Origin of the sequence: Clostridium sp. YIM B02500 (assembly GCF_022324665.1) — a bacterium.
Taxonomy (GTDB): Bacteria; Bacillota; Clostridia; order Clostridiales; family Clostridiaceae; genus Clostridium; species Clostridium beijerinckii.
The window spans coordinates 1-57,671 of the sequence record NZ_JAKGTE010000013.1 but is presented as its reverse complement, the minus strand read 5'-3'; the positions used below and the strand labels follow the sequence as shown (position 1 = coordinate 57,671).

General features: G+C 29.9%; 54 protein-coding genes and 2 pseudogenes (1 of these 56 running past the window's edge). 13 read left to right on the top strand and 43 right to left on the bottom strand.

From position 1 onward, the window contains the following. On the bottom strand, positions 1–797 hold the 5' portion of the coding sequence (locus L1S46_RS12660) for a hypothetical protein (RefSeq protein ID WP_238900170.1). The gene continues 502 nt to the left of window position 1, outside the view; the window shows 797 of its 1,299 coding nt (coding positions 1–797); it begins with the start codon at positions 795–797; the stop codon falls past the left edge of the window. A 162-nt stretch (positions 798–959) separates the two neighbouring features. On the opposite strand from L1S46_RS12660, the gene L1S46_RS12655 reads away from it, so the two are divergent. After that, the gene (locus L1S46_RS12655; protein WP_238900169.1) at positions 960–1,247 is read left to right on the top strand and encodes a hypothetical protein; all 288 of its coding nucleotides are present in this window, start codon (positions 960–962) and stop codon (positions 1,245–1,247) included. A gap of 243 nt (positions 1,248–1,490) precedes the next feature. Here the strand turns inward: L1S46_RS12655 and L1S46_RS12650 are convergent, their stop codons facing one another. From L1S46_RS12650 to L1S46_RS12630, 5 genes are all read right to left on the bottom strand, one after another. After that, positions 1,491–2,384 (bottom strand): ROK family protein, encoded by an 894-nt coding sequence (locus tag L1S46_RS12650; RefSeq protein ID WP_238900168.1) that lies wholly within the window; start codon positions 2,382–2,384, stop codon positions 1,491–1,493. Positions 2,385–2,542: 158 nt separating this feature from the next. Then, positions 2,543–2,866: a PTS lactose/cellobiose transporter subunit IIA gene (locus L1S46_RS12645; RefSeq protein WP_238900167.1), complete on the bottom strand. Its 324-nt coding sequence runs from the start codon at positions 2,864–2,866 to the stop codon at positions 2,543–2,545. Positions 2,867–2,877: 11 nt separating this feature from the next. Next, positions 2,878–3,180 (bottom strand): PTS sugar transporter subunit IIB, encoded by a 303-nt coding sequence (locus L1S46_RS12640; RefSeq protein WP_041898798.1) that lies wholly within the window; start codon positions 3,178–3,180, stop codon positions 2,878–2,880. A 38-nt stretch (positions 3,181–3,218) separates the two neighbouring features. Beyond that, entirely contained in the window at positions 3,219–4,520 is a 1,302-nt protein-coding gene (locus L1S46_RS12635; RefSeq protein ID WP_238900166.1) for a PTS transporter subunit EIIC, read from the bottom strand. Positions 4,521–4,537: 17 nt separating this feature from the next. After that, positions 4,538–5,926 carry a glycoside hydrolase family 1 protein gene (locus L1S46_RS12630; RefSeq protein ID WP_078117230.1) on the bottom strand — a complete coding sequence of 463 codons (1,389 nt, stop codon included), beginning with the start codon at positions 5,924–5,926 and terminating at the stop codon, positions 4,538–4,540. Positions 5,927–6,105: 179 nt separating this feature from the next. Between L1S46_RS12630 and L1S46_RS12625 the strand changes: the two genes are divergently transcribed. Beyond that, positions 6,106–6,846 carry a GntR family transcriptional regulator gene (locus L1S46_RS12625; protein ID WP_238900165.1) on the top strand — a complete coding sequence of 247 codons (741 nt, stop codon included), beginning with the start codon at positions 6,106–6,108 and terminating at the stop codon, positions 6,844–6,846. A 222-nt stretch (positions 6,847–7,068) separates the two neighbouring features. Here L1S46_RS12625 and L1S46_RS12620 read toward each other — a convergent pair whose 3' ends face one another. From L1S46_RS12620 to L1S46_RS12540, 17 genes are all read right to left on the bottom strand, one after another. Then, positions 7,069–8,487 carry a sigma-54 dependent transcriptional regulator gene (locus tag L1S46_RS12620; RefSeq protein ID WP_238900164.1) on the bottom strand — a complete coding sequence of 473 codons (1,419 nt, stop codon included), beginning with the start codon at positions 8,485–8,487 and terminating at the stop codon, positions 7,069–7,071. 188 nt (positions 8,488–8,675) lie between these two features. After that, the gene (locus tag L1S46_RS12615) at positions 8,676–10,646 is read right to left on the bottom strand and encodes a methyl-accepting chemotaxis protein (RefSeq protein WP_238900163.1); all 1,971 of its coding nucleotides are present in this window, start codon (positions 10,644–10,646) and stop codon (positions 8,676–8,678) included. Between the two features lie 346 nt (positions 10,647–10,992). Next, positions 10,993–12,816, bottom strand: coding sequence for a two-component system sensor histidine kinase AtoS (atoS, locus tag L1S46_RS12610; RefSeq protein ID WP_238859718.1), 1,824 nt, complete (start codon positions 12,814–12,816; stop codon positions 10,993–10,995). Positions 12,817–13,024: 208 nt separating this feature from the next. Further along, positions 13,025–14,551, bottom strand: a complete 1,527-nt coding sequence (locus L1S46_RS12605; protein ID WP_238900162.1) for an acyl CoA:acetate/3-ketoacid CoA transferase — start codon at positions 14,549–14,551, stop codon at positions 13,025–13,027. Positions 14,552–14,609: 58 nt separating this feature from the next. After that, complete coding sequence (locus L1S46_RS12600) at positions 14,610–15,548, bottom strand: 3-hydroxyacyl-CoA dehydrogenase family protein (RefSeq protein WP_238860105.1); 939 nt, start codon at positions 15,546–15,548, stop codon at positions 14,610–14,612. Between the two features lie 187 nt (positions 15,549–15,735). Further along, a complete protein-coding gene (locus L1S46_RS12595) occupies positions 15,736–17,061 on the bottom strand; it encodes a TIGR00366 family protein (protein WP_238900161.1) in 1,326 nt (441 codons plus the stop codon). 372 nt (positions 17,062–17,433) lie between these two features. Continuing rightward, on the bottom strand, positions 17,434–17,796 hold the full coding sequence (locus tag L1S46_RS12590) for a hypothetical protein (RefSeq protein ID WP_238859702.1): 363 nt from the start codon (positions 17,794–17,796) through the stop codon (positions 17,434–17,436). A 577-nt stretch (positions 17,797–18,373) separates the two neighbouring features. After that, a complete protein-coding gene (locus L1S46_RS12585) occupies positions 18,374–19,219 on the bottom strand; it encodes a methyl-accepting chemotaxis protein (RefSeq protein ID WP_012059987.1) in 846 nt (281 codons plus the stop codon). Positions 19,220–19,631: 412 nt separating this feature from the next. After that, positions 19,632–20,180 carry a GNAT family N-acetyltransferase gene (locus L1S46_RS12580; protein WP_238859700.1) on the bottom strand — a complete coding sequence of 183 codons (549 nt, stop codon included), beginning with the start codon at positions 20,178–20,180 and terminating at the stop codon, positions 19,632–19,634. A 331-nt stretch (positions 20,181–20,511) separates the two neighbouring features. Beyond that, on the bottom strand, positions 20,512–21,306 hold the full coding sequence (locus tag L1S46_RS12575; RefSeq protein ID WP_238859698.1) for an ABC transporter permease subunit: 795 nt from the start codon (positions 21,304–21,306) through the stop codon (positions 20,512–20,514). Between the two features lie 18 nt (positions 21,307–21,324). Beyond that, a complete protein-coding gene (locus L1S46_RS12570; protein ID WP_238900227.1) occupies positions 21,325–22,242 on the bottom strand; it encodes an ABC transporter ATP-binding protein in 918 nt (305 codons plus the stop codon). Position 22,243: 1 nt separating this feature from the next. Next, the gene (locus tag L1S46_RS12565; protein ID WP_238900160.1) at positions 22,244–23,359 is read right to left on the bottom strand and encodes a transcriptional regulator; all 1,116 of its coding nucleotides are present in this window, start codon (positions 23,357–23,359) and stop codon (positions 22,244–22,246) included. A 254-nt stretch (positions 23,360–23,613) separates the two neighbouring features. Then, positions 23,614–23,865 (bottom strand): dihydroxyacetone kinase, encoded by a 252-nt coding sequence (locus tag L1S46_RS12560; RefSeq protein WP_038457840.1) that lies wholly within the window; start codon positions 23,863–23,865, stop codon positions 23,614–23,616. Between the two features lie 120 nt (positions 23,866–23,985). Further along, positions 23,986–24,306 carry a hypothetical protein gene (locus tag L1S46_RS12555; protein WP_238900159.1) on the bottom strand — a complete coding sequence of 107 codons (321 nt, stop codon included), beginning with the start codon at positions 24,304–24,306 and terminating at the stop codon, positions 23,986–23,988. A gap of 88 nt (positions 24,307–24,394) precedes the next feature. After that, positions 24,395–24,973 (bottom strand): DJ-1/PfpI family protein, encoded by a 579-nt coding sequence (locus L1S46_RS12550; protein WP_238900158.1) that lies wholly within the window; start codon positions 24,971–24,973, stop codon positions 24,395–24,397. A 250-nt stretch (positions 24,974–25,223) separates the two neighbouring features. After that, entirely contained in the window at positions 25,224–25,616 is a 393-nt protein-coding gene (locus L1S46_RS12545; protein WP_077831596.1) for a hypothetical protein, read from the bottom strand. A gap of 551 nt (positions 25,617–26,167) precedes the next feature. Beyond that, positions 26,168–26,812, bottom strand: a complete 645-nt coding sequence (locus tag L1S46_RS12540) for a tRNA-uridine aminocarboxypropyltransferase (protein WP_238900157.1) — start codon at positions 26,810–26,812, stop codon at positions 26,168–26,170. Between the two features lie 566 nt (positions 26,813–27,378). On the opposite strand from L1S46_RS12540, the gene L1S46_RS12535 reads away from it, so the two are divergent. The 4 genes from L1S46_RS12535 to L1S46_RS12520 all read left to right on the top strand — a co-directional run bounded on the left by L1S46_RS12535 (position 27,379) and on the right by L1S46_RS12520 (position 31,009). Further along, a complete protein-coding gene (locus L1S46_RS12535; RefSeq protein ID WP_238900156.1) occupies positions 27,379–28,785 on the top strand; it encodes an aldehyde dehydrogenase family protein in 1,407 nt (468 codons plus the stop codon). A gap of 91 nt (positions 28,786–28,876) precedes the next feature. Continuing rightward, on the top strand, positions 28,877–29,530 hold the full coding sequence (locus L1S46_RS12530) for a 3-oxoacid CoA-transferase subunit A (RefSeq protein ID WP_238900155.1): 654 nt from the start codon (positions 28,877–28,879) through the stop codon (positions 29,528–29,530). After that, on the top strand, positions 29,531–30,196 hold the full coding sequence (locus L1S46_RS12525; protein ID WP_238900154.1) for a 3-oxoacid CoA-transferase subunit B: 666 nt from the start codon (positions 29,531–29,533) through the stop codon (positions 30,194–30,196). It begins immediately after the preceding gene. Between the two features lie 72 nt (positions 30,197–30,268). Then, complete coding sequence (locus L1S46_RS12520; RefSeq protein ID WP_238900153.1) at positions 30,269–31,009, top strand: acetoacetate decarboxylase; 741 nt, start codon at positions 30,269–30,271, stop codon at positions 31,007–31,009. 150 nt (positions 31,010–31,159) lie between these two features. Here L1S46_RS12520 and L1S46_RS12515 read toward each other — a convergent pair whose 3' ends face one another. The 3 genes from L1S46_RS12515 to L1S46_RS12505 all read right to left on the bottom strand — a co-directional run bounded on the left by L1S46_RS12515 (position 31,160) and on the right by L1S46_RS12505 (position 34,046). Next, on the bottom strand, positions 31,160–31,807 hold the full coding sequence (locus tag L1S46_RS12515) for a DUF975 family protein (RefSeq protein WP_238900152.1): 648 nt from the start codon (positions 31,805–31,807) through the stop codon (positions 31,160–31,162). A 475-nt stretch (positions 31,808–32,282) separates the two neighbouring features. Continuing rightward, positions 32,283–32,876 (bottom strand): glycerol-3-phosphate 1-O-acyltransferase PlsY, encoded by a 594-nt coding sequence (gene plsY, locus L1S46_RS12510; protein WP_238900151.1) that lies wholly within the window; start codon positions 32,874–32,876, stop codon positions 32,283–32,285. 255 nt (positions 32,877–33,131) lie between these two features. Further along, positions 33,132–34,046, bottom strand: coding sequence for a DMT family transporter (locus L1S46_RS12505; RefSeq protein WP_238900150.1), 915 nt, complete (start codon positions 34,044–34,046; stop codon positions 33,132–33,134). A 117-nt stretch (positions 34,047–34,163) separates the two neighbouring features. On the opposite strand from L1S46_RS12505, the gene L1S46_RS12500 reads away from it, so the two are divergent. Both L1S46_RS12500 and L1S46_RS12495 read left to right on the top strand, forming a co-directional pair. Then, positions 34,164–35,030, top strand: coding sequence for a LysR family transcriptional regulator (locus L1S46_RS12500; RefSeq protein ID WP_238900149.1), 867 nt, complete (start codon positions 34,164–34,166; stop codon positions 35,028–35,030). Between the two features lie 225 nt (positions 35,031–35,255). Beyond that, entirely contained in the window at positions 35,256–35,702 is a 447-nt protein-coding gene (locus L1S46_RS12495) for a DUF6097 family protein (RefSeq protein ID WP_238900148.1), read from the top strand. Between the two features lie 265 nt (positions 35,703–35,967). On the opposite strand, the gene L1S46_RS12490 is transcribed toward L1S46_RS12495, so the two are convergent. The 5 genes from L1S46_RS12490 to L1S46_RS12470 form a co-directional block, all read right to left on the bottom strand. Then, positions 35,968–36,255 carry a YciI family protein gene (locus tag L1S46_RS12490; RefSeq protein WP_238900147.1) on the bottom strand — a complete coding sequence of 96 codons (288 nt, stop codon included), beginning with the start codon at positions 36,253–36,255 and terminating at the stop codon, positions 35,968–35,970. Between the two features lie 150 nt (positions 36,256–36,405). Then, positions 36,406–37,005 (bottom strand): sugar O-acetyltransferase, encoded by a 600-nt coding sequence (locus L1S46_RS12485; protein ID WP_238900146.1) that lies wholly within the window; start codon positions 37,003–37,005, stop codon positions 36,406–36,408. Positions 37,006–37,175: 170 nt separating this feature from the next. Then, positions 37,176–37,646: a GNAT family N-acetyltransferase gene (locus L1S46_RS12480; RefSeq protein ID WP_238900145.1), complete on the bottom strand. Its 471-nt coding sequence runs from the start codon at positions 37,644–37,646 to the stop codon at positions 37,176–37,178. 136 nt (positions 37,647–37,782) lie between these two features. Continuing rightward, positions 37,783–38,457 carry a hypothetical protein gene (locus L1S46_RS12475; protein ID WP_238900144.1) on the bottom strand — a complete coding sequence of 225 codons (675 nt, stop codon included), beginning with the start codon at positions 38,455–38,457 and terminating at the stop codon, positions 37,783–37,785. A gap of 237 nt (positions 38,458–38,694) precedes the next feature. Next, entirely contained in the window at positions 38,695–39,204 is a 510-nt protein-coding gene (locus L1S46_RS12470; RefSeq protein ID WP_238900143.1) for a DUF5673 domain-containing protein, read from the bottom strand. 124 nt (positions 39,205–39,328) lie between these two features. On the opposite strand from L1S46_RS12470, the gene L1S46_RS12465 reads away from it, so the two are divergent. Next, on the top strand, positions 39,329–39,574 hold the full coding sequence (locus tag L1S46_RS12465) for a hypothetical protein (RefSeq protein WP_238900142.1): 246 nt from the start codon (positions 39,329–39,331) through the stop codon (positions 39,572–39,574). 244 nt (positions 39,575–39,818) lie between these two features. Here the strand turns inward: L1S46_RS12465 and L1S46_RS12460 are convergent, their stop codons facing one another. From L1S46_RS12460 to L1S46_RS12420, 9 genes are all read right to left on the bottom strand, one after another. After that, positions 39,819–40,676 carry an AraC family transcriptional regulator gene (locus L1S46_RS12460; protein ID WP_238900141.1) on the bottom strand — a complete coding sequence of 286 codons (858 nt, stop codon included), beginning with the start codon at positions 40,674–40,676 and terminating at the stop codon, positions 39,819–39,821. 199 nt (positions 40,677–40,875) lie between these two features. Then, positions 40,876–41,694, bottom strand: coding sequence for an EFR1 family ferrodoxin (locus L1S46_RS12455; protein ID WP_238900140.1), 819 nt, complete (start codon positions 41,692–41,694; stop codon positions 40,876–40,878). Positions 41,695–41,836: 142 nt separating this feature from the next. Continuing rightward, positions 41,837–42,460, bottom strand: a complete 624-nt coding sequence (locus L1S46_RS12450) for an HAD family hydrolase (protein ID WP_238900139.1) — start codon at positions 42,458–42,460, stop codon at positions 41,837–41,839. A gap of 142 nt (positions 42,461–42,602) precedes the next feature. Then, a complete protein-coding gene (locus L1S46_RS12445) occupies positions 42,603–42,950 on the bottom strand; it encodes a hypothetical protein (RefSeq protein WP_238900138.1) in 348 nt (115 codons plus the stop codon). 137 nt (positions 42,951–43,087) lie between these two features. Further along, positions 43,088–44,107, bottom strand: a complete 1,020-nt coding sequence (locus L1S46_RS12440) for a sensor histidine kinase (protein ID WP_238900137.1) — start codon at positions 44,105–44,107, stop codon at positions 43,088–43,090. Continuing rightward, on the bottom strand, positions 44,104–44,775 hold the full coding sequence (locus L1S46_RS12435) for a response regulator transcription factor (RefSeq protein ID WP_238900136.1): 672 nt from the start codon (positions 44,773–44,775) through the stop codon (positions 44,104–44,106). Before L1S46_RS12435 ends, L1S46_RS12440 begins: the two co-directional genes overlap by 4 nt. Positions 44,776–45,109: 334 nt before the next feature. Then, complete coding sequence (locus tag L1S46_RS12430) at positions 45,110–47,101, bottom strand: ABC transporter permease (protein WP_238900226.1); 1,992 nt, start codon at positions 47,099–47,101, stop codon at positions 45,110–45,112. Further along, a complete protein-coding gene (locus L1S46_RS12425) occupies positions 47,091–47,858 on the bottom strand; it encodes an ABC transporter ATP-binding protein (RefSeq protein ID WP_238900135.1) in 768 nt (255 codons plus the stop codon). The genes L1S46_RS12430 and L1S46_RS12425 overlap by 11 nt, the downstream gene beginning before the upstream one ends. A 429-nt stretch (positions 47,859–48,287) precedes the next feature. Further along, positions 48,288–49,265: an alpha/beta hydrolase gene (locus L1S46_RS12420; protein ID WP_238900134.1), complete on the bottom strand. Its 978-nt coding sequence runs from the start codon at positions 49,263–49,265 to the stop codon at positions 48,288–48,290. Positions 49,266–49,672: 407 nt separating this feature from the next. On the opposite strand from L1S46_RS12420, the gene L1S46_RS12415 reads away from it, so the two are divergent. Continuing rightward, the gene (locus L1S46_RS12415; protein WP_238900133.1) at positions 49,673–50,269 is read left to right on the top strand and encodes a TetR/AcrR family transcriptional regulator; all 597 of its coding nucleotides are present in this window, start codon (positions 49,673–49,675) and stop codon (positions 50,267–50,269) included. A gap of 194 nt (positions 50,270–50,463) precedes the next feature. Here the strand turns inward: L1S46_RS12415 and L1S46_RS26540 are convergent. From L1S46_RS26540 to L1S46_RS12405, 3 genes and pseudogenes are all read right to left on the bottom strand, one after another. Then, a pseudogene (locus tag L1S46_RS26540) lies at positions 50,464–50,628 on the bottom strand (MBL fold metallo-hydrolase); the annotation flags it as partial. Next, positions 50,628–53,171, bottom strand: coding sequence for a PEP/pyruvate-binding domain-containing protein (locus L1S46_RS12410; protein ID WP_238900132.1), 2,544 nt, complete (start codon positions 53,169–53,171; stop codon positions 50,628–50,630). The pseudogene L1S46_RS26540 and the gene L1S46_RS12410, both read right to left, overlap by 1 nt. Before the next feature lie 288 nt (positions 53,172–53,459). Then, the gene (locus L1S46_RS12405; RefSeq protein ID WP_238900131.1) at positions 53,460–53,912 is read right to left on the bottom strand and encodes a MarR family transcriptional regulator; all 453 of its coding nucleotides are present in this window, start codon (positions 53,910–53,912) and stop codon (positions 53,460–53,462) included. A 471-nt stretch (positions 53,913–54,383) separates the two neighbouring features. Here L1S46_RS12405 and L1S46_RS12400 point away from each other — a divergent pair, with 471 nt between their 5' ends. The 3 genes and pseudogenes from L1S46_RS12400 to L1S46_RS12390 all read left to right on the top strand — a co-directional run. Next, the gene (locus L1S46_RS12400) at positions 54,384–55,007 is read left to right on the top strand and encodes a TetR/AcrR family transcriptional regulator (RefSeq protein ID WP_238900130.1); all 624 of its coding nucleotides are present in this window, start codon (positions 54,384–54,386) and stop codon (positions 55,005–55,007) included. A gap of 29 nt (positions 55,008–55,036) precedes the next feature. Continuing rightward, positions 55,037–57,394 (top strand): PEP/pyruvate-binding domain-containing protein, encoded by a 2,358-nt coding sequence (locus L1S46_RS12395; protein ID WP_238900129.1) that lies wholly within the window; start codon positions 55,037–55,039, stop codon positions 57,392–57,394. A 90-nt stretch (positions 57,395–57,484) separates the two neighbouring features. Further along, positions 57,485–57,671: pseudogene (locus L1S46_RS12390) on the top strand (IS256 family transposase); the annotation flags it as partial.

The window sequence follows — 57,671 nt, the reverse complement described above, 5'->3', positions numbered from 1 at the left end:
CGGGTACTGATAATAACATATCTTCCATTTCCTCGTTCAGATAAAGATCCATCAATTTTTTCGCACAATCCTATAATAATATCCTTTAACCTCAATTCTAAGCGTTGCAAGTAATATGTTGATTTCACTTTATTGATTACTTTATCAAAATTTTCAACCTGAATCATTTCAACTCCAATTTGTGCCCCTTTAAAATAAGAAGATCTAAGATTTTCCACTACTATTTCAATAGCTTTCCTAGTCTCTAAACGGCTGGTTGTTAACCAAGATGCTGGAACTCCTACTCTCTTCAACTCTTCAGTTATAGACGGTAAACAAGAAATTCCTCCTTCTGTTTTTCCTTGTTTCCATAAATTCATATGAAATTCCAATAGCTCTTCTGATTTAGTTTGTGAATCCATATATTTTACATAAATATTCTTTGGTGGATTGTCTAATTGTTTGAGCGTATTATCTAAAGGATACATATCTTTGGGTAAGTCAATACTAAAACTATTTAAAGTTCCATTTTGTTCATAAATAAAATCTAGCATTGCTTTAAATAGACCAGATTCTGTAGCTGTTATATAAAATGTGTTTTTATCAGACTCTAATGCCTCTTTGGCAACCAAATATACAACTGGTCCAGAAAACAGCCATGCATTAACCTTATAATTATTATCCAAAATAAGTTCTTTAATCTCACTAGTGCTTTCATATGGATATGGAATAAATTCAAAATTTGTTTTCATTTCCTTAGCAACACTTAATATTCGTTCAACTGATTGCCTAGGTCCCATTACACCAATTTTATTCACTTTTAATTTCCTGCTTTCTAAATATATTTAAACATATTAATTAATTGTAATTTCTCTTTAATAACATTTTGAAAATCTTAATCTTATTTCTAACTTGTTAAAGCCACCTTTTTACATAGAACTTATACGTCTCATAGAGGTATTTTAACAGAAAACTCTGCAATGAACCAGTTTTGTTTAAATTTTCAAGTGTCATTCTTACAAACTCATGGTTACTATATCAATAACAAGTTTATTTTAAAGGATTGCGGATTATCAGATAATTATTATGTGTATAAAATGGCTAGAAGAGGTCGTGGAGATTGTGTAGGCATTATCCCTTATAGTACAGGAAATCCAAAAGGGGCATGCTATGGAGTTGATAATTATCAAGAAACATTAGTTGGTCCAGCACCTTATGATGTCATTTGGAATCAGGCTATTTTATTTAGGAAAAAGAACCAACATTAAATAGTAATAAAAAAGTTAGAATTGTAGATTAATCTGCATTTCTAACTTTTTTAGTGAGATTGCCTCCTATTTCGTGCAAAATGGAGGGCAATTTTCACTTATCTTTACAGTTTACAAATCCTGTTTAAAAAGCTTTCTCTGCTTATATCTTCCAAACTTTCAGAAATCAAATATTTAAGCCATAACCCATTCTTTTATATACTTCTTATCTTGAATCTTAAATAACTTCATTTATTATATCTATCAGTTTAAGCAAGATGCTAGAATCCCCGCTCCGAGCAATCCTGCATCATCACCTATTTTAGCCAATTTAATATTTACATTAATATTGTTAAATACTCTTAACTTAACTTCATTAATTAATTTTTCTAAGTAATTAGAATTGTTTAATATAACTGATCCGCCAAGTACTACAACTTCTGGATCTACTATAGTTATTATATTAGCAATTGCTTTAGATAAATTTACAGACCACTCATTTAAAACCTCCATGCAATTTACTTCCCCATCCTTAGCTCTGTCAAAAACATCTTTGGCCGTGAGTTCCTGTCCTAACTTCTTACTTGCAATTCTAGAAATACTTACTCCACTACACTGCCCTTCTAATCCCCCAGCGTTTAAGCCCGCATGTCTATATTCATCTTCATTTATTATCATGTTGCATACTTCCCCAGCTATATTATTAAAGCCATTAATTATCTCATTTTTATAAACAAATCCGCCACCTACTCCTGTTGATAGAGTAATATAATATACACTTTCAGCATTTTTAGCTGCTCCTATCTTAGCTTCACAATATCCAGCTACATTTGCATCATTATTTACAGTTGTAGGTAATTTAAAACGCTCTTCAAAGTATTTTTTTATTTCAAATCCTTCCCATCCTTTTAAATTAGGCGGATTAATTATTACTCCATTTCTTATATCTAAAGGACCTGGACACGCCACACCAATAGCCTGAATGTTATATGTATTCCACTTTTCCCTAATTATTTTTATTAAATTATCTACATTATACTTCGCACCTTTTTCAACGATATTATCTATTTTAAATTTATCTATTAAATTATATTCATTATCTAAAATAGCGGCTCTTAAGTTGGTACCTCCTATATCAATTCCTAAATAATAATTCATCTTGACCTCCTAAAATATTAACAAAACTATTTGATTAAATAAAAGCTTCTATGATATTTTTTTAATTGCGTGCTTACTTAAAATTGTTATTTCTTATTCGTTCTAAACTTTTTATAAGCTTATTTTATTAAAAGCCGAGGATTTATCTCGGCTTTTTACTATTTTTTCTTTAAATCATTTATTTCTTTCTGCATATATAATATCTCTTTAGCTAAAGATAAAATTATTTCTGCTGCCATTAATTGATCTTCAGCATGCATAAGTATTAATGAAAGCTCTTGCTTATTTCCTTTTGCTTCTTCTTGTATAAGTTGTGCATGTGACTTATGTCCTTCTCTCATAAACGCAGATGCATCTTCAAGCAACTTTTCTGCCTCTTCTACATTTCCGCTTCTTCCTTTAATTAGAGCCTGGATTCCCATACTCTTTGCCGTTCCAACATTACTAATAATATTGAAAGCTATTAACTCCATTCCTTCCATTTTAAACCACCTTATTTCATTAAATCTATAGCGAAAGTTAAAACTTTATCAGCATTCATTCTGCCATAATCCACCATACTAATAACTTCTACTGATATCTTATTTTCTACTGTCTCTTTTACACTGTCTTTCATAAATCCAATTTGAGGTCCTAATAAAATTACATCTGCACTTTGCCAACATTGAGATAAATCTGTCGAAGGTATAGCTTCTATTGTTACTTCTATACCCTTTTCTTTTGCCACTCTAATCATCTTTTGTACAAGCATTGAAGTTGACATTCCTGCATTACATACTAATAATATTTTTTTCATAACAAAACATCTCCCTTTTATCTTTATATTCTTTCTATTTATTCTTCAATCTGTTTTTTCTCTGAAACCTTTAAAAAAGGAATATATAGTAAGACTGTAAGTGCAATCATAATTATTTGAAATACTGAAGCTCTCCAATCTCCACCGGTTGCTAGAAATCCTGATAAAATTGGTGGAGTCGTCCAAGGTGTTTGAATTACTACTGGTGACATCCATCCTGCCTCAGTTACTAAGTATGCAACAGTTAAGCAAATTGGTGAAGCTATTACAAATGGAATCATTAGTGTTAAATCAAATACTATTGGTAAACCAAATATAACTGGCTCATTAATATTAAATATACCTGGTGCTGTGGAAAGTTTAGCAATATCTCTATAATCCTTTCTCTTTGAGAATAAGAATATAGCAATTAATAACGCGATAGTATTACCTGATCCACCCATTACCCCAAATGTATCCTTAAATGCCATGTTAATTATGTGAGGAATAGGTTGACCTTGAGCAAAAGCAGTCATATTTTCATTCATAGCTGTGTATAATACTGGATCCATAATTGGCGCAATTACCCCTCCTGGATGTATACCTATTGCAAATAATAAATTAGACAACAGCATTAATATTATAAATCCTGGTAAACTAGTAACTAGAGCTACCAATGGTCGTTGTATTGTTTTTAAGATCAGTGAATTTATATCTGTCCCAAAAAGTTGCTTTATTGCAAATGACACTACAGCAAAAATTAGAATAGTAATCATTATAGGTATTAAACTATTAAAAGACTTTGTAACGGCTGGTGGTACTGCCTCTCCACCTATATTAATCTTAAGTTTTTCATTTTTAGATAACCACATAAATAATTCAGTTGATAATAGCGACGTTATAATACCTACGAACATCCCTCCTGAATTAGTGGAACTGTAAGAAATAACTCCTGCAACTTTAACTGCCTCTTTAACTCCTACAGGTGTAGTTGAAATTACAAATGGTAATAAAATAACAAATATTGAAATAGCTAGAAGAGCTGGTGCTATTGGATTTTCAAATTTCCTATTTATTGCTAGATGATATGCACATGCACCCGCTAGCAATACTGCTAAGAAGTTTAAAGTACCATTATTAATAGATGTTCCAACATCTTGCCAAGTAGTTAATGTTGCTGGATTAATTATTTTAGACATAAATCCTGTCGGTTCAATAACTACATAATTAATGAAAATCATTAAGCCTGCAATAATAATGAATGGAATTAGTGATGCAAATGCATCTCTAAGTGATCTTAAGTGTATTTCTCCGCCTAACTTTTGCGATACTTTCCCGAGTTTTTCAAAAAATTTGTTCATCGATATTCCCCCTTTTTTTATTCTTCAAAACCATTATTTGTAGCTAACAGTTTATAAAACTCTCCACTTTTCTTTACTGTTCTCTTTTGAGTTTTTAAATCTAAACTAACTAAACCATACCTATTTTTATATGCATTCATCCATGACCAACAATCAATGAATGTCCATAGATGATATCCTTTTATATTACATCCCTCTTCAATTGCTTTATGAACATATTTTAAATGTCCCTTAATAAAATTAATTCTGTATTCATCATTAATTTGTCCATTTTCAAGAAAACGTTCTTCATCTGTAACGCCCATACCATTTTCAGATATAAAAGCTTCTATGTTTCCATAATTTTCTTTAACATCATTGCAAAGATCTAGTATTCCCTTCTCGTATATTTCCCATCCTCTATAATTATTAAACTTTCTTCCTGGCATTATATATGGATCAAAAAACCATTCTGGCATAAATGGAGAATTAGGATTCACAGCATTTTCTCTCGCCTTTGCTCTTCTTGGTTCATAATAATTTATTCCTAAAATTTGAGCTGTATTTTCTTTAATTATTTTTAGCTCATCATCTGTATATATAGGAATTTGGTTATATTTTTTAAGAGTATCTACTAACTTCTTAGGAAATTCGCCTTTTACACAAGGATCTAAGAAGCTCCTATTATAAAATAAGTCACAATATTCTGCTGCCTCGACATCATACTTATTTGAGCTTCTTGGATAAGTAGGACTAAGATTTAATATTACTCCAATTTTAGATTTTAGATTGTGTTTTTTAAATCTTTCAATGGCTTTTGCATGTGCGAGAATTGTATTAAAAGCTACTTGTGCCCCCCTCTTAAAATCTATTATGTTTGGATAGTGAAAATCTTGTAAGTACCCTCCAAGTACTGGTCCTAAAGGTTCATTAAATGTAAACCAATGCTCTGCTCTGTCTCCAAATAATTCAAAACACTTATCTGCATAGTTCACATATGCCTCAACGACCTCTTTACTTTCCCATCCTCCCTTTTCCTGCATTACTAACGGCATATCAAAGTGATATAAGTTAATAAAAGGCTTTACATCATTAGCTATAAATGAATTAATTACATTATTATAAAATTCAACTGCTTTTTCATTAACTTCTCCATCTCCATTTGGAAATAATCGAGCCCACGAAATAGACATTCTAAATGAATTATGTCCAAGTTCCTTCATTAATTTGATATCATCTTCATACCTATAGAAGAAATCTGAAGTGATATTTGGTCCAACTTCATCATAAAATCTGTTTTTTTCTAATTGAAACCAATGATCCCAAATAGTTTTTCCTTTATCAGTATTACCTTTGCCTTCTGATTGCTCTGCTGATGAGGCACTCCCCCACCAAAATCCTTCTGGAAATTCATAAATTTTTTTCATAAGTAACTCCCATCTTATATATATTATGTTTCTCGTCTCGAGCAGAAAACATTTTCAATTATGATTATATATGTCCTTTTCAAAATAATCAATACCTTTTTTAAAAAGATATATACCTTTTGCAAAAAGATATATAAATTCCTGTATATTTTTATTTATATCTGATATATAATATATGTGTGGAAACAATTGAGAAAGGAAGATTATATATGCCGCCTAAATACAAAGTAGTATATGAAGATATAAAGAATAAGATAAATAACTATATTTATAAAACCAATGAAAAAATTCCAGATGGAGATTCTTTAGCTGAATGCTATAATTGCAGTAAACTTACAATAGCTAAAGCATTAGATTTATTAGTTCAAGAAGGTATGCTAATAAGACGACAGGGCTCTGGTACTTATGTTAAGGAAAATCTGTCCAACAGAACTACTATAGAATTAGATAATATTTCAGGTTATTCTAAAAAATTTAGTAAAGAGCATCTGAAATCAACGGTGATAGATTTTTCTATTATCACGCCACCTAAAGAAATTGCAGAAAAACTTAACATCATTGATGAATATATATATAAAATCTTACGATTACGATCTGTAGATAATGACCCACAAATACTAGAAGAAACTTATATGCCTATTTATGTTATACCTGGACTAAAAGAACAACATTTAGAAGGCTCTATTTATGATTACATAACTAATGAACTTGGATTTAAAATTCAAAGTGCCCACATCTCTATAAAAGGTGATGAGGCTAACTCTAACGATAAACTTTATTTAAATTTGACAGAGTCTGACTTTATTATAGAACTTGAGAAAATATGTTATTTAGAAAATGGTAAGATTTTCGAATATTCGAAAACGCATCATAGATATGACGTCTTTAAATTCAATACTGTTTTAGTAAATAATATTTAAATCAATTCCTTCTTCTGTGTAGCTTATTATATAATCATCTAATTAAAATTCATGATTTGTGGACTACCAGTGACAATAAAAAAACACGACCACTTGTAAGCAGCTATTTAAGCCACATACAAATGGTCGTGGGTTTCATGGTGTAGATGAAGAATGACCCTTAAAATCCACAAAAAAAAATATTTATTAACGCGAACTCAATTCATGTTTACATATAATAATTTAATCGATATTATTCTCATTAATTTTATACAGAAGGGCTCTCCGTGAAATCTGAAGGAGCTTTGCAGCCTGTGTGCGGTTTCCACCTGTTCGTTCTATAGCTTCGGATATATGACGCTTTTCAACTTCTAGCAATACTTCTCGCAAAGGTTTGAAAGAATCATCTCCAAGAATAGTAGTACCATCCGCTTCTACATCTTCTACTTTTATGCTAAGTGGAAGATTTTCCGGCAAAATAACACGGGTGTTGCTCATAATAATAGCGTGTTCTACTGCATTTTCTAATTCCCTGATATTTCCTGGCCAAGAATAGTTACGAAAAATATCCAAAACCTCTGGAGCGAAAAACATACCATTCCGTCCTACTTCTACAGAAAAACGTTTTAAAAAGTAATCAGCTAGTAAAACAATATCTTCTCCCCTTTCGCAAAGTGGAGGTAAACAGATTGAAACAACATTAAGTCGATAATATAGATCCTTCCGAAAAGACTTTTCAGATATCTCTTTATTCAGATCACGGTTTGTTGCTGCAATAATACGTACATTTGTATGAAATGTTTTTGTACCACCAACACGTTCAAACTCTTTTTCTTGCAACACCCTGAGAAGTTTTACCTGAAGATTTGGACTCATCTCCGCAATCTCATCTAAAAAAAGTGTCCCACCTTCAGCCAGTTCAAATTTCCCTGGTTTTTGAAAAAATGCACTTGTAAATGCTCCCTTCTCATGTCCAAATATCTCACTCTCTAATAAACCTTCTGGAATCGAACCACAATTCACTTGAATGAATGGCTTTTCTCTCCTGTCACTCGCATAGTGAATAGCCTTAGCAACCATTCCTTTACCTGTCCCACTTTCTCCTGTTAGCAATACCGTAGCTTTTGAATTCGCTACTCGTCCAATTATTTTATATACTTCTTGGATTTTAGAGCTTTCCCCAACAATTTTACCTGGGGTCATTGCTGTCATTCCCATTTCTTGCACTTCCTGCGTAAGGTATACAACTTCTTTAGTCAATTGTTGCATGCGAATAGCTCTACTTACAATAATTTTAACTTCATCAAGGTTAAAAGGCTTTAATATATAGTCATAAGCACCGTGTTTCATAGCATTAACTGCAGTTTCCGAACTTCCAAATGCAGTCATAAGAATAATTGGCAAGTTAGGCTTAATTTTATGAATTTCATAAAATGCCTGCAACCCATCCACCTCTGGCATACGGATATCAAGGATAGCGACATCATAGTGATTTTCCTGCGCCATACAAAGTGCCTCTTTTCCATTTTTAACAGTATCTACTTCATATCCAACCTTATTTAATGCTGTTTGAAGTACCATTCTCAAGCTTATCTCATCATCAGCTACTAAAACACGAACACTTTCTGTCATATTGTAATCAGCCTTTCTTTTTATAAACATATTATTAATCTACTTTAGTTATACAACATTTTACAGTATATATCAATATTCAACCAAATTCCATATTTAAATCTAATGTTTGAAATATGGAATTTAGTTGAATATAATAATAAATATTAAAGTGAAATTTATAATAATAAAACAATAAACTTTTCACAAAAAACTTTTCATTTTTAAAAGAAATGTATCTATAATTTAAATTTACTTATAGCTTCATGCAAGTCTTCAGATAGTTTTAGTAAATTCTGGCTTGATCCAGCAATTTCATACATTGATGCAGATTGTTCTTCCGTTGTTGCAGTTACTGTCTGTGTTTTCTCTGCAGTGTCACCACCAATTTTTTCTATCTTATGAATTGAAGTAACAATCTTATTACTGTTTGATGATATTTGTTCTACCGTCTCAGATACACTTCTTACTTGGGCTGCTACACACTCAACTGCCTGTGATATTTGACTAAATGCCTTACCTGTTGAATTTACAACATCAGTTCCATTTTTTACTTCTTGAGTTCCTTCTTTCATTACAATTATAACATCGTCAGTTTCTCTTTGAATATCTCCAATAAGTTTTGCTATCCGCATTGATGCTACACTAGACTCCTCAGAAAGTTTTCGTACTTCTTCTGCCACTACGGCAAATCCTTTTCCTGCTTCTCCTGCGCATGCTGCTTCTATTGCTGCATTTAGTGCCAAAAGATTTGTTTGTTTAGCTATAGTAGATATTGTATCTACTATCTGTCCTATTTCCTTTGAGCTTTCACCTAATATTTCAACTACATTTGCTGAGCTGTTAACAGCTTTTTCAATCTTAGCCATCTGGACAATTACTTCGCTAACAGCTTTACTTCCTAATTGTGCAGCATTTGCAGTTTCTCCTACTGTTTCTATCATGCTGTCTGTGTTCTCTGCCATATTCTTTATTTTTTTATCCATCTCTTTAATTTCAGAGGAAGTTTCATTTACAACTTCCACTTGTTTATTAGCTCCTTCTGATATATTCATAATAGTTGTTGCTATATGATTTGATGCATCCGAAGTTTGCTCAGAACTTTCAGTTAACAGCCTTGAGGCAGTTGCTACATTATCAGATGATATTGAAACTTGTTCAATTAATCCTCTCAAATTTATTATCATATTTTCAAAAGTTTTAGCGAGTCTGCCAAATTCATTTTTTGAATTAACTCTCACCTTTGCAACACTAAGATCACCATCTGAGATACATAATGACATATCTTCTATAGTCTTTAATGGTTTTAGAATTTTATTTAACATAAATAGAAATAAAATTATTACTATTACTAAAGTGATTATTAAAGTTAAAGCTGATTTATAAATTTGTTGTGTAAGTGGTCCAGTAAATTCACTTTTAGACACTATCAGACTAACTGTCCAATTAATTCCCGAAACAGGCTTATATGATATATATTGCTTATTAAAGCCATAATATTCAACATTAGTTTCACCTTTGAACATATTTTCATATATTTCTTTTAGTTTTGGTTCAATTTTCTCATCTTTTAATGGATTATATTTAAGAATTAAATCTTTATTAGGATTTGCAATTACTGTTCCATCTGTTAAATTAAGTGAAGCATAACCATTTTGTTTTACTTTTATAGAAGATATGTATTGTACTAATTCATCAAGTTTTACATTACCACCCCAGATAGCTTTAATAGTACCATTAACCTTTATCGGAACAGCAACAACTACAGCCATTTTTCCATCTGCCTTACCAAGTAAAGGATCTGATATCACTGTTTTTCCTGTAGCTAGTAATTCTTTATAATAAGGTCTTTCGCTTATGCTCCCTGTTGTACCTGTAGCCGAATACCAATCTCCATTAGCATCTGAAAGCCAAAATGCACTATATAGAGGAAGACGACTTGTTTCAGAAGACATATAATCTATTATATCCTGCCTACTCCCATTCACAAAAACTGGGCAACTTGCAATACTTTCCATCTCCGACTTTCTAATATCAAGCCACAATCCAATTTCTTTAGCTGTTGATTGAGTGGTAGAAGTCATGCTTGTCTTCACTTCTGTTTCAACCATCTGTTTTGTTTCTATATAACTTGTAACCTCCAGTACGGTCATAGATAAACAAATAATAATTATACTAACAACCGTGAGTAAAGTCTTAATACTTTTCATAAAATCATCCCATCTTTTTATAATTAATATAACGTAATAAATTACTTTTCTTAATGCATAAATACTTCAGACATTTTTTGTATTTCAAATGATACTTTTAAAATTTTATATTACAGTTGAAATCCCTATACCAAAAAGCGACATTAAAGAGTGAGATTATTTTTTGTGAACTCAATGATGAAATTCTATTTATTTTGAGCTACTTTACCATCAATGCAATATTAATAGCATTAGCTTGTCATACTATTAATATTAACGTGCTCTGTTATGCAACATAATTTTATCTATTTTTAAGATTACAAGTCTTAAATTGTATTTAATATATTTTTCTATATTTAAATTTACACTATACTTCCTTAATTCCACTTTCATAAGGCAAGTATATTGTAAATGTACTTCCAATACCAACTATACTTTCAGCTCGAATGTATCCTTGGTGAATTTCTATGATTTTGTTACTAACAGCAAGTCCTAGTCCCGTACCTGTATCCTTTGTAGTAAAAAAAGGATCAAAAATCCTAGGTAAACTTTCCTGATCAATCCCTTTTCCATTGTCTTCTATGATAATCTCAATCCCTTTAATCACCCTTTGTGTTGTAACTGTAATTTTTCCGTTTTCTTGAGGCATAGATTGTGTCGCATTTAGTAATAGGTTAACTAAAACTTGTTTAATAAGCTGAGCATCAACTGAAATAGCTTCAATTGATTGATCAAAATGTGTTTCTAAAACAACAATCTCCTTTTTTATACTCGGTAAAAGTAAAAAAAGAGAATTTTCCACAAGTTCGTTGATATTAATTGATGTCACATAGTGTTTTGAAGGTTTAGCAAAATACAAGAGATCTTCAATAACGCCGTTAAGACGATCAACCTCTTTCAATACAACGTTTCCAAAAATCCGTGTCGAATTATCCTTTGGCAATTCATCCACCAAAATTTGCACACTCCCTGAAATAGCTGATAGAGGATTACGTATTTCATGAGCTACACCGGCAGCAAGTTCTCCAACTGCGGCAAGACGATCTAATCTCCTTACATAATCCTCAAAAGCCTTATGCTCTGATAAATCTTTGAAAACTAAAACTACACCCAATACATTATTATTATTACATAGCATAGATGTGCTGACACTAATGGGAATAATTGTACCGTCCGAACGAGTAAATTCTACTTCATATCCAATAATTTTTTTACCGAAACGTAAAGTTTCTAGCACTATGTCAAGAACTTTAGCATTCCCGGAGAATAGATCTTTATAGTTAATTCCAATCACATCTTTATTTAATCCCATAATAGACCAAGCAGCAGCGTTTATCTCTGTTATCTTTTCATCATTATCAATTGTAATAATTCCATCTACCATACTCTCCATAATAATTTCTGTATGTGAACGTGTATTCATTAGACTTTGAGCCATTCCATTAATGGCAGAAGCAATCTTTCCAAATTCACCATTAATTTCTGGCAATCGTTGACTTAAATCATTGCCCAAACTAGATAGTCCTTGAATAATACCATTAACGGAATTAGAAACTCTATTTGCTAAAGTCATACTTATACTTAACCCAACAACTAAAGCAATAGCTAACCCTTCGTACATCACAATTTCCATCTCATTTATTTGACGCTCTATACTTTCAGTCATTTCATTAGCCCATACGTATCCGATTACATTATTATTTCGAATGATCGGAACCATGGCATTTAGAATGTTCCCTCTAACCATCTTACCACTTGCAGTCAAAGGTATCCCCTTTTCCATTACTTCCCGGCCCAAATGTTCTTGACTTATTGATTGTCCAACCGTGGTGTCATATTCAGAACCTGGTCCATATGTAATAATACAATCGAGATCTTTAGAATAATACCCAGCTCCTACTCCGGGATTTCCCGAAACAATTTTTTCCGTAACTCCTGATAGTCTTTGATTAAGTAGTCGTACCTTTTCGTCATGCGAAGCACTCTTAGCTTCTATAGATAATAAGGATTCAAAATCACCTTCCATACTAGCATCCAAAGTTCTTGCTATTCCATAGAGCTTGCTTTCCTTCTCTGAATTCATAGCTTTTTCCGCACTATAAATTAGTATATAGCCACTTCCAATAAGCGGTACTACCACCGCAAGTGCAAGAATAATTATAAGCTTATAACGCATACTAAGAAGCCTCATCAGGATACCCCCATAAATATTAATATTTTACATATATCTCATTTATAATTATGATATGTCTATATTTTCGTGTCAAGCAAGGGCAAATCCTTGCGGCATAATAATTAGATTACCCCACTAAGTAAGCATTTGTGTTGAGATCTACTTAGCGGGGTATTCATGAACAAGGTATATTCTTGGAATTGCAATTAAGAACTTATTAAATCAACTATTTAAACATATTTTCATCCATAAGCTTTAATTCAGGAGATATTATTGGCTTAAAATCCATATTATCTAGAATATCCTTTTCTAAATTTATTCCTGGAGCTATTTCTTCTAAAAGTAACCCCTCTTTAGTTAACTTAAATACGGCTCTTTCTGTAACATAAAGGACAGTTTGTCCAATGCTTGATGCATATTCACCACTAAAAGTAATTTGCTCGACAGCATCAACAAATTTCTTAGCCTTACCTTCATTTTCTATTATTAATTTACCTTCTCCAATTTTTACTTTTAAACCACCAGCTGTAAATGTGCCACAATATATTAACTTCTTAGCATTTTGAGTTATATTAATAAACCCACCACAACCTGCAATCTTAGGTCCAAACTTACTAACATTTATATTACCAGATTTGTCACATTGTGCTAATCCCAAGAAAGCTACATCAAGACCGCCTCCATCATAAAAATCAAATTGACTGGATTGGTCCAGTATGCAAACCGGATTTGTTGAATCTCCAAAACTTAGTCCACCTGCTGGTACGCCACCTACTCCACCTGGTTCTACAGTTAAAGTCATTTGATCTGCAATACCTTCTTCATTAGCAACTATAGCTATTCCTTCTGGTATGCCAATACCTAAATTAGTAACAGCATTTGGTACTAGTTCCTTAGCACATCTTCTTGCTATTACCTTCCTTTCATTAAGTGGTAATGGTTCTATTGAATCCACTGGTACCTTAGTATCTCCACAATATGCTGGATTAAAGTTTTCACTAAAAGTTTGCATTTGGTTTTCTGTTGATGCAACAACTATAGCATCAACATATATTCCTGGGATTTTAACTTTTCTTGGATCAAGTGAACCTTTAGTTACAACCTTTTCAACTTGTAGTATTACTATTCCCCCTGAATTTTTAGCAGCTTGAGCCATTGCTGTTGCATCAAGTGTTAAAGCCTCTTTTTCCATTGTTGCATTTCCGTCTTCATCTGCATAAGTAGCCCTTAAAAGTACAACATCTATCGGAAACGCTTTATATAGCAAATATTCCTTCTCTTCAATATTAACTACTTTTACAATATCCTCTTTTGTAATTTCATTAAGTTTACCACCTTCAATTCTAGGATCTATAAATGTTTTCAATCCAACATGAGTAATTGTTCCCGGCTTTCCAGCTGCAATGTCTCTATACAAATGTGATATAACTCCTTGAGGTAAATTATATGCTTCTACTTTATTTTCTAAAGCTAGTTTTTGAAGCTTTGGTGTCAATGCCCAATGTCCCCCTATTATTCTGTGAACTAACCCCTCATAACCAAGATGATTTAATCCTCTATCTTTACCATCACCTTGACCAGCTGCAAAAACTAATGTTAAATTGTTAGGAACATGCCTTTTTAAATATTGTTTTTCTATTTCTAATGTAATTTGTTCTGGATGGGCACATCCAACAAATCCACCTACTGCAACAGTAGCTCCATTTTTTATTAAATCAACTGATTGTTCTATAGAGATTACCTTTGACTTCATAATTAATCCCTCCCACTTTATCTTACTTTATTTATTCAACAGCCTTAATTTCTTCAGGTTACTTTTTAGCATCTCTATCTAAGAAATATAAAAGTACTTCCGCACGCTCTTTTTCTTTACTTTCTATAAATTCTGGTGACCAATTATAGAATCCTTGTTTACTCTTCTTTCCACAATTCCCTGATTCAACCATACCTTGCAATAACTTAGATAGCTCAGTATAACTGCACAAATCTTTAAATAAGTATGAAGAAATATTATTGAATATATCTAAACCTCCTAAATCTGCACTACATAATGGTCCAGTAACAGGAAGCCTTCTTCCATGACCATACTCAATGGCTTTATCTACTTCCTCAGGCTTTGCCCAGCCTTTTTCTACTATATATAAAGCTTCTCTAAGCAATGCTAATTGTAGGCGATTTCCTATAAACCCCAAACATTCCTTTTCCATACGAACAGATTTTTTTCCTATAAAATCAACCCATTTCATAACTTTTACTATTGTATCCTCTGATGTTTTTTCTCCTGGAACTACTTCAACTAAAGGAATTAATTGTGGTGGATTCCAAAAATGCGCAACTGCTATTCTCTCTGGATTTTTTGTATATTTAGCTATATCTGTTGGACTTAATCCTGACGTATTAGTTGCTAAAATTACACTTGGTGGACAAAGCTCATCTAATTGCTTAAATATTTCTTGTTTAAGCTCTAAATCTTCTGCCAACGATTCTATTATAAGGTCAACATTTTTAGTAGCTTCTTCAATACTTTTAACTCCTTTTATTTTATTTAGGATTTCTTTATACCCACTATCTTCTAATTTTCCTTCAGCTTTCAAAAGATTTAAACTAGCCTTTATACTATTAAAGCCTCGTTCTAAACTTGCATCTGACCTACCATACATAACTACATTTAACCCAGCCTTGGCAGAAAATAATGCTATACCATGTCCCATAGTTCCGGTACCTAATACTGCTATATTCTTTATATCCATTTTTATCATCCTTTCTCTCCATATATTTAATTTTCCATATAATAATGTTAATATAATCAAACTTTAACCTTGCAGATTTCAGACTATAGTCTGATACTATTAACTGATAAAAATACGTATAAAATCCGCAAGTATCAAATAAGTTGCAAGGGCTAGATTTAAACGTACTTTTTGCTTTTTTCAATTGTTAAAATAAAGCTAATCCAACACCAAATATTAAAGCACCTACAATTAAGGTTGTTACACAAAATCCCATAATATCACGAACTTTAAGACCTGCTATAGCTAAAGCTGGTAGTGCCCAGAATGGTTGCGCCATATTCATCCAAGCTTCACCATATGCGATTGCCATAGCTGCTTTCCCCATATCTGCACCAAGTGCTTGCGCAGCTGGCATTATAAATGGCCCTTGTACAACCCAATGTCCACCACCAGATGGAACAAAGAAGTTAATTATTCCTGAACTTAAAAACGCAAAAATTGGGAATGTATGAGTATTTGATATACTAACAAAGCCACTTGTAATCATTCCACCTAATCCTGACAAATCCATCATGCCTTGTATACCAGCATAGAAAGGAAATTGTACCATTATACCAGCTGTTCCTTTTGCTCCATCAACTATAGCCTGCATATAAGATACAGGACTACCATGAAGAATGATACCTGCAAAAAACATAATCATATTTACAGCGTTTACATCCATAGAACCACCATTCATGAAGTAATAAACCATATAGCAAACCCCAAGAATACCAATTAGCCATGCAATAATTCTGCTGTTTTCAACGCGTACTGCAAATGTTTTTTCAGTTATAGTATCAGTACTAGTCTCATTTGATGCCTCTGCTGCTAATAATGCTGGGTCAATCTCCACAACATCCTCATCTTTAGGCATCATCATTCTTGTCATTAAAGGTAATATTATTATTAAAGCAACAGTTATAAAGATATTGAACGGAGCAAAAATAGTATCACCTAGCGGAATTAATCCGATTGTCGCTTCCATTGGATTCCCTTTAGTCGCTGCCAGAAGTGGAATTGAACCAGATAAGCCTCCATGCCAAGTCATAAAACCAATATAGGCACACGCGATCAATAAACGATAATCTGTATGTCGCACCTTTTTGGCAACTTCTTTTGCAAGTAAAGCACCAACGATTAGACCAAATCCCCAATTAATAATATTAGCAACCGCTGCAACAAATGTAACAAGCATAATAGCTTGAGCTGGTGTTTTAGGCACTCCTGCAATCTTTTGCAGAATACGTTTAACAGGTGGTGAACTAGCCAATGCATTACCAGTGACTAAAATTAACGCCATTTGCATACCAAATGCTAGAAGATTCCAAAAGCTCTTACCCCAAAATCCTATCATATCAATTGGAGTATGGCCAGTAAATATAATACCTGAAATAAACATAATCAATGTTAAAATCATTGCAAAAACAAGTGGGTCTGGAAGAAATTTTTGAACAATAGCTGTAAAAAATTTAGATAATCCTTTTATCATTTTTTTGCCTCCCTATGTTTAATATTTAACAAACAAGCTTGCTTTGTTACTACACCTTATTTAATAAGCAAAGCATATGCCAAATTCATATTTCTAAGAATTAAAAATAACTTTTAAACAATTAATGTCGTTAAAAAACAAATTTTGCCTTATTAAGACACTTTGATGATTTTATGTTAAGAAAATTTTTTCAAAAATTAAAACATAAAAAAGCGAAAAAGTTCACACTTATATTTATTTCCAAAAATAAGTGTGAACTTTTTATACAATATCTGTGCAAAACTATGCGCACTTTCTATTTAATGTTTATTCTTCAAAAATACTTTATTACCACTGGTTAAGAATAAATTCTTGATCACTAGCTCATTTATTTTAATCTTTAGCATCTTTACGAATTAAACATTTTTCTACCTTTCTCATAAATCTACTTCTTATCAAATAAAAATAGGCAAAGTAAATTACGATATATATGTACATTGAAATCTGATATCTATATTTATCAGCATAAAGTGAAATTAAAACACCTGTATAAAGAATAATAGCTGAATATAAATTTAATTTTCCTAAATTACTTAAATACTCATCAACATCTGTAATTTCATATATCCTTTTTGTTTTCGATAATTTTTTATTAATTATAGCTTCTGGTTTTTTCAGTATGTAAAATACTCCATTAAGAGCATATATTAAAAATATTATTGAACATATAGCTAAAGTAAAAATATAAAAATTCATGACTATCTCCTTCCATATATATATTGTAATTAATTTTCTACATTCTATGTTTAATTGAGCATTTGACTTACTAGAGTTCAAGTGCAAATTTATTATTTCAGCGTATATACAGATAAACAACTTAGGAATTTTATTTATTAGATGAACATATTTACAAGGTTTCTAAAACTTTAAGTTCGTGTCTTCACTAGAAATCATAAATATATTTGTGAAGAAAACATTTGAAAATGAGCTGTTAAAGGTTCTTAGCTTTAGGTTGTTCCATTTTAGCTTGTGAAGTGAGAGTCCAAAATTTTATTTTGGTTTCTCGAACTTCCTCAGCGAATGTAATGAGTCGAGCTTCCCTATGAAAGTTGGAGCATGCTAAAGTGGATACAACCTGCTGCTTAGAACCTTCAGCGATATTTTCATAGCTTTTCGGAATCAAAATATTTATGATTTCGGTAAGTTATCACATAAATGCAGTTTTAAATTTAGGTATCTATATATTATAAAATTGCTAAATAAAAAATATCGCAAATTCATATGAATACCGCGATATTTCAATATCTATATTATTTATTATTGTTGCTTAAAATTATGCAAATCTTTCAATAAATTCATTTAATCTTTTTAAATTAGCATTTATACTTTCGATAGTAGCACTTATTTCTTCAATGGCTGCTGCTTGTTCTTCGCTTTCTGATGCTGATTCATTTACAGCTCCAATTATAGTATTTATTGACTGATTCATATTAATAACAATATCATTTATTGTTCTAGTTGATTCTTTACTTTGGCTTGCAAGCTTTCTTATTTCAGTTGATACAACATTAAATCCTTTGCCATGCTCACCAGCTCTTGCAGATTCAATAGCTGCATTTAATCCTAGTAAATTTGTTTGATCAGCGATACTTTTAATAATTTCTATAGCGTCTGATGTTTTCTTTGAAGTTTCCATAACATCTTGAGCCTGCTTTAGAGTCTTTTGTCCAGTTAGAGCAAAATTTGAGGCCGAATTAGCTAATTCACTAACACTTGTAGAAACTTGATCTAATGATTCTGATATTTCTGAAACACTATTTACCAATCTAGTAGTATCATCTAAATCAATTCCATCACTAATTGTTCCAATAATCTTCCCTTTTGAATTTCTAATAGGTATTGATATAACTTTTATTTCTTTGCCAGATACATTTGTATCACCTTTTTCAAGTCTTCCACTTCTTAAAGAATCTTTTATAACATCTAATGGTTCAGAACCAGCTCTAAGTTGCAACTGAAATCCTTTAGGATCTTCATATTCGATATATTTTTCAGTATCTGTTAATCCAAACGCTGTATCATCTCTTGATAAATCGTTAAGATATGGCAAAACAATAGAAAATGCCCTTAAAATTTCCTCGTCCGTTAAATTCTCAGTTAAATGCTCTTTATATCCCATGATAATCCCCCTCAAATATTTATATTCATCTATATTATATCTTTATAGAATTAATAATTCTACATAAGTAGTCAAATTCCTTTATTATTTTGCAAATATCAATCTATTTTCATTAATATAATTAAACAATAAACTATAAATAATATTACTTTAATCTCAAATAAATCTCTAAGTTATCTTTATAATTTGAATGTAAATAAATTATAGATTTCATCTTCTATTTAGTTTGTTAGTAAAGCTTATAATATTTTTCTATTAACCCCAAATTCTGTAACATTACACCACTGTGCCTAGCAGAATTTTATCTAAACAAAAACTACAATTTCATTTTTTTATTATATAACTTAAAATACTCACACAACAAAAATAACGCTTTATTAAGAATAAGCGAATAATATTAAATCTTGAATACCTATAAATTTTTCATCATTAAATATTCTGTGTAATATGATCCATCTTTTAATTTAAAAGAGTTGCTTCTTGTCCCATACTTTTTAAAACCAAATTCTTCATATAAGTTTATTGCCTTATAGTTATCACTTGCTACCTCTAATTCAACTTGTTCAAATCCTACTTTTTTTGCATATTTTAATATTTCAGTTAACAAAGCTTTTCCAACACCAAGATTCCAAGCTTCTTTAATAACTGCTATTCCAAAATTTGCTCTGTGTGAAACTTTAATCATATTTCCAATAATACATATACTTGAATTTCCAACAAGTTTATCATCAATAAATGCTGAAATCATTACATCCTTATTACTTTCGCTAATGTCATTGATGAATTTTTCTTCATCTTCTATAGTCATAGTAATTTCTTCTGGATACCTAAGCATATAGTCTGTTTCTGATGATGCCTTTCTTAAGTAATCAATTAATTTTTCTGCATCCTTTACATCAGGACTTCTTAATATGCATTCTTCTCCATTTTTCAATTTTACTTTTTTGTCTTCAAATATCATAATTAACAACTCCACTCATTATAACATAAGTCTGTCCAAATTTTATATAACCTTTTGAAACCTTACCATATTATAACACACATTTAAAACATCACATTAATTTACAAGAAAATCTCCTTCTCAGATTACGTATTTTTTTATAATTTCAAAAGTTATTCATAGATTTCACTCCAATATAAATTCCTATAGAATAAAATAATGGTGAAAAAGTACTACAAGAAATTTGTTTAAAAACAGATTTTATCACAGTATTTTTTCACCAAGATATCACTCTATTAAATTTTAAATAAATACTTTCATTATTGAATCTACGCTTATAAATTTTCTTATTTTAAATTAACTTTTCTGGAATGAACTTTGAAGAAATTCTCTTTATTAGAGCATAATCAAGTATTAATAGAACTCCTCCTGCTACAATCATTATAAAATTACTAAGTAATAGTACTCCTGTCATCTGACCAATTAATACAAGAATAACTGGGATTACAAGAAGCCCGCTTATTTGTTGTGCTTCCTGGAAAGTTTCTGACTTTGCTGACACCATAACTGTAAGTATCAACGATAGCAAATTAATTGCAGGTGAAAGCCAAAGTATAATTATCAGCCATTTTATATCTGGAAAGATAAGTCCGCCAAAGTATATAAAGCCACCTATATTAAATATTATGCCAATTGCTACAAACGAAATCAATGTCACAATGTATGATGGAACAAATACACCTAAAATTTTAGCTCTAAGTAATTGCTCCATGGATGTTGGAGTATAAAGCAAGGACTCTAGAGTTTTATGTTCCTTTTCTCCTACAAAACTACTAGCCCCAATAACTGCTGAACACATTATAGGTATTATAAGAAAATATGATGGAAACATGAAGTTTATAGCCACTTTTACTAGTAATTGAGCTGGAGTGTATGTTGTATATTCATAAGGTAATTTCCTTATAAGAGGAGCCATTTTTGTAATAGTGCTTGAGTCACTTCCAATAAAATTTGCACCTATGAGTATTCCAAGAGGCACTATTATTGTCAAGATAATTGGAACAATAGTCATAGGAAGAATTACTCGTTTTGAACTTACTAACTCATTTATATCTTTATATATAAGTGCTTTTTCATTACTCTTCATATTCTAATCACTCCTGATTTATAAAGACACATCATCAGATGTACCTTTTATATATTTGAAATACAGTTGTTCCAAAGACCATTTCTGCTGCATTGCCTCATAAATTTCTCCATCATCTTTCATAATGCTTTGTATTAGAGTATTTACCTCTTGGTCTCCTGAAATAGGTTTGCTATATATATCATTTCCTTCATAGATAAATCCAAATTTATCAGAAATATTCTTTCCTCTAATTTTTAACTGAAGTTTTGCATTTTTCTTTGAAACAAGTTCATCAAAGGTACCTACCCCAAGAATATTTCCATTGTTTATAAAACCATACTGAGTACATATATCTTCAGCATATTTTAATTGATGGGTACAAAGAAATATTGTAACTTCGTTTTCTTCTGCAAGTTCCTTTACAAGCTTTGTAACATTTAATGCGTTTTCTGGATCTAAACCAGATGTTGGTTCATCAAGAAATAAAATTTTGGGATTATGAACTAATGCTATAGCTAATGAAACTCTCTTTCTCATCCCTGTACTAAAAGATTTCACCTTCTTATCTTTCACCTCTAGCAGCTCCAACCTTTTTAATATAGAATCAGTACGTTCATTAAGTACATTTTCTTCAACTCCGTGCATTTTTCCAAAGAACATTAAGTTTTGTTTTGCAGTGAGATTCTCATAACAACTTGAACTTTCAGTCATAACTCCACATAATTTATGAATTTCAATATTATTTTCCAAAACAGGAATCCCTAAAATTTCAGCACGACCAGATGTTGCTGAAAGAATTCCATTAAGAATTCTAACTGTTGTAGTTTTTCCTGAACCATTAGGTCCAAGAAATCCAAATATCTGGCCTTTTGGTATACTCAAGTTTATATCATTCAAAGCATTAGTCTTTCCATCATAAGACTTGTTAAGATTCTCTATATTTATTGCATTCATTTTATTCATCCAACTTTCTCTTCAGTTTTTTAACAAGAAATTTGTACTTTTCATCTTCTCTTAATGATACAAATGCCGGATTTTCAGTAATTGCAGAGGAAAAATTTTTCTTTATTGTTGTCTCATCTACAGGAGTGCTCGTTCCAATATAGCTATTATCCTCAAGCCATTTATCAACCTTAGTAAAATATTCATTTCCTTTAAATTTCAATGGAAACTTTATTTTGCAGACAATATTTACATACTGCTCCAGAGCACATATGGCCTTTTCCTTATCTTTGTGCATTAAATAACCTTGTGCTGCAACAATATGAATTCCTAAAACATCATTTGTCAAAATCTCATTAAGATTAAAAGACTCAATGATCTGAATACCTTGAGAATAAATTTTTTCAAACAAAACTCGATCCATAATATTTATTGAAAGATAGTTGTTTAAAAGTCTTAACATGTTTATTACATTATTAAATACTAGTATTTGATTGACCTCATTTGCTTTATCTATTTCTCCCTGCATCTTGTATGCATTAATTAGCATTACATCCTCACCACTATACGGTATTAATTTATTATCCAATAATCGAATAACTTCTTCACTATTTCCTAATAACATTTGTGCCAATGCTTCCATTGTATTTGAACTCTTTATTTCAGAAATATTATCTGATTCTTCTTTTATTCTCTTGCTTAATAATATACATTTCTGAAAAATTTCATTTTTTATATCCTCAGTTTTTGCTAATATAGAATAATTTATTAATAACTGAATCATAGAAATCAAAAAAGGAAAGCAAGAATAGTATTTTTTTATTAGCTTCTCACATTTATTTATTACTTCATCAAATGGCTTTATAGCGAATTCATTTGAAAGTTCCTTATAAATCTTTTTAATATCTTCTTTTGTAAGCTGCGGGGAATATCCTAATAATTCATCAACCGAAATATTAAAGTAAGTCGCAAGCTCAGGAAGAAGTAAAATATCAGGATAACTTAATCCAGATTCCCATTTAGAAACAGATGCTTTAGAAACTCCAATATACTCTGCTAATTGCTCCTGCGTTATACCCTTCTCCTTCCTCTTATAAGCAATACATTCTCCTATATTTAACTTTTTCATATTCCTCACCTCTAATAATATTTTATGTGTTTCTACATTTTCCGTAAATGGATTCCTAGTTGATATTAGTAGAAAAAGTTAACCTACAAGAAACTTAATTACTAACTTTAAACTTCACATTTTTAGATATAAAAATACTCCCATTAAAATAACAGATTTTTATTTTTTTATCTGTTTACCTTAAAGGGAGCATATTATCTTCTTTGAATAATACGATTTTTCAGCCTTATATTTAATTTCAATAATTCACCGTTTTAGCCTTTGAGTCCATTTGCTTGTCGCTCCATATTTTCTATTACAACATCATATATCTCCCCTAAAGAAGCACAATACTCAAGTACTTGCCATGGAGTATTTGTATGGAAGTGAATCTTAATCAATTCATCATCTCCAACTGCAAGCAGAGAATCTCCCTCAATGTTTTTTGTTATATATTCATTTATTTCATCTTCTGAAAGATTCTTTCCTTCAATTAATAATTGCGTATCAAATTTATATTCAAGCATATTTTTTCTCCTCTTCCTCTTTAAATAAATGATCTTAAAAATACAATAAACTTTAAAGCATATATTTCTTATACTCTCCTTAATTTATAATATTATTAAAGATTCTAATTGGATAAGAACTTATTGCTTTATCTGAGCATACTTTTTAAGTATTGCCAATTTTCTTAGTCTAAAATTCATAATCCAAAAAATTAATATGGTAATAAACAGAATAATTGATTTAATGGAGTCTAACTTAGGAACTTGCGTAAGACATGATCCAATTACTATGATGACCGAATTTATTATGCTTACTTTTAACTGCAAATCGAAATACCTATCATTTAAAACAACAAAATTCAATTTATTAATGGTATATATAACTTTTCTTTTCTTAGAACATAGCAAGCTATAACCAAAAAAAGCTATGCCCATAATACTAAATACTATAAATTCATTCATAATGCTCCTCCTATTTATATTAATATTATTCACTTTAAAGTGCTTCTCTTTTCTACAACTATTAAGTCTCTATTCCAAAATTATTAACTTATAATCCCTTAATTTCTTTTTCAAAATAATCTCTATCTTCTTGGCTTTCAAATAAATTGAACCAATCACATATTTCTATTGCAAAGTCAATAAAAGCTGTTCCCTGAGCAGTTATTACATTTTTATCTCTCACGACTCTTTCAGAAATAAAATTTTCTCTTGGAAATGGGTCATTTTCTCCATATATATCAATATGTTTTTGTGTCCATTGATTAATAGGCGTAGTATACTTAACATTATTTAAAATTCCCGACTTTGCTAAAAAAACGGTTCCTGCTCCACATATACCTCCTACTAGTTTCCCATCTAAATATATTTTATCGATAAGCTCTATTAATTCCGGTCTTACTTCACCATACCATCCTCCAGTAATTATCAAGCCATCTACGTCATAATTTAAGACATCTTTAACTAATTTATCTGGTTCATATAAGAAACCAGAGCGTCCTTTAATCATTTTATCTTCATAAGAGATAGTAATTATTTCTTTACCTGCCTCTGAACTTAGTAAATGACTAATAAATGTAACTTCATAATCTGTCATTTCATCAAAAATTAAAAATAATATTTTACCCATATAATCCCCTTTCCTCTGCTCCTGTTCATGAACTTTCGTATAATCTTATAACTTAGAAGTATGTATTTTAAGCCAAGTACTTCTTGCATTAACATAGTCTACCACTTTTACCTCACATAAATTTTTGTGATATATAATCTACATATTAACTTATGTATTGTCACTTTCAATTTGATTTTTACATTACCATTCTTATCTTAACCTTTGGCTTACCAGAATTTTAAATATAAATTTATTACGTCAATATATATTACGAATCACATTCCTCTTTAAAAAAATATCTTTTAGATGGAAATGCAATTATGAGTCCTAACAGTGATTCTATAATATTTGGAGTATTATACGGATTGCTTGTTTTCATAGCTATAAAGAACATAGATACTGCTAAAAAAAATACATTATAAATTATGATTTCTAAGTATGCCCATTTCTTAAGCTTAAAATATCCATAGGCTATTGTTAATAGGAATATAACGCTTAATACTCTAAGAGCACCATCTAAAAAATTATATATAGGAATTGGATAAACTCCAATCTTCTCCATAATGCTTTTCATAGGTGAAATTGATATTATCATTAAGGCTGCATAAATCAAACTCATATCTCCAATAAATATCACTATCATAGGTAATTTTCTTTTCATGTTCACTTACTCCCCCATATTCTATAATAATTTACAATAAACTTCCATCACAAATAAATTATAACATATATTGTAAATGTAGTTTTATTATTAGCATATTTATAGATAACCCAACTAAAACCTGAACTTATGCATATAACTCGCCAAAGCGAATAACATACTTTTGTTCCAGTTTCTAGGTAATTATGACCCTTGTGGTTACAAAAGTATATTACTCATTTCTAGTTGGGATATATTTCATAATATAAATCTAACTTATAATTGGCTTATCTATATATGGTTCCATATTGATAACAATACATATCTACTGTTTCAATTTCATGAATACCAGAGATATTGAAATTTTATAAGTTTGAATATCATTGTGGAACACTATATATCAAATACAATCTCAAAATTATACAAAAAGATCCCAACTTCACAATATGAATTTGAGATCTTCTATCTTAACTTCTTCAATATTTTTAAGATTGCTTATAATGCGAGTATATCTTCTATAAGTAGCAACTATCAGCTATGTACATTGATAGCGGACTTGTAATATAAATACATTATATATTTATATCTTTCAGTTCTACTCCACTAACCCCTGCTTTAAAACTTCTCATAAATAAATCGAAAGTACCTTTAATTAGTTGTGCATTCTCAAACTCAGAATTTAACTTAAGTACTTCAATTGCTGCTTCGATAGTGCAGAGCTCTCCTTCTGAAGCACCTTTTCTTAAAGTATATTCTGATTTATTAATTGGATTTAATGATATTCTTGGAAGCTTCTTTAAGTAATCGCTCTTTCTTAGTATCTTCTCTGCCTCTTTCCATGTGCCATCTAATATAATAAATGCTGGAATTTTTTCTGAATCTTCACATTTAGACTTTCTTTCTACAGGTTCATCATCATCCATAGGAAATAATATATGTATTTCATAATCATCACTATTAATATATTCGATTAATTTTTCAGGAGTCCTTACTCGCTCCCAAAGAATTAACTCAGTTGATTCTAGATTCACCAATTTCAATAATCTAGCGGTATTTGAAGGCCTACTAAATTCTCTTTCTGTTGATAATATCAATATCTTTGCTTTTGTCTTTATTTTAGGTACAATATCGCAGATACAATTTATTATTGGCACCCCACATTTATTGCAACTTTCATATAACTTAGTAATTTGCTTAACTTTAAATTCAGACTCCATTTTGCCTCCATTATTAATTAGTTAGTATGTCATATCTTCTTGCTATTACTAACTGATTATAACATATGTATTCAATATATTCTTGACTGCTTTTCAAAACACTGACAATATGAATTACCAATTAATTTCTAGATTTATGTCAATATTTTATTAATAAAAAGTCGAACTTTTTAAGATGCTTGTTTGAATTATTGATTATATTTATTAAAATTTACGCATTTAATATATAATTATAAGGAATATTATCAATAATATTTATTTTATATTACAATATTACAGTCTTTATTCGAAATTTCACTCAAATACTAAACAAACTCTACCTATAAACAATATATAACAATAATTCCAAAATAATACGATAATTTATCTGTAACGGCTATATAAAAAAAATATCATATAGTCTTGTCATTTGATAACGTTTTGTCTTCCTTATATTTACTTTTTTGGTTTAAAAGATTGATTCTGTAAATTTTAGTGATAACATATATTTAATAACATATAAAAATTTAATTTTCATATAAAATTTTTAATGTTTATTAATTTTTAAATCATAAGGAGGATTAGTCATGATCAAAGACACACTAGTATCTGTAACAAAAGATTTAAAATTAAAAACAAATGTTGAAAACATTAATTTAAAGAACTACAAGGATAATTCTTCATGTTTCGGAGTATTCGAAAATGTTGAAAATGCTATAAGCAGCGCTGTACACGCACAAAAGATATTATCCCTTCATTATACAAAAGAGCAAAGAGAAAAAATCATAACTGAGATAAGAAAGGCCGCATTACAAAATAAAGAGGTCTTGGCTACAATGATTCTAGAAGAAACACATATGGGACGATATGAGGATAAAATATTAAAACATGAATTGGTAGCTAAATATACTCCTGGTACAGAAGATTTAACTACTACTGCTTGGTCAGGTGATAATGGTCTTACAGTTGTAGAAATGTCTCCATATGGTGTTATAGGTGCAATAACTCCTTCTACGAATCCAACTGAAACTGTAATATGTAATAGCATAGGCATGATAGCTGCTGGAAATGCTGTAGTATTTAACGGACATCCAGGCGCTAAAAAATGTGTTGCCTTTGCTGTCGAAATGATAAATAGAGCTATTATTTCATGTGGCGGTCCTGAGAATTTAGTAACAACTATAAAAAATCCAACTATGGAATCTCTAGATGCAATTATTAAGCATCCTTCAATAAAACTTCTTTGCGGAACTGGAGGTCCAGGAATGGTAAAAACCCTCTTAAATTCTGGTAAGAAAGCTATAGGTGCTGGTGCTGGAAATCCACCAGTTATTGTAGATGATACTGCTGATATAGAAAAGGCTGGTAGGAGCATCATTGAAGGCTGTTCTTTTGATAATAATTTACCTTGTATTGCAGAAAAAGAAGTATTTGTTTTTGAGAATGTTGCAGATGATTTAATATCTAACATGCAAAAAAATAATGCTGTAATTATAAATGAAGATCAAGTATCAAAGTTAATAGATTTAATATTACAAAAAAATAATGAAACTCAAGAATACTCTATAAACAAAAAATGGGTAGGAAAAGATGCCAAATTATTCTTAGATGAAATAGATGTTGAGTCTCCTTCAAATGTTAAATGCATAATCTGCGAAGTAAATGCAAATCATCCATTTGTCATGACAGAACTCATGATGCCAATATTACCAATTGTAAGAGTTAACGATATAGATGAAGCTATTAAATATGCAAAGATAGCAGAACAAAATAGAAAACATAGTGCCTATATTTATTCTAAAAATATAGACAACCTAAATAGATTTGAAAGAGAAATTGATACTACTATTTTTGTAAAGAATGCTAAATCTTTTGCTGGTGTTGGTTATGAAGCTGAAGGATTTACAACTTTCACTATTGCTGGATCTACTGGTGAAGGCATAACCTCTGCAAGAAATTTTACAAGACAAAGAAGATGTGTACTTGCCGGCTAACTTCTTGCTAAATTTATACATTTATTCACATAACTTTAATATGCAATGTTCCCACAAAATATTAAAAACTATTTAGAAGGGAGATATTAAAATGAATAAATTAGTAAAATTAACAGATTTAAAGCGCATTTTCAAAGATGGTATGACAATTATGGTTGGGGGTTTTTTAGATTGTGGAACTCCTGAAAATATTATAGATATGCTAGTTGATTTAAATATAAAAAATCTGACTATTATAGGCAATGATACAGCTTTTCCTAATAAAGGAATAGGAAAACTTATTGTAAATGGTCAAGTTTCTAAAGTAATTGCTTCACATATTGGAACTAATCCTGAAACTGGAAAAAAAATGAGCTCTGGTGAACTTAAAGTTGAGCTTTCCCCACAAGGAACACTGATTGAAAGAATTCGTGCAGCTGGATCTGGACTCGGAGGTGTATTAACTCCAACTGGACTTGGGACTATCGTTGAAGAAGGTAAAAAAAAAGTTACTATCGATGGCAAAGAATATCTATTAGAACTTCCTTTATCTGCTGATGTTTCATTAATAAAAGGTAGCGTTGTAGATGAATTTGGAAATACCTTCTATAGAGCTGCTACTAAAAATTTCAATCCATATATGGCAATGGCTGCAAAAACAGTTATAGTTGAAGCAGAAAATTTAGTTAAATGTGAAGATTTAAAAAGAGATGCCATAATGACTCCTGGCGTATTAGTAGATTATATCGTTAAGGAGGCGGCTTAATTGATTGTAGATAAAGTTTTAGCAAAAGAGATAATTGCCAAAAGAGTTGCAAAAGAACTAAAAAAAGACCAACTTGTAAACCTTGGAATAGGACTTCCAACTTTGGTAGCAAATTATGTACCAAAAGAAATGAACATTACTTTTGAATCAGAAAATGGCATGGTTGGTATGGCACAAATGGCCTCATCAGGTGAAAATGATCCAGATATAATAAATGCTGGTGGGGAATATGTAACATTATTACCTCAAGGTGCATTTTTTGATAGTTCAACGTCTTTCGCACTAATAAGAGGAGGACATGTTGATGTTGCTGTTCTTGGTGCTCTAGAAGTTGATGAAGAAGGTAATTTAGCTAACTGGATTGTCCCAAATAAAATTGTCCCAGGTATGGGAGGCGCCATGGATTTGGCAATAGGCGCAAAAAAAATAATAGTGGCAATGCAACATACAGGAAAAAGTAAACCTAAAATCGTTAAAAAATGTACTCTCCCACTTACTGCTAAGGCTCAGGTGGATTTAATTGTCACAGAACTTTGTGTAATTGATGTAACAAATGACGGCTTACTTTTAAAAGAAATTCATAAAGATACAACTATTGATGAAATAAAATTTTTAACAGATGCAGATTTAATTATTCCAAATAACTTAAAGATTATGGATATATGAATCATTCTATTTTAAATATATAACTTTAAAAATCTTATGTATCAAAAACTAAGAAAAGAGGTTGATTGTTTTATGTTAGAAAGTGAAGTATCTAAACAAATTACAACTCCACTTGCTGCTCCAGCGTTTCCTAGAGGACCATATAGATTTCACAATAGAGAATATCTAAACATTATTTATCGAACTGATTTAGATGCTCTTCGAAAAATAGTACCTGAACCACTTGAATTAGATGGAGCATATGTTAGATTTGAGATGATGGCTATGCCTGATACAACCGGACTAGGCTCATATACAGAATGTGGTCAAGCTATTCCAGTAAAATATAATGGTGTTAAGGGTGACTACTTGCATATGATGTATCTAGATAATGAACCTGCTATTGCTGTTGGAAGAGAAAGTAGCGCTTATCCAAAAAAGCTTGGCTATCCAAATCTATTTGTTGATTCAGACACTTTAGTTGGGACACTTAAGTATGGTACATTACCAGTAGCTACCGCAACAATGGGATATAAGCACGAGCCTCTAGATCTTAAAGAAGCCTATGCTCAAATTGCAAGACCCAATTTTATGCTAAAAATCATTCAAGGTTACGATGGTAAGCCAAGAATTTGTGAACTAATATGTGCAGAAAATACTGATATAACTATTCACGGCGCTTGGACTGGAAGTGCACGTCTACAATTATTTAGCCATGCACTAGCTCCTCTTGCTGATTTACCTGTATTAGAGATTGTATCAGCATCTCATATCCTAACAGATTTAACTCTTGGAACACCTAAGGTTGTACATGATTATCTTTCCAAAAGTTAAAAAATGATAGCAAAATTGAAACCCATATTCTAATCTCATAAATCATTAAAATATATATAAAAACGGCAGTATCTACAAAAGTACTGTCGTTTTTGCTTATATCTTATTTCTCTAGGCATTAATAATTGAAAAAACTTAAGCAATTTAAAATTAATATCTCTGCCCTTCTTGAAGTAACTTAGTGTATAAAGATCCAAAAGATACATTAACATACACATTTACAAAAACCATTCCAAAAGACATAAATACATCAAAATATTCGGGATGCCAATATTTTATAGCTACTGCCGGAGCTATTACTAATAAGCTCCATCCTATAAAACTTATATATAACCAAAATATTCCTGAAATGTGTCCATCCGTCATTTTAATACTTCTATCAATTGCTTCTTGAATGCTTATATTAGGATTATCAGCCCATATATAGTATGTCATAGAATATTTTACAGCTGCTATTATACCTGGGATTATTAATAATAGTGACCATAATAGTGTAAGAATATTTACTGCTAACGTCATTCCTAATGCTTTAAAGAACTTCTTCGTGCCAGTAAATATATCTGAAAAATTAACTTTCTCGCCTCTAACTATGTTTAATATTATACTAAAATATCCAAATGTAAATAATGCACCAAATATAATTTCTAATATCAAATTCCATATAACACTAGAATCTTGAAATAAACCTCCTATAATACCTGCACCACTGTACACTAGCGTACTTAATATTCCAATCTTCCAATTACCTTTCAAACTGTATCTTGCACTTTTTCTTATTTCTTTGCTCTCAATATCCATATATCTCCCTCTAAACTTCTCTCAAATTAATAATAAACTAGACCTTTTATCAATCTCCATAAAATATTTTTCTACTAATTTACTATTGATTAAGTTCAAATTTAATTATTTCTAGTGCTACTAATACTAGTACATATTCTGAAACTTTGTATAAAATATCATATTCCTAATTTCACGCAATGTGATATATAAATTTCAATCTAATTATACTTTTGTAAATACAAGACTGTAAGTTTTTAGAATCATGTCCTTTTTAAAATATAATTTCCAATCTTAAAACCATAGTTACTGTAGAAAGGTAAAGCTTCATCATTGGCATATACCACATTAATTTCAATATCTCTTATGGCGTTAGATTTCCCCCTCCACTACTCAATTAATATTTAATACAAACTAACATGCTATATAAACAAATTATAACAGTATTGTAAATAGTGGTAAATCCATTCTCTGGTTAATTAATGATAATTTAAGATTATTTTTCTTCATTATGTAAAAGTCTTATTAAATTATCTTTATGTTTATATATCATTAAAATACATGCTATTAAACTACTTATTATTATTGAAATAGGTGATTTCATAATTATACACATTAAAGGTATTGTTATCCCTATTGCAATTGACCTTATAGAAACTATACTTGTAAATAAACGTAATATAAAATGAACTGCAACTCCAGCTAATGTTGGAATTGGTACAATTACAAAGAATGCACCAATAGTTGTATTAACCCCCTTCCCCCCATTAAATCCTAGGAATGGAGTAAAATCGTGTCCCAAAATTACCGCTATAGCAATGATCGAAAGATAAGTATCCATTGATATTTGTAGTTCAAAAATCTTTGCTAAACAAATTCCTAAAGCTACAGGAATTATACCTTTTGAAATATCTACTATTTGTGTAATAATAGATATTTTACGTCCTGCTACTCTATTAACATTGGTAGATCCTATATTCCCGCTACCTTTGGTCCTTATATCAATTCCGTGCAACTTTTTGATAATTAAGTATCCTGTCGGAATTGAACCACATAAAAAAGATACTATAATTGATAAAATAATAATCATATATTCTCCCTAACTATTGAAGCAAAATTAAACTTCAAATATACTTTCTTTTTAATTTTCTAAAATAAATATTATTAAAATCTACTTTAAAAAATATATTCCTAAATTATAACACACTTCTTTTTGATTAAATAATATTGAAGAATTTAATTGTTCTTATATAGTAAGAATACTATGAAGTTAGTATTGGATTTAATATGATAGGATTAACAATTGCATTAATATTATTCATAAAATTAATAGACAAATCCAAAATTATATTTTGTTAACAAGCCATATTCCTATGCACACAAATATAAGAGCAATTATATTTTTAAATTCTAAAATAGTTTCGCCTAGAAAAATTGCAGAAAGTATAGAACCGAAAATAGGAGTTAGAAAATTATAAACCGATATCGGTCCGACCTTATTATATTTTAATAGCATATTCCATAATGTAAATGCAACTGATGATAGTAAAGCTAGATAAATTAATATTAGTGAAGATAGTAATGAAAAACTATATACTTGTCCACCAGAAAGCCATCCTAGTAATACTAACAGGATTCCTCCAATGAAAAGACTATGTCCCGTTATAATCATAACATCTAAGTCTTCAGTAAGTTTCTTTGAATAAATAGCTGTAACTGAAAAAACAAGAGCTGCAATTATAACAAATCCATCCCCATTTAAAGTGAAAGAAAATTCCAAAAACTCAGTATTGAAATTTGCTATTATAACTCCTATAAAACCTATGACACATCCAATACTCTTTTTCTTTGTCAATTTATCATTCGCATATATATAATGGGCTAATATAACACTAAAAAATGCTACTGTAGAATTCATTATTGATCCTTTAACACCTGTAGTATTAGCTAATCCTATATAAAAAAAGATATATTGTAGCGTTGTTTGGCTTATTCCTAAAATAAATAATCTAGAAATGTTTCTTTTAGAAATGTTAAATACAGTTTTTCCATATAATTTAGCAATGATAAATATAAATATTCCTGCTAATATAAATCTATACCCTGCAAATAAAAGCTTTGATGGAATATCATTAGAATTTATATTAAATAATAAATATCCATTCTTTATTGCTGGATAAGCACTCCCCCATAATAAACAACATAAGGTTGCAATAATAGCAACAAATTTCCCATTTGTATAAATTTTTTTGTTAGCCAAAAAGTCCCACTCCTTCTATGTAATATTTCTATTTAATTATATTATCACTCTATAAATTAGTAAAATTAATGTTTATAATAATTAATATGAATATTTTTCATGAAAGAAGGTTTTAATATGACACTTCAACAATTTGAAGTTTTTGTTCAAGTATCTAAAACAGGCAGCTTTACAAAGGCAGGGCAAAAATTATCCCTTACTCAATCAGCTATTAGCCATGTTATATCTTCATTTGAGAATGAACTTGGTTTTACACTTTTATATAGAAATCGTAGTGGGATAAGTCTGACAGCTGAAGGAAAAAGAATATTTGAATATGCTTTAGATATTTTAAATAAGACTGAATTAATAAAACAAGAAGCTAGATCTATATTAGGTATTGAATCTGGAATATTAAAGGTGGGCTGTTTTCCAAGTGCTTCTTCTAAGATATTACCTGATATAATTTTAAATTATCAAAAGAGATATCCTAACATAGATTTGGAAATTTTTGAAGGCACTTATACTGAAATTGAAAAATGGATTTCTGACGGAACAATAGATTTGGGTTTTTCTGCGATTTGCCCTAAGGGACTAGAATTTGTTCCTTTGTGGAAAGATGATTTAATTGTTGTTACAAATAAAGAGAATCCTTTAGGTTTAAAAGAAACAATTTCTATTAAAGAAATTGAATTACAGCCATTCATAATGCCGAAGTCTGGATGTGATTTACTTATTAAAGACATTTTTAAAGAAAATGATATTTATCCTAATATAAAGTTTGAAATTGAAGATAATAACGCTATTTTAGCTATGGTTAATAAAGGGATAGGAATATCAATAGTTCCTAAAATGGCATTGAATTTTAATACTTTTAAATTAGAGATTATAAAATTAACTCCTGAATATTCCAGGACAATCGGTATTTTGATTAAATCATTTAATACGGCATCTCCAGCTGCTTTGTCTTTTATCCAAATAGTAAAGGAAATTTCTTATACTTAGTCTATTTTCTTCGTAAGTAAATAGGCTTATAACGCACTTTTGACAACTAAATACAATGCTAATTAATTATAGTTATTAACTTATATCTAAATTAATCTCTTATAATTCCGATTTTACCTTCTCCTGAAATTCCTATCATCATTCATTGACATAATTATCCTCCCCTGATACAATATAGGTTATCAAATTGCGCAATTGTAAAAAATATTTCTAGGAGGTGTGTTTATGAATTTCGGAAAGATTTTGAATGAAACTTTAGAATTCAGTGCTCAATTAGATATTTTACATAAGCATATTACTAAAAATGATCTTCAAGTTCAAAAAAGTGATTCCTTTGATAAGCAATGCTTTTTGTTAGAACGCTATATTGGGGAAAATTGCTTTCAATCTACTCATAAAAAAATGAATACCGTCAACATTCTATCAGGAATTTTTGCCTTTCCAGTTCTTCTTATAATTTTAGCAGCTTATATATATGGTAAGTGGATTGATGAAAAATTCAACATATTTGAATTCTTTCTAAATAATCCTATATTATATATAATACCTGCTATTTTAATTATTATTACTTTAGTACTTGCTATTTATCATTCTATATTGCGTAAGAATCTTTACTATAACATTTATCCTGAATTGAAAAGAAAGCTCACGATAGAAGAAATAACATTTTAACAAAATAAATTATATTTTTATGAAATTTATTTATTAGCATATATTTATAAAATTCACGCCAATATTCTTTATGATTATTGGCGTATTATAATATTCCATCTCCTCAAGTAAAAATAGAAAATATCTAGTTCTTAACTAATTTCTATTGTAATTAATTCTAACATAAATAGTAAATATCACATTACCCATTTATTATTTTGAATAATGTGATATTTAAAATTCTTATTTATTTTTTTAAGAGTTATCTTAATCTATAAAGTAAACTTTACTCAACAAACTCCTTAAAACCTTCAGAATACTTTGTTGGTTGGAATTCTATTACATCATAATTAGCAACTCCATTTTTATAAAATGGATCTTCACTAATAATCTCATTTACCTCTTCTTTATTTTTTGCAATGCATAAAATTATTCCACCATCTCTAGGATTTTTTCTCCCTGAACAGATAAAATTGTTGCTAGCATAGTATTGGTTTAAGAACGTAATATGATCTTCCAAATACTTTTCAACCTCTTCTAGTGGTTTAACATAAGTTAAATTTACTATAAACATTTTCTTTCCCCCAAGTCTAAATTACAATTTGTTTTATAAATTATAACATACTTGTAAATATCGCACTATTAACTTTTCAAATTACATTATTTAAACTTCTACCTGCACATTTGTTTTATTATTGCAAAAAAATATAGTAAACTCTACAAATTAGAAATTGCCTTGCTCAACTGACAAGTTAATTATGTCTTCTTCTGTAATCTTACGTAATACTCTGCAAGGATTACCTACTGCAATTACCCCCGCTGGAATATCTTTATTTACTACGCTTCCTGCCCCAATAATGCTGCCTTTTCCTATAGTAACTCCACCGCATACAGTTGAATTAGCACCAATCCATACGTCATCTTCTATTGTAATAGGTTTTGATGTTCCAATCCCTTCTGCCCTTTGTGTTGAAAATACGGCATGTCCCGAGCAAGCCAAACAAACTCCAGGAGCTATAAATGCATTTGCACCAATGTAGACTGGCGATGTATCCAATATTACACAATTATAATTAATCACAGCAAGCCCATGGGTATGTATATTAAAACCATAATCGCAACGAAATGACGGCTCAATAAATGTTAGCGGATGGCAAGTTCCAAGCAATTCTTTTAAAATATTACTTCTCTTTTCTTTTTCTGATGGTCTAGTCTGATTATATTCCCAGCATAATTCTTTCGCTTTTAGTTGTAACTCTGATGGCATATCTGTGTGCTTTGAGCAATATCCTCTATTTTGTTTCATAATTTCTTTAAAATCCATTATTTTAATTCCTTTCAAATTATGATTTATCTTTTATTTAATTGTAGCATATTTTATAAATTCCAAATTGTTCAGTTCTAAAATCAGATAAAAAATGGTAGCTAGTCAATGCATATAGCTTACTTTCCTTGAAGCCTAAATTGCAATTTATCTAACAAATCACCAATTAATCAACAGATAAATTCCATTCTTATAAATTTACCGTACCCAATAGGGGTATCTTTTATATATATTTCCTTTACTATAAATCCTGCTCTTTTATAGCATTTAATTGCCCGCTCGTTAAAAGATCGCACCTCTAAAGCAACTATTTTGCTTGGATATAAATTAGCACATTGCTGTTTTACTATCTCCATTAATGTTTCTCCTAATCTTTGTCCACATAGAGATGGTTTTAATCCAACTCCAACAAGAATACATTCATTTTTCTCTTGTAGCCTTATATAACCACATAATTTATATTCCTCATCAATTACAGCAAAAAATTCTTTTTTTCTTTTCTCTTCTATTGTTATAGCCCATTTATTATCAAGTACTTTAGTCCACGAAGGATAATTATATATAGAATATTCCCCCTCATATTTCCAATTACAAATTTCTTTTGCATGTAATTCTGTAAGTTCTTCCAATATCAATCTCATTTCATATACCTCTATCCCACTCACCCTATTATAGTATGACGTATAAAAAAAATTCCAAATACAATCTCTTTAACAATGCGAAGCAAAATAACTTCCAAATTATGCTGATAATTAATATTATAGTTTCTATATACATTTATTTTAATCTACTAATCATTTCATGAATTGAGTCATCAACTTTAGTACATAAGCTGTTAGTATTTGAACCAATAAAATATCCATTTTCACATTCATAATAACTAATAATATACTGTAGAGCTGGGAACTCCTTTGGTGTTAACAACAGAGAATACGTTGTTACTTTATCGCTTGTTACGCCCATGTTGGAATTTCCATTTGAAGAAGCAATTTTGTAAACATAAGATACTATTTCTTCATTTTCAATAGTTGTATCCATCACTTTTTTTAGACCATCGTCTATAGTATAGTTATATTTTATTAGCTGAAATTTGTTTGAAAAATTGAAATACCTATAATCAAGATTGGTATAAACATTTTTTGAAAGATAGAAACTTACATCACAATTAGCATAGTCATAATATATCCAATCCTTTACATCAAGTCCACTAATCGAGTAGACCTTACTACCATTAATATTTGCTATATTAGTAGAATACTCACTTTTAAGCCTGCTATTACTATCAAAATAACTTTGATTTACTTGAAAGTTTCTTATCGCTGAATATTGCTGATTATTAAATTCAATAATTTTCTTATCTTTATTTTCATTTCTATAAACGATAAAAAAAATAGAAATAAATAAGATAAAAGTTAATATTGTTAAGAAAATAAACTTAAACTTAATCCCCATATTTTCACACATCCCCTTTTAAAAAAGCAGTAAATAATTTTAGTTTAACAATACTTTCCTATACCGAATCAATTATAACATTATTAGTAACATCGTATTATTCAATAAAAAAAACATATTTTATATCAATTGCTACATCAAATCTACACATAAAATATAAAAAATGCCCCATTCTTCTCTTCAACTAATGCGACATCTAAATCTAATGTATATTTTGTTTTTATTAATATAAGAAAACTATAACGCAATATTTTTCTGAATCACTTCTTCCACTTTTGCTTTATATTCTTCATTTATTGTAAACTCAAGACTTGAATTAATTTTTAAAAAACTGCTAACTTTAAATTCAATTGTATTTGGTGTTGTCCAATTATAACTCCTAATCTTAGACCACTTATAAAAATATCCCGACTTATATATTCCATTTTCTCTTATTTCTGAACTTCTTAATGATTTTATTATATTAGAGATTGAAAATTCTATCCAAAATATATTAGTAAAAACACTCTCAATAATATTATCATTTTCATATCTAACATAAAGTTCTGCATCTTTCAATGATAATAGACACCAAACTATTAATAATACCACCCAAAGAATAGCCAATCCTATTCCTTTATTTACTTTTACAATATTTCTACCATGAGTATATGATGTATATAAATCTTTTAATAACATCCATGTTCCAATTATAAATAGTAATATGCTAAGAATTGAAAATCCATAAAACTTACTCAAGTGATACACCCCATCGCTTAAAATTAAACATTATTAATTTATTATAACATATATTGTAAATATTTCTTTATTATAAATTTTTTTGTTTGAGTTTATGGTGTAATTTTGTAAAAAAGTATTTAGGAGAAGAGCTATGTCAAATATTAAAGTAATTTTTATAGTACTTTTGAATGTATTTATTATTTCACTTGATTTAATAACAGATTACAATAAGAGCAGATATTTTATCTTCATATTTCCATTTCTTGGAGAAATCAATTATAAATATGTATTTTTAAATTCCAAATTAACTAATAACCAAAAATTCTTTGCTCAATTCTCTATTATAGGTGCTTTTATATTCGCTGTTATTTACATTTCTTATTTCATGGAATTTTAGTATTGTATAGAAAAAAATCGCAAATTCAATTATTTGAACAGCTGCCCTTCAAGTAACATATTTTTTATTTGTCTATCTTAAAGGAAACATATCAACTTTTGAATAATGCGATTTTTTAATTTTCTATTTATTTTTAGTTATTTATAGCTTATGAAAAATATGACAGAACTGGATTTAAAACTATTATGCATAAAACTTACAAACTTGGAATCTGATAAACTTCAAATAAGGCTCTTTTGCATAACTATTTTTTCTTAACAGGAATCCAGATTTCGCTGTAGTAATTCTCATCTTGATTACCCTTAGGATAATCAGCTATATCAGTGTACATTTCAATATTATAACCTGCTGCAATTTCATAATCCTTGCAATTAGGCAACCATTCTGAGAAGATTTTTCTGTTCATATCTTGCAACGATTTTGGCATCGCGCCCTTGCAAGCAAAAACAGCCCATGTGTGTTTAGGAATAATCTTTGTAACAAAACCATTAGGTATTTCAATGGATAGATTATAATTATCTGCAATCAAATATTCAAACTCATCTGATCCCATGCTCTCATCTATGGATATTCCATACATTCCACACACAAATTTTCCCTTCCCAGCTTCATAATGCTCTGTCCAAAACGGTGGAATTTCTGCAAATGCATTCTCATACTTAAACACCTTTGATACGCCCATGACCGTAAACGAATCTTTTTCAACAATTTTGTAATCCATAATATAACCGCCTTCCAATAAAAACTTGATTTTCAGCGGAGCAAATGATTTAATCATCGCCCCATCTTTTCTAACAGCAGTAGGTGTGACACCATGAAATCGAGTAAAAGCTTTTGTGAAACTATCTGGTGATGCATATCCATATTTCAATGCAATATCAATAATTTTTTCATCAGTAGAAACGAGGTCACTGCCAGCAAGAGTAAGCCTGCGTTGTCTGATATACTCTCCAACCGTAAACCCACAAAGCATTGCAAAGCCTTTCTGGAAATAGAATGGAGACATAAATGTTTTTTCTGCAATATTTTTTATTGTGATTTCTTCAGTGATATTCTCCTCAATATAGCTGATAGCTTCACCAATTCCTTCAATCCATTTCATAATTATCCCCCTGTCTGTACATATATCTTATCTCTTTTCAAACGGTTATTCCCGACTTTTTGTGTTATGTTTTGTCGTTCTGGAAATATCATCCTTTAACTCTTTTTTACTTATATATAACAATTACTTTCACTTATGCTCTTTATATCAATCATTTTCTAAAAACATTCCCTTGTTCACGAATATCATTTGATAAATTTTACAGATATATTTTGGGTTCCTTTATAATTCTGTTTTTCATTGTTAACACTTTTGAAACTAGTAATTTGGGTTTATAAATAATTTTTCTTGCCTTTTTATGGCACCTTTTAACACAGCAAAAGCAACGTAAACATTGTTTTTCATCTATTTCTAAAGTTCCTTTGTCAATTGCACTCACAGGACATAGTTTTACACATATATTACAATGACTGCATTTGCTCATATCTGCAAAAGGAGTCTTTGTAAATAATCTGGCACTATTTTTAGGTACTATCTTCGCCATTAATGGTAACTTTCCTTGAGGAATTGTAAATGAAACATCCTTCAAACTATTTATATTTTCCATTTTTTTAATTATATTTTTTCCAAATTCTTCAGCCTTATTTAGATCATCATTGTTAGGGCGATTTTGTGCAATAGGTAGTTCTTCTGTGGAAAATGAATGTTCTCCTATAAACGAACCTGCTGCTACCACCTTAAAACCCGACTTTCGAGCTATAGAATCTAGTTGATTTAAGACTATACCATCGCCAATATTTCCATAAACACTAACTAACACAACTGGGCTCCCATTCCCTTTTAAGTTGGCTAGAAAAGGATATACTATTTCAGGAATTTTTTCCTCATAAACAGGAACTCCAATTAATACTATTTCTCCATCAATTAAAGAAATGTTATTATCGCTTCTTGCTTTAGGTAATGTTAAATCAACAATTCTATCATTAACTATTCCCATTCCTTTTACGATTGAATTGATAATCTTTTTAGTTGTACCTGTTGGTGAAAAATATATTGTTGTTACTGAGCTAATTAACATAGTTATTCAACCCCATATTTACTTAATATAATTATTACACAATAATTTGCTACCTCGTTCCATTTGTCTGCCAGTCAATCTTCTGTTTTTATCATAAACATCCCACAGTTCCATAATAATTCTCATTTTCTAACAATGCGAACTAAACTTTTGCAAGTTTTAATACTTGCTTAGGATTTTCAAGAATATAATTTGCATTAATTCCTATTGATGATTTAGCCCCCCATAATGCTAATGCAAAATCTATACCAGCACCAAATGCACAATCCATATCATATTTGGTATCACCAATATATATTGTCTTTGATTTATTTGCACCTGAAAGTTCAATAAATTTTAAAATTGGCTCTGGATTAGGTTTATGCTCTTCTGTATCATCTGCGCAAACTACTAATTTAAAATAATTACTCAATTCGAATGGTACAAAATCACTTAGAAATTCTTCTTTGGTTTTTGAAGTAACTATACCAGTTAGAATTCCAATTTCATTTAGTTTAATCAAGGTATCCTTAATACCATCAAAAACTTTTACATTATGAAAATACTCTTTTAAGTATTTATTCCATTTTACATTACAGTCTAAAATATTAGTTATTCCAAGTTTATTTAATGTTACTTCTCCAGGAATACCTAAAACGAATCTTAATTCATCAAAACTCAAATTTTCATTTAGTTCTTCAAATACTAATTTTTGAAGTGATGAAAGAACTGCGATTTCGGTGTCTAAAAGCGTACCATCAATATCAAATATAATACAATTATACATACCATCCTCCAGTATTAAAATTTATTATTTAACATTCTACCATTACAAGTTAATCATAACATAAATTGTAAATACCAGATTACTCAATTTTAAAGAACCCCTTTTAACTTGCTACATAAAAAAGGAAAATTGCGTATTAGTTTCATACACCATAATGAATTACATACTTATTTTGAGAAATCGCCTTTCGCAGTAATATCATTAAATTAATCAGTTCTTTTGATGACTTAGAATTCTTATAAGTTGATACAATGTTATAAAAAGACTCTAATGATTCTGGTGGAATAAGAGTAACTCCCCACCTTGCAAGTGCGAAACTGGGTCTGCTATAACAGTGAAAGTAAGTTTTAATTAAAGTCAATTCATTCCACCAATCGCTCAATATATCGTCATCAATAGCAATACAATTATATTTTTGAGGTTCGTAACACGAGTAATCTTTATCTTTTTCAAATTCATCTATAATACCGAATTCGGCAACACAAGGCATATTATCACTAACCTTCCCGATATAAAATAGTTCATTATTTCGTCTTTATTTACTATTCTGAATCACTTATAATATAATTGGTAAATATACTACAATTCAGCTTTTGAACAAACCTCTTTTTAATCATTAACTTCCCCTCAATCATCACCAAAAGTAGCCATTCCTGATAACGGAAATATTAATATAACTTTAGTTCCTTTATTAACCTCAGAAGCAATAGAGATTTTTAGTCCCAGCTTTAAGCAGAGCTTTTCACACAAATACAAACCCATGCCTGTACTTTTGCTAAATCTTCTTCCATTCTCACCAGTGAAGCCTTTTTCAAAGACTCTATCTATATCTTTCTCTATTATCCCTACTCCATTATCTTCTATAAATAACATTACTGAATTGGCTTTTTTCATTGATGATATATTAATTTGAGGATCTCTATTGCTTGAATATTTTATTGAATTTACTATTATCTGATTAATGATAAATTCAGCCCATTTCCCATCGCTATATACATCTTCATTAATGTCATTTATATTGATTTTTATTTTCTTATGAATGAAATCTCTATAGTTTCTTTTTACTACATTTTTTACTATATTACCTAGACTAATTTGTTTTATAATATAATCTTTATAAGCATTATTACTTCTAGAATAGTAAAGTACCTGTTCCACAAATCTTTCAATTTTGTCTATCTGAAAGTCTATTTTATTAGTTACTTCATTTTGATTATTCTCAATAATAAGCTTTGAAGAAGCTATTGGTGTTTTAATTTCATGGACCCAGGCTTCTAGATATTCTCTATAATCCTCCTGCAGATCCTTATAATATTTTACATGCTCATACATATCTCTGCTTAATTCCTTAAGTATAGAGTTAAACTTTTCTCCTTGTACAGATTCTGCTTCCTTTAGCATATCTGGAATTAAATATTTCTTGTCCAATTTTTCTAATAAACTGTCAATCTCCCCAAAATACTTTTTATGCTTTATATATTCTAAAGCCATGTAAGAACCCAACGGGAAAAACCATATACAAAAAACAAATGTAATTATAATTGAATTAACATTTATAACAAACATTATTATTGACAATATAATAAACATAAGACTATTACATAGTATTACAATAGCTTTATCTTTAAGAAACTCACTTATAGTCATGGCATAGTATACCCCATTCCTCTTCTTGTTTCTATTGGATTTTCTATTCCTATTTCTTCAAGCTTCTTTCTTAATCTATTTATATTAACATTTAAAGTGCTATCGTCTACAAAAAAATCTGCTTTCCAAAGGTACTCCATAAGAGAATCTCTTTTTACTATGTTTCCTTTATTATTTATCAAAAATGATAGTATTTTAACTTCATTTTTAGTTAACTCTAGAGAGTTATCTTTATAAATAATCGTTGCATTTGAAAGATTCAAATTAAAATCTCTGTAGCTTAATATACTACTAGTCTTTATGTTTCCATAAGTCCTTTTTAAAATATTAGTTATTCTTGCAAGTAGTATTTCTGTATTATAAGGTTTTGTAATAAAGTCATCTGCCCCTAAATTCATGCTCATCAGTTCATCTACTTCACTATCTCTACTTGTAACTATTATAATTGGAACCTCTGAAGTCTTGCGTATTTCCCTACATATATAATATCCATCATACATAGGCAAATTAATATCTAGCAATATAAGTTCAGCGTTCTCACTTTCAATATAATTTATTATGTTATCCATATCTAAAGGAGCCTTCACTTCATATCCATATCTCTCTAAAAAACTTTGCAATTCCTCCCTTATAACTTCATCATCTTCAATAATAATAATTTTCCTCATCATATCCCCCTACTAGAAATATAAGGTTATTAAATCTTGAAATCCAAAACTTAATAACCTTAATAATTATTATAAAACTAAACACTACATTTTACCACAATTTTACTCAATATCATTATAATGCCTTCACTTTTTCTTTGATTTGCTATTATGGAAATCAATATATTAAGCATTTACTTATTCCATATATATCATGAATATCCATAGCTCTCACTAAATAGACATATTTATAAATTAGGAACACTTTAGGTTCGTATCTTTACTACAAATTGTAACTACTTCAACGCTTTTGCAGAATTAAACTATTTATGGTTTTGGCTATCTATATTAGTCCTTATATATTATTTTTTATAATATTTTTATACCCTGTATATGTTGTATAGAAATATCCTGCATATACTACAATAAATATTACAGCCGTCATTAACGCTGAAAATCTAATATCTATTTGATTAAAATTGCTTATTTCCTTATTAACCACTAAAACACCAATAATTGAATGAACTAATGCAAGAATTACAGGAAGACTGAAATATATCAAGGTTTGAAGAAATATAGTTTTATTTATCATTTTCTTATTTGCACCAATTCTCTTTAAAGCTTTATATCTTTCTATACTGTCACTAGCTTCTGATAATTGCTGAAGTGCTAATACAGCCATGCTTGATATCAAAAATATCATACCTAAATATAAACCAAGAAATAATTCAGAAGTTGAAGAACCCTTTTCCCTAGAATAAATGCCATCCTTTGAATAAGCATTCATATGGGGGACATCTAGACTTTCATACTTCCCACCAATCAAAGAATTATTATAAATCTCTTGGTATTTTTCATTATTTTCTTCTCTATTTTCATCAGTATACATTACATCAAGCACTGATTTATAAACTTTACTATCTGGCAAAAACTCATCATCTATTACTATAACGCAATAATTTTCTGCCATTATAGAAGTTTCAAGATTTTCTTGTAAAACCTTGTGATTTTTCGCTAGATACTCTTTTCCTTTAATATTAACTTTATTGCTATGCTTTAATTTTTCATTAATTGGATCAGCTAATTTGTTATAATTTGATAAGATTAAAACCTCATCACTATTTAAATTAGCTTCTTTTTCACCTTTTAGTTTTAATATTTTATTGTAATCAGATATTTTTACAAAGCTTGCTGTATAGCTTTTAAAAGCCTCATCTTCAGTTTTAAATAAATCTTTAAGTTCTACTGATGAAGTATATTCATCATAAGTTATATATTTTTCATTTTCACTCAATTTGAAATCAATTTTATTAAACACTTCATCTAAAGGAATATTTTCACCATGAGGATATATGACTAAACTAGCATCAAAAGGTGTTATTTTTTCAAGGCCTGCTTCATAATTTTTCTTAAGACCTATTCCTGTAGATAATACAAGTATTGTAGTAAACAGCATTAAACATATTACTGACATGGATAGAAAATGTGTATTAAACTTGCTATTTACCTGCTTTATAACGAATATATTCAATCCCTTGAAATATACTTTCTTATTTTTATTTAAAAAATATAATATAGCTCCAGATAAACTAAAAAAGAATAATATTGTGCTAATTACACTAATGACTAGTGCTGGCTTAAACATTGGATTCCATGTATCTATCCCTATCTTTAAAAAAAATTTATATACAGCTATAAGAGATACTATACTTAATACAAATGCTGCCAAATATATATATGGATTTTTAAATTTCATTTTTTCATTTTTTCTATCTGCCGCAAGTAAGTCTATTATTTTGTACTTAGAAACAACAAATACATTAAAAATCATTACAAGTAAAAACATTATTCCAAAATATAATATAGTCTTTCCAATAGCATTTATAGAGACTGTAAATCTATATTCATTCATAGAAACATCGAACAGCTTTAAGATAAGAGTAGATAAGACTTGTGACGCTGCTATTCCTAATATAATGCCTGCAACTAAAGATATAGCGCCTACCATAGAGGTTTCTGCTACTAAAATCTTAGATATTTTTCTCTTTCCCATTCCTAAAGTCATATATATACCTAATTCTTTTTTACGTTTTTTTATTAGAAAATTATTAGCATACAAGATTAAACTTCCTAGTATTACTGATATGAACATAGAAAAATAAGACATAGTAACTGTTAATTTTTCTATGTAATTAGCATTTGAAGATTTTATATCAAAAAGGGCCTTTTGTGAATCTATAGAATTAAAGCTATAAAATATACAGACAGCTAATATTAATGTTAAGAAGTATATAGTATAATCCTTATAACTCTTTTTTATATTGCCAAAGGCCAGCTTAAAATACATCATTATCATCACCTCCAAGAAGGGATATAACTTCTATGATTTTATTAAAAAATTCCTTTCTTGTGTCTTTACCTCTTATGAGTTCATTAAAAATTCTTCCATCCTTAATAAAGAGTATTCTATGAGCATAACTTGCTGTAAAGGAATCGTGGGTAACCATAAGTATTGTAGTTTTCAAATTATCATTTAAGTTTTCAAACCTTTCAAGTAGCAGCCTAGCTGATTTAGAGTCTAGTGCCCCTGTTGGTTCATCAGCAAGAACTAAAGATGGGTTAGTTACAATTGCTCTTGCTGAAGCAACTCTTTGCTTTTGCCCACCAGATATCTCATAAGGATACTTATTAAGCACTTGTCCTATTTCTAAATGCTCTGCTACCGCTTGTATTTCTTCATCTATTTTATAGGTGTCCTCTCCCTTTATTGTTAATGCTAAAGCAATATTCTCATAAGCTGTAAGTGTATCTAATAAGTTAAAGTCCTGAAATATAAATCCTAACTCATTTTGCCTAAACTTATCTAATTCTTTTGATTTTAGCCTTGTAATGTCACTACCATTTATCAATATCTTTCCTGCAGTAACACTATCAATAGTTGATATACAATTAAGAAGTGTAGTTTTACCACTTCCTGAAGGTCCCATTATTCCAACAAACTCTCCCTCATCTACCTTAAAGCTTATATTATCTATTGCCTTTGTTAAATTCCCTTTATTTCCATAATATTTCTCAATTTTTTCTACATTCAATATATTTTTCATCTATAATTCTCCCTTTTTTCTTAAACCTTTGCTTCGTATCCAATCCCTCACTTAGGACTCATCAAATAAAAATTTCATACGTCCGCTGGAATAAACATGTATTTAATTTCAGTTTTAACATGTATATATCTAACTTTTGCTTTTGATATATATCTATAATCGACATACTAACTTGGCTCTATGTTAATTATTTTATATTATTATACTTACTTCATCAATTTAACTACATTTCATTAATATTACATTTTTGTTATGTTGATATAATTGGATAATTGAAACTCCAAAAATAAAATGCCCCCTTTATAGAAACAGTTTTATTATTTTAACTATCTCCTATAAAGTGAGCATATCATTTTCATGTGTTTTATGGTGGACGCTGAAGTTATGATTTCAAAGCCCACAAGTTTTTATTTTAATTTCTATAAGATATTATAAACTTTTAAGAAATGAAATTATCTCTGCACTAACCTCTTCTGGTTTTTCTTGTTGAGCCCAGTGTCCGCAATCTTCAAGAAATATAGTTTGACGGATGTTTGGAACAATACTCTTCATTTCAGAAATTATTTGATCCATTCCTGGAATACTTAAGCCAACATCACGAGTACCTACCATAAATAATGCAGGAATTGTTACTTTTAATCCATTGAAACAGCTTAATAATTCTCTATTTCTATCTAAATTACGGTAATAATTTAATCCGCCACTAAAGCCTGTTTTGGCAAATGCTTCTGCATAAACCTCTAAGTCTTTTTCTTTAAGCCAAGATGTCATTTTAGGCATTGGTAATGCTGAAAGTAATCCTTTCTCTCTTGATACCATACTAAATGGATTTGGAGTTCCATCATTTCCTTTACGTGGTCCTGCATCTCCTGAAGCTGAATACAGCAAGTTATGAACTGCAAATCGTGCATCTTTCTCAAATTCTTTTTCTGCTACACCTGGTGTTTGAAAATACAAAGTATAAAATAACTCCTCACTATTTTGTGGGAAAACAGTTGTTGGTGGAATTGGTGGTTGAGGCATCATTGGAACTGTTAAAGCTATAACGCCCTTGAATTTATCTGGCCTTAATAATGCTGCATTCCATGCTATTGTTGCTCCCCAATCATTCCCTACTATTACTGCTGTTTCTTTATTTAATACATCTAACAATCCAACTATATCTCCAACTAAATGAAGCAGAGTGTATTGATCAATATTTTCTGGTTTTTCTGTATCTCCATATCCTCTTAAATCTGGTGCTACTACGTGGTAACCTGCTTCAGCCAAAACGGGTATCTGATTCCTCCATGAATACCATATTTCAGGGAAGCCATGAAGTAATAATACAAGAGGCCCTTTTCCTTGTTCCGCTATATGCATTTTTATACCATTTGTTTCAACAATTCTATGTTTTAATTCACTCATTTTACTTTCTCCTCGTATACATAATTGTAAATAGCAGCTCAATCGTCAAATTATTAAACACGTGTTGTTGTAGCGATTTATGCATGCTATTATTATAATGTACTAAAATTAGCTATTCAACCAACAGAAATCATGAAATGTTGGTTATTTAGTAAAAAATATTAATAACAAGAATTTATTAAAAAATATTTATATTGCAATAATAAATTTATACTCATAGCTATAATAAACCAATTGCTCAATTAAAATTATAATTTAGAAGCTTAATTGAAATATCCACACTATGTAAATTCTAAATAATATAATTCACTCGTTATAAGGATGTCTGATTTGAATTGTCTAATAGTTTAAGACAAACTTCTATGAATTAATATTTTTATAGAATATATATTTAGAAAGGAGCAGATATGATACAAAAATCTCAAATAAATGATAAACGCATAACTAAATCTCGTAAACTTATCCAAGATTCATTTCTTTCATTAGCTAACAAAAGCCCCTTTGAAAATATAACCGTAAAGGATATTTCAGAAAGAGCTAACGTAAACCGAGCAACCTTTTATGCTCATTTTAAAGATAAATATGATTTATTAGATTCTTTTATATCAGATGAATTCATGACAATTGTATCCAGCAGGATTAGTCCTGATGCAAAGTTAAATGAGAAAACTTTGCGTGATTTAATTTTTATTATGTGTGATTATCATAAGACTGTTGGCACTAGCTATATAAGATTATATAAATCTGCTAATATGTTAATTGATATGAGAGTTCAGCTTAAATTACAAGATATAGTACAAAATATGCTCAACAATACTAGAAATTGTTCAAAGAATGAAGAAGAAAAATTAGAATTGATTACTGTTATGATGAGCAGCGGTATATATTGCGCTACAAAACGTTGGCATAGTAAAGGTAACTTGAAAGATGCTTCTGCAATTTCTGCATTAGCCGATGAAATTCTTTCTTTCATGACTTCCTGGCTAACATCAGCATTAGATTAAATTTAATTAATCTCAATTTATTGAACTCTCTAGCCTTCAAGCCCGCATTATTCAAGCATATTCTGAAGAATATTAGAATATATATTCTTCAGAATATATATGGTTTAGAATATTTATTCTTCACAATATTTATTGTAAAGAATATTAGAATACAGCACTAATAAACAGAGCTTAATTAATTAAAGAATAAATATCTATTTATTATCTGCTTGGATTTTCTTATGCTGTGAATTTAAATATTCAATGATCTCAGTTTTATTTATAGGTGATGAGTGTCCTGCAAAACAAATGTCAAACTCTAAATCCTTTAATACATTTATAAAACTCTCTAATTTAGACGGATCATATTCACAATTATTTATAACAATGTTATTACTCCATTTGTTCCGTCTACTCTTATTCTTTGTCCATCTTTTAATATACTTGTTACATTATCAATAGCCACAACAGCAGGTATACCGTACTCTCTAGCTACAATTGCTGCATGGGAAGTTGGGCTTCCTATTTCAGTGACAGCCGCAGCTGCAACTTTAAAAAGAGGTGTCCAAATTGGAGATGTATATGGCGATACGAGTATATCTCCCTTTTTCAATTTTTTAAATTCAGAAGGATTTCTTACTATGCATACTGAACCTTCATATACTCCACGACTTGCAGCACTTCCTTTAATTGAATTACAATCTTCGCTCTTATCTTGTTTAATTTTTTCCTTTGACTCAAATACTGGAATTGACCCTGTAGCTACTAACCAATGCACACCTTTTTCATGAGCCTCATAAACCTTATCAAAAGCTTTCTTTCTTTTATTTAATCTTTCTTCTATATTTAACTTGCCTTCTGCCACTGAATTAAGTTCCTCAAGAAAAATGAAAAATACATCTTCTGCATCATTAATGTAATCTTTCTTAACTAAAAGGCTTCCTAGCTTTAAAGCCATTATATGCAAACAACCTGCTATTTTTTCTAAGTAAAATACACTTTCCTCTCTGATTATTACCGTATATCTTACTCTCTCTAGAATTTTAGTAAGCTTTTTATAATCATCACATTTTAGACCTTTCTTAACTAAGTCTTTTGCAACTTTATAAGCTTCTTCCTGTTTCTTAAAACTTTCTTCCGAATCTAATATGGAGGCATCGCATAATAATGCATCAATAATTTCATTTATCATTTCAGGTTTTTCACTCCATGTAGAAGGTGATATCATACGCCCCGCACCTATGGAAGGCCTGTCTCCATATTCCTTCAAGAAATTATCAATTGCATCCTTGAAAGCTTGGTCGCCCTTTCCGTTTATGGCTGCTGTTTGTGCTATCTTTATCATTTCTTTATTCTGAAGTGCAGTCCTAAATGGCAAAGCTCTAAGAAGATTTTCTTTAACCTCCTCAAATTTTTCCTCTCCTACAGCTTTTTTAATAAGTTTATTGAACTTAAACTCAGTAATCCCACCAGGCATACCAATTAAAGAAAATCTTTTATAAACAAAATTCTCATATTCTTTCATTCCCTGCTTAATAAGTTTTATAAGTTTTTCTGCATCATCTGTATTATTTTTTGCAGTATCCATCCTCTTAATCCACGCATTAGCTTCTCCTGAAAAGCTCTGCCATAGAACATTTGTATCTTTAAATAAATCATTAATTAATGATTTAGGCCCCTTCCAAATTATAGATGGAGATATTGATGGCGCCTGATAGCTTAATGCCACGCATCCACTTTCTCTTTCTATAGGTATATTCTGCTCCTTAGGCATCTTAAAGCCTGTTTCGGAGAAAGAAGTATATATACCCTGATAAAAATGAGTAAAACATGCAAAATCCAAAGGAGTATGTGGATATGGACTATGTTCCATCACACTTTGAAGACCAAAATCTGCCTTTTTGCCTTGATAAATTATTTTATTCTCAGATCCAAGTATATTAAAATCCTCCCCCTTAGCTTCCATTGTTGTAATTGGTCTTGCTTGAAGTAAATATATCTTACCTTCAGAAAGAGCCCATTCTGTATCTTGAGGACTACCATAATGTTTTTCAACAAGCTCTGCTAGTTTTGTAAGCTGATTAAGTTCATTTGATCCTAGACAATAGGATTTTCTCTTTGAATCAGGTACTTTTTCTGTAACAATTCCGTTTTTAGTTAATTTAATATTAATCTCTTTAGAGCCAAGATTCTTTTCTTTTATATCTCCCTTTTTGCTTAGAACAAATGAATCCGGAGTTATTAAACCACTAACAACTGCTTCACCAAGCCCATAACCTGCACTTATTAATATTTCATCTCTCTTTCCATTTACAGGATTTGCAGTAAACATCACTCCAGATGCCTCTGAATCTATCATTGCCTGAACTACAACTGCAAGATCCACCTTAAGGTGCTCAAAATTCATACTTATTCTATAATTTATTGCCTGCGATGACCAAAGACTTGCCCAACATTTTTTTACATGTTTAATGACATTTTCTTTTCCATAGATACCAAGATAAGTCTCATGCTGGCCTGCAAATGAAGCCGTTGGTAAATCTTCAGCCGTTGCACTTGATCGTACTGAAACTGACATCTTTTCACTTACTCCCATTTTTTTATGCAAACCGTCAAAAGCTATGTTTAGCTCCTTCTGAATCTCAATAGGCATTTGAGCTTTTTCAATCCATGATGAGATATCTTTACTTGCCTCTGATATTTCATTAATATCTTGTCCCTTAATCTTTTCAAGTCTTTTTTTTATTCGTTCCTTAAGCCCTGACGCTTCAAGATGAGCATCATATGCGCTTGTTGTAACCACAAATCCAGGTGGTACAAGAAGTCCAGCATTTATTAATATTCCAAGGTTAGCTCCTTTTCCTCCTGCTTCAAGTAATGAATCTTTATTTAATTCTTTTAACATTTTTATATAATTTGACATAATTATTTCTCCTATCTTAATAAATTTAATCCTACTGCTTATAATGTCTTAATTTAAAATATCTGATATCATATTTGATGATATATGTAGACTTCTACTTATTTTGTTAAATGAGAGTTAACTTAGGACTCTTTAAAGTATTTGCATAACTTAATTTATAAATAATTAATTTTTTCAAAGTTAGTTAACATATTTAATAAGTAATAAAACAAAGCTTAATAGAAAATAAAAAATACGTAGACTTCTACATACTTATTTAAATAAAAAGCAGCGTTTTGCTTTTTATTATTAATCAGACTCTCCATATAAATTTTTATAAGCTCTAATAAGCAGATCCAAAAAAACTTTTTTATCCTCTTGTGACATGCCTTTTAATAACTGTTCCTCAGTTTCTTCAAATACTTTTTCCATCTCTGTTAATATATTTTTTCCTTTTGCAGTAACTTGGATTTGAAAAGTACGCCCATCTGATATCCCAGCACTACGTATGATGCAACCTTTTCTATCTAATCCATTTAAAAGATTCGTTATAGATGAGCCTTTTAAATTCATAACACTCTCTAAACCCTTGCGAGTTATCTCGTTTCCGTGCCTTATTTCTCTTTCAATAAGCTCCAACAATAAAGCTTGAGGTGAAGTAAGATCATATTCCTTTAATTTTTCGTCATTTGTATATCTCATCTTTTGAGCAATGCTCTTTATAAATAAATCATACGGGTATTCCCAGTTTCTATTCTTCATTATTTATCATCCTCACTTTAAATTAGGTAGACCTCTACTTAATAATATATACAATATATATTATTGTCAATAAATTTAAATTTCAGTATCATTTTTATCATAGATTTAACCTATTCTTTTTAGTTGTTTAAGGTTGCAAAAAATGAAAGAGGTAACTTTTAATAATAGAAAGAAATCTATTAACTAGAACTTATTTCTCTCCCAGTATCACTTCATCTTTTTAAATTCCCCTTAATACTAATTATATTATTAAGCAATAATACATTTTTTTTACTTTTAAGTATTAAATTTATTTATTGACCGCATTGGTCAATAGAGTTATAATCCTCTTAAATAATAAAAAGAATTATTTTTTTACTACTTAAATTACAATAATAATATTTCACTAAAGTAATGAGCATAACTTAATAGCACAAATATCTATATAAAATTCTTTATTAATCTTACATAGATCTGAAAGAAGGTAATACTGTGGTATCGAAATTTTTAAATTTAGATTCAGAAAAACAAAATCGTATCTTAAATGCAGCAATAAATGAATTTGCTGAGAAAGGTTATGAGAATGCCTCTACAAATGAGATTGTTAAAGAGGCTGGTATATCTAAAGGGTTATTATTTCACTATTTTAAAAATAAGAAGCAATTATTTTTATTTTTATATGATTATTGCATAGATGTTAGCATGACTGAATTTTACAAAAAGATTGATTTAAATGAAAAAGATTTTTTCGTTAGGTTACGTCAAATCCATCTGATTAAAGCAGAATTATTGAATAAATTTCCTAAAATTCTTAAATTCATTGAAGCTGTAAATATGGAAAAATCAAGTGATATAGAAAATGATTTAAATGTGATAAATAAGGAAGAATTAGAAATCGCTTCAAAAAGAGTATTTGATGGTATAGATTTATCTAAATTTAGAGATGGCATAGATATAGAAAAGGCAATAAACGTTGTTATATGGTCCTTTCAAGGATTTAATGCAAAAGTTCTGGAAGAGGCAAAGTCATCATCTTCAAAACAAATTAATTATGATAAGGCTTTTATTGAAGCAGAAGCCTATACAGAAATGCTTAAAAGTTGTTTTTATAAATAAATATTGAGTTTTAAAAAGGAGGTATTATAATGTTGGATATGATCAAAAGCTTTAAAGAATTAACCCCTGAACTCCAATCACTTGCAGGCGGAAAAGGATGTATGTTATCAAAAATGTTTCAAGCAGGATATCCTGTTCCTGACGGATTTGTGATTTTACCATCAGCTTTTAAGGAGAATAGTCTTAATGAGGATGCTTGGAATAAAATCAAACACTATTTGAAAGAAATTAGAAAATATAATGAAAGTGTTTTATTTGCAGTAAGATCATCTGCTTTAAGTGAAGATTCTGCTCAAGCTTCTTTTGCAGGAGAATTTGAAACAGTTTTAAATGTTAAGACAGATGAAGAAATTCAAAGCGCAATATATGAAGTTTTTAGCTCAAGAGAATCAGAAAGAGTAAAAGCATACAGTTCAGTCCAAGGAATGGATCAATCTCATCAGATAGCGGTAGTGATTCAAATTATGATACAGTCTGAAATTTCAGGAGTATTATTTACTGCTGATCCAATTACAGGCAGTCACGAGAGCATGACCGGTAATTTTGTATTTGGATTAGGAGAACAGCTTGTATCAGGAGAAGCAAATGCATATCCATTTAATATTATGAGGCCCAAAAGAAAATATGAAGGACCATCTGAATTTAAGAAATATGCCTCAGAGTTATATAAATATGCATCTAAACTTGAAACAGAATATGGTGCTCATCAAGATATTGAATGGGCAGTATCAAATGGAAAATTATATATATTACAAGCAAGACCTATTACAACCTTGGTAACTGGTAATCCTGATACATATGAATGGAACGATACTTTGGATGGGGATTTCCTATGGACTAATACTAATGTTGGAGAAGCAATGTCTGATGTTTTCACTCCCCTAAGCTGGTCTATAATAAGGGCTTTGGATGAAGAACAAATGACTATTCCTGGATACTATTTATTTTCAGGCAACATTTGTGGAAGAGCATATACAAACATCAGTTATGCATTGTCTTTATACCCTGCCTTCGGCAAAGATATTAAGAGTCTAATAAAAACAATGAGTGAAGTCTTTGGCCAAATGCCTGAAGAAATAGAAATTCCTATTTATCCATTTTCAAAACTAGGATTGATAAAAGGGATGGCTCCAAAATTAAAACATCGTTTAAAAAATATTATTAAAGCTTCTAAGGAAATTCCAGAGCATTTGAATGAATCTCCAAATTTGTGTAGGAGGATGACTGAAACTATTAAAGAAGTAAAGACAAAAGAAGAATTAATTGATTTATGGAAAACTGAAATTCTACCTTTTAATTTTAAGGCTTTGTGGATTGCACTTGCTGGTGGAAGAAAAATGGTCATAGCTAATAAATTAAAGGATGAGTTAATAAAAGTAGCAGGAATTGAAGATACAAATACACTTATGTCTAATTTTAGAGGAGATTCATCACTCGAGAGCCTTGGACCTATTATTGGTATATCAAAGATTATAACTGGAGAAATGAATCGTGAAGAATACAGAATAAAATACGGACATCGTGGTCCACATGAGTTTGAATTATCCATACCTCATCCTGGAGAAGATGAAACTTGGCTTGAAAAGCAGATAGAAGAATTTAAGAATTCAAACACAGATGTAGAAAAGCTTCTTAATAAACAACGTGATCAATATGAAGAAGCTCTCAGAAGATTAAAAGAAAATTTTCCTAAAGAAGCTAATAATTTTGAAAAGAAAATTGTAAAAGTGGCTGAAGCAGCTCGTCTTAGAGAGTCTGTTCGTTCAGAATGGACTAGAGCATTTAGAGTTAATCGTGCTTTTGCACTAAAAGCTGGGGAACTTACAGGCATAGGAAATGATATATTTTTTCTTTACATCAATGAAGTTTTAGATTTGCTTTCAGGAAATGACTTAGCATTAAATCATATTGCAGTTAGAAAGAAAAATTATAAAAAATATAAATCACTTCCACCATTACCATCAATTATTCGAGGAAGATTTGATCCCTTTAAATGGGTAAAAAATTCTAATAGAAGAGTTGATTACTATGATGAATCTATGCCTATTACTACACAAGATTCTGAAACTCTTAAAGGTTTTGCAGGAGCATCAGGAAAAATTGAAGGAGTCGTGCGTATTTTAACAAATCCTGAAGAAGGAGAAAACCTAAAAAAAGGCGAAATCTTAGTTGCATCAACTACTAATGTTGGATGGACACCTCTTTTTCCTAAGGCTTCAGCAATAATTACTGACATTGGAGCACCGTTATCCCATGCTGCTATAGTAGCCAGAGAGCTTGGTATTCCAGCTGTTGTAGGATGTGGCAATGCGACTACAAGGCTTAAGACAGGAGATAAAGTTATAGTTGACGGCGGTCATGGAGTGGTACAAATTTTAAATAGTTGATTAAATATAAAACGCTAGAGAGTGTAAAATAGTCTGTGTAAACTTCATTAGGATGATATAATAAATTATAAAATGAAGGGAGCACAGGCTATGTCTTTATCTAGAGATGAATTAGTAAAATTAATTTTGAATAACTCTGATATAAAAACGGCTGAAGATATACAAAATACATTAAAGGATTTATTTGGAGGGTTACTTCAGCAGATGCTGGAATCGGAGATGGAAAGTCACTTAGGATATGCTAAACATGATTATGAAAATAAAAACACTTCAAATA

Coding starts and splice junctions, on each gene's coding strand:
- L1S46_RS12440 (WP_238900137.1), bottom strand. CDS start 44,107: ATGACTATAAGTGAGTTTCTTAAAGATAAAGCTATTGTAATACTATGT.
- L1S46_RS12450 (WP_238900139.1), bottom strand. CDS start 42,460: ATGTATAATTGTATTATATTTGATATTGATGGTACGCTTTTAGACACC.
- L1S46_RS12630 (WP_078117230.1), bottom strand. CDS start 5,926: ATGAAAAAAATTTATGAATTTCCAGAAGGATTTTGGTGGGGGAGTGCC.
- L1S46_RS12475 (WP_238900144.1), bottom strand. CDS start 38,457: ATGGGGATTAAGTTTAAGTTTATTTTCTTAACAATATTAACTTTTATC.
- L1S46_RS12605 (WP_238900162.1), bottom strand. CDS start 14,551: ATGAAGTCAAAGGTAATCTCTATAGAACAATCAGTTGATTTAATAAAA.
- L1S46_RS12520 (WP_238900153.1), top strand. CDS start 30,269: ATGTTAGAAAGTGAAGTATCTAAACAAATTACAACTCCACTTGCTGCT.
- L1S46_RS12500 (WP_238900149.1), top strand. CDS start 34,164: ATGACACTTCAACAATTTGAAGTTTTTGTTCAAGTATCTAAAACAGGC.
- L1S46_RS12460 (WP_238900141.1), bottom strand. CDS start 40,676: ATGAAATGGATTGAAGGAATTGGTGAAGCTATCAGCTATATTGAGGAG.
- L1S46_RS12445 (WP_238900138.1), bottom strand. CDS start 42,950: ATGCCTTGTGTTGCCGAATTCGGTATTATAGATGAATTTGAAAAAGAT.
- L1S46_RS12515 (WP_238900152.1), bottom strand. CDS start 31,807: ATGGATATTGAGAGCAAAGAAATAAGAAAAAGTGCAAGATACAGTTTG.
- L1S46_RS12655 (WP_238900169.1), top strand. CDS start 960: ATGAACCAGTTTTGTTTAAATTTTCAAGTGTCATTCTTACAAACTCAT.
- L1S46_RS12495 (WP_238900148.1), top strand. CDS start 35,256: ATGAATTTCGGAAAGATTTTGAATGAAACTTTAGAATTCAGTGCTCAA.
- L1S46_RS12560 (WP_038457840.1), bottom strand. CDS start 23,865: ATGCTTGAATATAAATTTGATACGCAATTATTAATTGAAGGAAAGAAT.
- L1S46_RS12585 (WP_012059987.1), bottom strand. CDS start 19,219: ATGGGATATAAAGAGCATTTAACTGAGAATTTAACGGACGAGGAAATT.
- L1S46_RS12415 (WP_238900133.1), top strand. CDS start 49,673: ATGATACAAAAATCTCAAATAAATGATAAACGCATAACTAAATCTCGT.
- L1S46_RS12545 (WP_077831596.1), bottom strand. CDS start 25,616: ATGAAAAGAAAATTACCTATGATAGTGATATTTATTGGAGATATGAGT.
- L1S46_RS12595 (WP_238900161.1), bottom strand. CDS start 17,061: ATGATAAAAGGATTATCTAAATTTTTTACAGCTATTGTTCAAAAATTT.
- atoS (WP_238859718.1), bottom strand. CDS start 12,816: ATGAGGCTTCTTAGTATGCGTTATAAGCTTATAATTATTCTTGCACTT.
- L1S46_RS12615 (WP_238900163.1), bottom strand. CDS start 10,646: ATGAAAAGTATTAAGACTTTACTCACGGTTGTTAGTATAATTATTATT.
- L1S46_RS12575 (WP_238859698.1), bottom strand. CDS start 21,306: ATGAAGAGTAATGAAAAAGCACTTATATATAAAGATATAAATGAGTTA.
- L1S46_RS12530 (WP_238900155.1), top strand. CDS start 28,877: ATGAATAAATTAGTAAAATTAACAGATTTAAAGCGCATTTTCAAAGAT.
- L1S46_RS12600 (WP_238860105.1), bottom strand. CDS start 15,548: ATGGATATAAAGAATATAGCAGTATTAGGTACCGGAACTATGGGACAT.
- L1S46_RS12550 (WP_238900158.1), bottom strand. CDS start 24,973: ATGGGTAAAATATTATTTTTAATTTTTGATGAAATGACAGATTATGAA.
- L1S46_RS12420 (WP_238900134.1), bottom strand. CDS start 49,265: ATGAGTGAATTAAAACATAGAATTGTTGAAACAAATGGTATAAAAATG.
- L1S46_RS12635 (WP_238900166.1), bottom strand. CDS start 4,520: ATGAACAAATTTTTTGAAAAACTCGGGAAAGTATCGCAAAAGTTAGGC.
- L1S46_RS12580 (WP_238859700.1), bottom strand. CDS start 20,180: ATGATATTTGAAGACAAAAAAGTAAAATTGAAAAATGGAGAAGAATGC.
- L1S46_RS12570 (WP_238900227.1), bottom strand. CDS start 22,242: ATGAATGCAATAAATATAGAGAATCTTAACAAGTCTTATGATGGAAAG.
- plsY (WP_238900151.1), bottom strand. CDS start 32,876: ATGATTATTATTTTATCAATTATAGTATCTTTTTTATGTGGTTCAATT.
- L1S46_RS12555 (WP_238900159.1), bottom strand. CDS start 24,306: ATGAATGAATTTATAGTATTTAGTATTATGGGCATAGCTTTTTTTGGT.
- L1S46_RS12490 (WP_238900147.1), bottom strand. CDS start 36,255: ATGTTTATAGTAAATTTAACTTATGTTAAACCACTAGAAGAGGTTGAA.
- L1S46_RS12405 (WP_238900131.1), bottom strand. CDS start 53,912: ATGAAGAATAGAAACTGGGAATACCCGTATGATTTATTTATAAAGAGC.
- L1S46_RS12540 (WP_238900157.1), bottom strand. CDS start 26,812: ATGGAGTCTGAATTTAAAGTTAAGCAAATTACTAAGTTATATGAAAGT.
- L1S46_RS12645 (WP_238900167.1), bottom strand. CDS start 2,866: ATGGAAGGAATGGAGTTAATAGCTTTCAATATTATTAGTAATGTTGGA.
- L1S46_RS12535 (WP_238900156.1), top strand. CDS start 27,379: ATGATCAAAGACACACTAGTATCTGTAACAAAAGATTTAAAATTAAAA.
- L1S46_RS12640 (WP_041898798.1), bottom strand. CDS start 3,180: ATGAAAAAAATATTATTAGTATGTAATGCAGGAATGTCAACTTCAATG.
- L1S46_RS12465 (WP_238900142.1), top strand. CDS start 39,329: ATGTCAAATATTAAAGTAATTTTTATAGTACTTTTGAATGTATTTATT.
- L1S46_RS12590 (WP_238859702.1), bottom strand. CDS start 17,796: ATGAATTTTTATATTTTTACTTTAGCTATATGTTCAATAATATTTTTA.
- L1S46_RS12565 (WP_238900160.1), bottom strand. CDS start 23,359: ATGAAAAAGTTAAATATAGGAGAATGTATTGCTTATAAGAGGAAGGAG.
- L1S46_RS12435 (WP_238900136.1), bottom strand. CDS start 44,775: ATGAGGAAAATTATTATTATTGAAGATGATGAAGTTATAAGGGAGGAA.
- L1S46_RS12485 (WP_238900146.1), bottom strand. CDS start 37,005: ATGGATTTTAAAGAAATTATGAAACAAAATAGAGGATATTGCTCAAAG.
- L1S46_RS12480 (WP_238900145.1), bottom strand. CDS start 37,646: ATGAGATTGATATTGGAAGAACTTACAGAATTACATGCAAAAGAAATT.
- L1S46_RS12650 (WP_238900168.1), bottom strand. CDS start 2,384: ATGAATTATTATTTAGGAATTGATATAGGAGGTACCAACTTAAGAGCC.
- L1S46_RS12395 (WP_238900129.1), top strand. CDS start 55,037: ATGTTGGATATGATCAAAAGCTTTAAAGAATTAACCCCTGAACTCCAA.
- L1S46_RS12455 (WP_238900140.1), bottom strand. CDS start 41,694: ATGTTAATTAGCTCAGTAACAACAATATATTTTTCACCAACAGGTACA.
- L1S46_RS12620 (WP_238900164.1), bottom strand. CDS start 8,487: ATGTTTATAAAAAGAAAGGCTGATTACAATATGACAGAAAGTGTTCGT.
- L1S46_RS12430 (WP_238900226.1), bottom strand. CDS start 47,101: ATGTATTTTAAGCTGGCCTTTGGCAATATAAAAAAGAGTTATAAGGAT.
- L1S46_RS12410 (WP_238900132.1), bottom strand. CDS start 53,171: ATGTCAAATTATATAAAAATGTTAAAAGAATTAAATAAAGATTCATTA.
- L1S46_RS12425 (WP_238900135.1), bottom strand. CDS start 47,858: ATGAAAAATATATTGAATGTAGAAAAAATTGAGAAATATTATGGAAAT.